This window comes from Streptomyces sp. NPDC001904, from assembly GCF_040297005.1.
GTDB lineage: Bacteria > Actinomycetota > Actinomycetes > Streptomycetales > Streptomycetaceae > Streptomyces.
The window spans coordinates 57,672-113,881 of the sequence record NZ_JBEOYI010000026.1; the positions used below are offsets into that span (position 1 = coordinate 57,672).

The 56,210-nt window shown below is 71.7% G+C and carries 51 protein-coding genes and 3 tRNA genes (2 of these 54 cut by a window edge); 25 read left to right on the forward strand and 29 right to left on the reverse strand.

The features are described from left to right. The 3 genes in view from aspT (ABT127_RS31565) to ABT127_RS31575 are tightly spaced (at most 37 nt apart) and all read left to right on the forward strand, a layout consistent with a single transcriptional unit that may run on beyond the window. A protein-coding gene (gene aspT / locus ABT127_RS31565; RefSeq protein WP_351457470.1) for an aspartate-alanine antiporter crosses the window boundary here: on the forward strand, positions 1–284 show its 3' portion. The gene continues 1,393 nt to the left of window position 1, outside the view; 284 of the gene's 1,677 nt are visible here — the last part of the coding sequence; its start codon lies off the left edge, out of view; it ends in the stop codon at positions 282–284. Between the two features lie 10 nt (positions 285–294). Beyond that, positions 295–1,998, forward strand: a complete 1,704-nt coding sequence (aspT, locus tag ABT127_RS31570) for an aspartate-alanine antiporter (RefSeq protein ID WP_351457473.1) — start codon at positions 295–297, stop codon at positions 1,996–1,998. Between the two features lie 37 nt (positions 1,999–2,035). Next, positions 2,036–3,685 carry a bifunctional aspartate transaminase/aspartate 4-decarboxylase gene (locus ABT127_RS31575; RefSeq protein ID WP_351457475.1) on the forward strand — a complete coding sequence of 550 codons (1,650 nt, stop codon included), beginning with the start codon at positions 2,036–2,038 and terminating at the stop codon, positions 3,683–3,685. Between the two features lie 90 nt (positions 3,686–3,775). Here the strand turns inward: ABT127_RS31575 and ABT127_RS31580 are convergent, their stop codons facing one another. The 3 genes from ABT127_RS31580 to ABT127_RS31590 form a co-directional block, all read right to left on the reverse strand. Beyond that, on the reverse strand, positions 3,776–5,263 hold the full coding sequence (locus ABT127_RS31580; RefSeq protein WP_351457478.1) for a glycoside hydrolase family 18 protein: 1,488 nt from the start codon (positions 5,261–5,263) through the stop codon (positions 3,776–3,778). A 109-nt stretch (positions 5,264–5,372) separates the two neighbouring features. Next, complete coding sequence (locus ABT127_RS31585; RefSeq protein ID WP_351457480.1) at positions 5,373–6,773, reverse strand: sensor histidine kinase; 1,401 nt, start codon at positions 6,771–6,773, stop codon at positions 5,373–5,375. Then, positions 6,770–7,474, reverse strand: a complete 705-nt coding sequence (locus ABT127_RS31590; RefSeq protein ID WP_351457483.1) for a response regulator transcription factor — start codon at positions 7,472–7,474, stop codon at positions 6,770–6,772. The genes ABT127_RS31585 and ABT127_RS31590 overlap by 4 nt, the downstream gene beginning before the upstream one ends. 174 nt (positions 7,475–7,648) lie before the next feature. Between ABT127_RS31590 and ABT127_RS31595 the strand changes: the two genes are divergently transcribed. Continuing rightward, positions 7,649–8,185: a hypothetical protein gene (locus ABT127_RS31595; RefSeq protein WP_351457619.1), complete on the forward strand. Its 537-nt coding sequence runs from the start codon at positions 7,649–7,651 to the stop codon at positions 8,183–8,185. Positions 8,186–8,209: 24 nt separating this feature from the next. Here the strand turns inward: ABT127_RS31595 and ABT127_RS31600 are convergent, their stop codons facing one another. Together ABT127_RS31600 and ABT127_RS31605 are read right to left on the reverse strand one after the other, a co-directional pair. Next, on the reverse strand, positions 8,210–9,100 hold the full coding sequence (locus tag ABT127_RS31600) for a spermidine synthase (protein ID WP_351457486.1): 891 nt from the start codon (positions 9,098–9,100) through the stop codon (positions 8,210–8,212). A 33-nt stretch (positions 9,101–9,133) separates the two neighbouring features. Beyond that, entirely contained in the window at positions 9,134–9,559 is a 426-nt protein-coding gene (locus tag ABT127_RS31605; protein ID WP_351457489.1) for a hypothetical protein, read from the reverse strand. A gap of 301 nt (positions 9,560–9,860) precedes the next feature. Between ABT127_RS31605 and ABT127_RS31610 the strand changes: the two genes are divergently transcribed. Next, entirely contained in the window at positions 9,861–11,231 is a 1,371-nt protein-coding gene (locus ABT127_RS31610; RefSeq protein ID WP_351457490.1) for an NsdA family TPR-like regulatory protein, read from the forward strand. Between the two features lie 52 nt (positions 11,232–11,283). Here ABT127_RS31610 and ABT127_RS31615 read toward each other — a convergent pair whose 3' ends face one another. Beyond that, on the reverse strand, positions 11,284–11,877 hold the full coding sequence (locus ABT127_RS31615) for a histidine phosphatase family protein (protein ID WP_351457492.1): 594 nt from the start codon (positions 11,875–11,877) through the stop codon (positions 11,284–11,286). Positions 11,878–12,146: 269 nt separating this feature from the next. On the opposite strand from ABT127_RS31615, the gene ABT127_RS31620 reads away from it, so the two are divergent. From ABT127_RS31620 to ABT127_RS31650, 7 genes are all read left to right on the forward strand, one after another. Beyond that, the gene (locus ABT127_RS31620) at positions 12,147–13,097 is read left to right on the forward strand and encodes a phosphatase PAP2 family protein (protein WP_351457494.1); all 951 of its coding nucleotides are present in this window, start codon (positions 12,147–12,149) and stop codon (positions 13,095–13,097) included. Beyond that, a complete protein-coding gene (locus ABT127_RS31625; protein ID WP_502971815.1) occupies positions 13,012–14,196 on the forward strand; it encodes a hypothetical protein in 1,185 nt (394 codons plus the stop codon). The genes ABT127_RS31620 and ABT127_RS31625 overlap by 86 nt, the downstream gene beginning before the upstream one ends. A 46-nt stretch (positions 14,197–14,242) precedes the next feature. Then, a complete protein-coding gene (locus ABT127_RS31630) occupies positions 14,243–15,829 on the forward strand; it encodes a hypothetical protein (protein ID WP_351457496.1) in 1,587 nt (528 codons plus the stop codon). Continuing rightward, positions 15,826–17,193 (forward strand): AAA domain-containing protein, encoded by a 1,368-nt coding sequence (locus ABT127_RS31635; protein ID WP_351457499.1) that lies wholly within the window; start codon positions 15,826–15,828, stop codon positions 17,191–17,193. Before ABT127_RS31630 ends, ABT127_RS31635 begins: the two co-directional genes overlap by 4 nt. A 186-nt stretch (positions 17,194–17,379) precedes the next feature. Further along, positions 17,380–17,730: a DUF8844 domain-containing protein gene (locus tag ABT127_RS31640; RefSeq protein ID WP_351457502.1), complete on the forward strand. Its 351-nt coding sequence runs from the start codon at positions 17,380–17,382 to the stop codon at positions 17,728–17,730. Positions 17,731–17,850: 120 nt separating this feature from the next. Then, entirely contained in the window at positions 17,851–18,474 is a 624-nt protein-coding gene (locus tag ABT127_RS31645) for a bifunctional DNA primase/polymerase (RefSeq protein ID WP_351457504.1), read from the forward strand. Next, a tRNA-Lys gene (locus ABT127_RS31650) sits at positions 18,465–18,538 on the forward strand. Before ABT127_RS31645 ends, ABT127_RS31650 begins: the two co-directional genes overlap by 10 nt. 68 nt (positions 18,539–18,606) lie before the next feature. Here ABT127_RS31650 and ABT127_RS31655 read toward each other — a convergent pair. Further along, on the reverse strand, positions 18,607–19,839 hold the full coding sequence (locus ABT127_RS31655; protein ID WP_351457506.1) for a M6 family metalloprotease domain-containing protein: 1,233 nt from the start codon (positions 19,837–19,839) through the stop codon (positions 18,607–18,609). A gap of 362 nt (positions 19,840–20,201) precedes the next feature. Here ABT127_RS31655 and ABT127_RS31660 point away from each other — a divergent pair, with 362 nt between their 5' ends. Beyond that, complete coding sequence (locus tag ABT127_RS31660) at positions 20,202–22,019, forward strand: putative bifunctional diguanylate cyclase/phosphodiesterase (protein ID WP_351457508.1); 1,818 nt, start codon at positions 20,202–20,204, stop codon at positions 22,017–22,019. A gap of 5 nt (positions 22,020–22,024) precedes the next feature. On the opposite strand, the gene ABT127_RS31665 is transcribed toward ABT127_RS31660, so the two are convergent. The 3 genes from ABT127_RS31665 to ABT127_RS31675 form a co-directional block, all read right to left on the reverse strand. Further along, on the reverse strand, positions 22,025–23,122 hold the full coding sequence (locus ABT127_RS31665) for an LLM class flavin-dependent oxidoreductase (protein ID WP_351457511.1): 1,098 nt from the start codon (positions 23,120–23,122) through the stop codon (positions 22,025–22,027). Positions 23,123–23,371: 249 nt separating this feature from the next. Further along, entirely contained in the window at positions 23,372–24,103 is a 732-nt protein-coding gene (locus tag ABT127_RS31670) for a maleate cis-trans isomerase family protein (protein ID WP_351457514.1), read from the reverse strand. Between the two features lie 3 nt (positions 24,104–24,106). Then, a complete protein-coding gene (locus tag ABT127_RS31675) occupies positions 24,107–24,922 on the reverse strand; it encodes a maleate cis-trans isomerase family protein (RefSeq protein WP_351457516.1) in 816 nt (271 codons plus the stop codon). Between the two features lie 273 nt (positions 24,923–25,195). On the opposite strand from ABT127_RS31675, the gene ABT127_RS31680 reads away from it, so the two are divergent. After that, a complete protein-coding gene (locus tag ABT127_RS31680; RefSeq protein ID WP_351457519.1) occupies positions 25,196–26,170 on the forward strand; it encodes a D-2-hydroxyacid dehydrogenase in 975 nt (324 codons plus the stop codon). An 86-nt stretch (positions 26,171–26,256) separates the two neighbouring features. Continuing rightward, positions 26,257–27,654, forward strand: a complete 1,398-nt coding sequence (locus tag ABT127_RS31685) for an amidase (RefSeq protein WP_351457522.1) — start codon at positions 26,257–26,259, stop codon at positions 27,652–27,654. Between the two features lie 69 nt (positions 27,655–27,723). Here ABT127_RS31685 and ABT127_RS31690 read toward each other — a convergent pair whose 3' ends face one another. Then, entirely contained in the window at positions 27,724–28,254 is a 531-nt protein-coding gene (locus ABT127_RS31690; RefSeq protein ID WP_420033818.1) for a DUF3830 family protein, read from the reverse strand. A gap of 100 nt (positions 28,255–28,354) precedes the next feature. Here ABT127_RS31690 and ehuB point away from each other — a divergent pair, with 100 nt between their 5' ends. From ehuB to ABT127_RS31715, 5 genes are all read left to right on the forward strand, one after another. Then, positions 28,355–29,263 carry an ectoine/hydroxyectoine ABC transporter substrate-binding protein EhuB gene (ehuB, locus tag ABT127_RS31695; RefSeq protein WP_351457526.1) on the forward strand — a complete coding sequence of 303 codons (909 nt, stop codon included), beginning with the start codon at positions 28,355–28,357 and terminating at the stop codon, positions 29,261–29,263. Then, positions 29,260–30,003: an ectoine/hydroxyectoine ABC transporter permease subunit EhuC gene (gene ehuC, locus ABT127_RS31700; protein ID WP_351457529.1), complete on the forward strand. Its 744-nt coding sequence runs from the start codon at positions 29,260–29,262 to the stop codon at positions 30,001–30,003. Before ehuB ends, ehuC begins: the two co-directional genes overlap by 4 nt. Positions 30,004–30,050: 47 nt before the next feature. Further along, complete coding sequence (gene ehuD / locus ABT127_RS31705) at positions 30,051–30,668, forward strand: ectoine/hydroxyectoine ABC transporter permease subunit EhuD (RefSeq protein WP_351457624.1); 618 nt, start codon at positions 30,051–30,053, stop codon at positions 30,666–30,668. Further along, positions 30,658–31,473 (forward strand): ectoine/hydroxyectoine ABC transporter ATP-binding protein EhuA, encoded by an 816-nt coding sequence (gene ehuA, locus ABT127_RS31710; protein WP_351457532.1) that lies wholly within the window; start codon positions 30,658–30,660, stop codon positions 31,471–31,473. Before ehuD ends, ehuA begins: the two co-directional genes overlap by 11 nt. A 172-nt stretch (positions 31,474–31,645) precedes the next feature. Then, positions 31,646–32,416, forward strand: coding sequence for an IclR family transcriptional regulator (locus tag ABT127_RS31715; RefSeq protein ID WP_351457535.1), 771 nt, complete (start codon positions 31,646–31,648; stop codon positions 32,414–32,416). 71 nt (positions 32,417–32,487) lie between these two features. On the opposite strand, the gene ABT127_RS31720 is transcribed toward ABT127_RS31715, so the two are convergent. The 6 genes from ABT127_RS31720 to ABT127_RS31745 form a co-directional block, all read right to left on the reverse strand. Then, a tRNA-Lys gene (locus ABT127_RS31720) sits at positions 32,488–32,561 on the reverse strand. A 53-nt stretch (positions 32,562–32,614) separates the two neighbouring features. Next, a complete protein-coding gene (locus tag ABT127_RS31725; RefSeq protein WP_351457537.1) occupies positions 32,615–34,285 on the reverse strand; it encodes an AMP-binding protein in 1,671 nt (556 codons plus the stop codon). Positions 34,286–34,332: 47 nt separating this feature from the next. After that, positions 34,333–34,830 (reverse strand): DUF3592 domain-containing protein, encoded by a 498-nt coding sequence (locus tag ABT127_RS31730; protein WP_351457540.1) that lies wholly within the window; start codon positions 34,828–34,830, stop codon positions 34,333–34,335. A 130-nt stretch (positions 34,831–34,960) separates the two neighbouring features. Then, entirely contained in the window at positions 34,961–35,557 is a 597-nt protein-coding gene (locus ABT127_RS31735) for a lytic polysaccharide monooxygenase auxiliary activity family 9 protein (RefSeq protein WP_351457543.1), read from the reverse strand. Between the two features lie 132 nt (positions 35,558–35,689). Continuing rightward, positions 35,690–36,790, reverse strand: a complete 1,101-nt coding sequence (locus tag ABT127_RS31740; RefSeq protein ID WP_351457545.1) for an SPFH domain-containing protein — start codon at positions 36,788–36,790, stop codon at positions 35,690–35,692. Between the two features lie 131 nt (positions 36,791–36,921). Continuing rightward, positions 36,922–38,229 (reverse strand): peptidoglycan-binding protein, encoded by a 1,308-nt coding sequence (locus ABT127_RS31745; RefSeq protein ID WP_351457548.1) that lies wholly within the window; start codon positions 38,227–38,229, stop codon positions 36,922–36,924. Between the two features lie 207 nt (positions 38,230–38,436). Between ABT127_RS31745 and ABT127_RS31750 the strand changes: the two genes are divergently transcribed. The 3 genes from ABT127_RS31750 to glxA all read left to right on the forward strand — a co-directional run bounded on the left by ABT127_RS31750 (position 38,437) and on the right by glxA (position 42,773). After that, positions 38,437–38,510, forward strand: a tRNA-Lys gene (locus ABT127_RS31750). Positions 38,511–38,895: 385 nt separating this feature from the next. Beyond that, positions 38,896–40,836 carry a glycosyltransferase family 2 protein gene (locus ABT127_RS31755; protein WP_351457551.1) on the forward strand — a complete coding sequence of 647 codons (1,941 nt, stop codon included), beginning with the start codon at positions 38,896–38,898 and terminating at the stop codon, positions 40,834–40,836. Next, positions 40,833–42,773: a radical copper oxidase GlxA gene (glxA, locus tag ABT127_RS31760; protein WP_351457554.1), complete on the forward strand. Its 1,941-nt coding sequence runs from the start codon at positions 40,833–40,835 to the stop codon at positions 42,771–42,773. The genes ABT127_RS31755 and glxA overlap by 4 nt, the downstream gene beginning before the upstream one ends. Positions 42,774–42,849: 76 nt before the next feature. Here glxA and ABT127_RS31765 read toward each other — a convergent pair whose 3' ends face one another. Beyond that, a complete protein-coding gene (locus ABT127_RS31765; RefSeq protein ID WP_351457556.1) occupies positions 42,850–43,851 on the reverse strand; it encodes a glycoside hydrolase family 6 protein in 1,002 nt (333 codons plus the stop codon). Between the two features lie 164 nt (positions 43,852–44,015). Here ABT127_RS31765 and ABT127_RS31770 point away from each other — a divergent pair, with 164 nt between their 5' ends. Then, entirely contained in the window at positions 44,016–44,768 is a 753-nt protein-coding gene (locus ABT127_RS31770) for an ANTAR domain-containing protein (RefSeq protein ID WP_351457559.1), read from the forward strand. Positions 44,769–45,056: 288 nt separating this feature from the next. Here the strand turns inward: ABT127_RS31770 and ABT127_RS31775 are convergent, their stop codons facing one another. The 11 genes from ABT127_RS31775 to ABT127_RS31825 all read right to left on the reverse strand — a co-directional run bounded on the left by ABT127_RS31775 (position 45,057) and on the right by ABT127_RS31825 (position 55,886). Beyond that, positions 45,057–45,725 carry a class F sortase gene (locus tag ABT127_RS31775; protein WP_351457562.1) on the reverse strand — a complete coding sequence of 223 codons (669 nt, stop codon included), beginning with the start codon at positions 45,723–45,725 and terminating at the stop codon, positions 45,057–45,059. Between the two features lie 7 nt (positions 45,726–45,732). After that, on the reverse strand, positions 45,733–46,311 hold the full coding sequence (locus ABT127_RS31780) for a hypothetical protein (protein WP_351457564.1): 579 nt from the start codon (positions 46,309–46,311) through the stop codon (positions 45,733–45,735). Between the two features lie 83 nt (positions 46,312–46,394). Continuing rightward, positions 46,395–47,174, reverse strand: a complete 780-nt coding sequence (locus tag ABT127_RS31785) for an HAD-IIA family hydrolase (protein ID WP_111664797.1) — start codon at positions 47,172–47,174, stop codon at positions 46,395–46,397. Between the two features lie 83 nt (positions 47,175–47,257). Further along, positions 47,258–48,742 (reverse strand): alkaline phosphatase family protein, encoded by a 1,485-nt coding sequence (locus ABT127_RS31790; protein ID WP_351457567.1) that lies wholly within the window; start codon positions 48,740–48,742, stop codon positions 47,258–47,260. Between the two features lie 131 nt (positions 48,743–48,873). After that, complete coding sequence (locus ABT127_RS31795; protein WP_351457570.1) at positions 48,874–49,935, reverse strand: 2-aminoethylphosphonate ABC transporter substrate-binding protein; 1,062 nt, start codon at positions 49,933–49,935, stop codon at positions 48,874–48,876. A gap of 32 nt (positions 49,936–49,967) precedes the next feature. Next, entirely contained in the window at positions 49,968–50,765 is a 798-nt protein-coding gene (locus ABT127_RS31800) for an ABC transporter permease (protein ID WP_351457572.1), read from the reverse strand. Between the two features lie 86 nt (positions 50,766–50,851). Continuing rightward, positions 50,852–51,724: a 2-aminoethylphosphonate ABC transporter permease subunit gene (locus tag ABT127_RS31805; protein WP_351457575.1), complete on the reverse strand. Its 873-nt coding sequence runs from the start codon at positions 51,722–51,724 to the stop codon at positions 50,852–50,854. After that, positions 51,721–52,782, reverse strand: coding sequence for an ABC transporter ATP-binding protein (locus ABT127_RS31810; protein ID WP_351457577.1), 1,062 nt, complete (start codon positions 52,780–52,782; stop codon positions 51,721–51,723). Before ABT127_RS31810 ends, ABT127_RS31805 begins: the two co-directional genes overlap by 4 nt. 192 nt (positions 52,783–52,974) lie before the next feature. After that, positions 52,975–53,751 (reverse strand): GntR family transcriptional regulator, encoded by a 777-nt coding sequence (locus ABT127_RS31815; protein ID WP_351457580.1) that lies wholly within the window; start codon positions 53,749–53,751, stop codon positions 52,975–52,977. Positions 53,752–53,788: 37 nt separating this feature from the next. Beyond that, positions 53,789–54,571: a hypothetical protein gene (locus tag ABT127_RS31820; protein ID WP_351457582.1), complete on the reverse strand. Its 783-nt coding sequence runs from the start codon at positions 54,569–54,571 to the stop codon at positions 53,789–53,791. Positions 54,572–54,731: 160 nt separating this feature from the next. Continuing rightward, positions 54,732–55,886 (reverse strand): ROK family transcriptional regulator, encoded by a 1,155-nt coding sequence (locus ABT127_RS31825; protein ID WP_351457585.1) that lies wholly within the window; start codon positions 55,884–55,886, stop codon positions 54,732–54,734. 56 nt (positions 55,887–55,942) lie between these two features. On the opposite strand from ABT127_RS31825, the gene ABT127_RS31830 reads away from it, so the two are divergent. Beyond that, on the forward strand, positions 55,943–56,210 hold the 5' portion of the coding sequence (locus ABT127_RS31830; RefSeq protein ID WP_351457588.1) for a Gfo/Idh/MocA family oxidoreductase. The gene runs 815 nt beyond the window's last position; the window shows 268 of its 1,083 coding nt (coding positions 1–268); the start codon lies at positions 55,943–55,945; its stop codon lies beyond the right edge, outside the window.

A 56,210-nucleotide genomic window follows, 5' to 3' on the forward strand; every position in this document is an offset into this window, starting at 1 on the left:
CGCTGCTCAAGGAGTACGGGGCGCTGCTGCCGTTCGCCGGGATCGCGATGGTGCTGATCCCCGCCACGATCTCGCTGTTCGTCGGGCGACGGCTGCTGAAGATCGAGAAGCCGCTGCTGATCGGCGCCATCGCCGGACAGCAGTGCTCGACACCCGCGATCACCGCCGTCACCCAGGTGGCGCAGTCGTCGGTGCCGCTGCTCGGCTACACGATCACCTACGCCCTCTCCAACTTCCTGCTTCCCCTGACGGGCCCCGTCCTCGTCGGCGTACTCGGACACTGAGAGGTAAGGCGTGATCGACTTCCTCAACCGGAACATCTTCCAGCCCCACCCCGAACTGCTGGTCTTCATCACCGTCGCGATCGGGTTCCTCTTCGGGAAGATCCGCTACAAGGCCATCGCGCTCGGCGCCGTCACCGGCTGTCTGGTGGCGGGGCTGCTGCTCGGCGCCCAGTTCAAGGTGACGATCGACGGGACCGTGAAGAACCTGTTCTTCACGATGTTCCTGTTCGCCCTCGGCTACAAGGTCGGCCCGCAGTTCTTCCGCGGCCTGAAGAAGGACGGCCTGCCGCAGGTCGTCAACGCCATCGTCGTCTGCGTCACCGGCCTGCTGGTCTGCTGGGGCTTCGCCGCCCTGCTCGGCTACGGTCCCGGGCTCAGCGCGGGCCTGCTCGGCGGAGCCCTCACCCAGTCCGCCGTGATCGGTGTCGCGCAGGACGCCATCGGCAACCTGCCGGGGCTGTCCGCGGCCCAGGTCAAGGACGAGAGCAACCTCGTCGCCATCGGGTACGCGGTGACGTACCCCCTCGGCACGATCCTCTGCGCGATGCTGCTCGCCAACGTCCTGCCGAAGCTGTACCGCAAGGACCTGGCGGCCGAGTCGGCGGCGCTGGCCAAGGAGCTGGACGCGCCGGACGACAACCCCGACCTCAACGAGGGCTACTACGAGGTCGTGCTGCGGGCCTACACGATCCAGCGCCCGGACATCGTCGGCCGCACCATCGAGGACTTCGAGCAGCAGCAACAGCAGCTCGGCCACCGCATCTACCTCACACGGGTGCGCCGCGACGGGCAGATCCTCGACCACGACCAGCAGACGGTGCTGCGCGAGGGCGACGTCGTGGCGCTGAGCGCGCTGCGCGGCTCGCTCGTCGCCTACGACGCCCGTACCCACATCGGCGGCGAGACCGACGACGTCGAACTGCTCGGCTACCAGACCGAGACGCTGCACGTCGTCGCCTCGGAGAAGGCCCAGCTCGGCAGGACGGTCGCCGATCTGCGCAAGGAGCCGTTCATGGTCGGTGTCTACATCGACAAGATCTACCGCTCCGGCGCCGAGTTCCCGTACCGCCTCTCCTCGACGATCGAGCGCGGCGACACGCTCATCCTGACCGGTCCCAAGCGGCTGGTGGACCCGGCGGGCAAGGCCCTCGGCAAGCCCGTGCCGACCTCCTTCGCGACCGACATGATCTGGGTCGGGCTCGGCATCTTCCTCGGCGGCTGCATCGGCATCCCGGCGCTGACCGCGGGCGGTGTGCCGATCTCCCTGTCCACCTCCGGCGGCGCGCTCATCATGGGCCTGGTCTTCGGCTGGATCCGCGGCAAGTACCCGACGTTCGGCAACGTGCCGCCCGGCGCCCAGTGGTTCATGGACACGCTCGGCCTGTGCCTGTTCGTCGCGGTCGTCGGCATCAACGCGGGCCCGAGCTTCACCTCCGGCCTGTCGACGGCGGGCTGGGGCCTGCTGATCTTCGGCGCGGTGGCGACGGTGATCCCGCTGATCGTCGGCTTCCTGGTCGGCCACTACATCCAGAAGATCCGCTTCCCGATCCTGATGGGCGTCCTCGCGGGCGGCCAGACCACCACGGCGGCGATCGGTGCGATCAACGAGCAGTCCAGATCCCAGGTGCCGACGCTCGGCTACACGATCCCGTACGCCGTCGGGAACGTGCTGCTGACCATCTGGGGCGCCGTGATCGTCCTCCTCCACCACTGAGCACCGTCCCTGAGCACCGCAAGAAAGCAGAGTCCTCATGCCGAAGACGCACCTGACCCGCGAGCAGATCAAGAGCTACGCCCAGCTCTCCCCCTTCGAGCTGAAGAACATCTTCATCGACCTGGCGAAGGAGGCGCAGGCCGACCAGCCCGGCCAGAAGGACAAGTCGAGCGTCCAGATGCTCAACGCGGGCCGCGGCAACCCGAACTGGACCGCGACCGGTCCCCGCGAGGCCTTCTACGCGCTCGGTTACTTCGCCCTGGAGGAGTCGCGCCGGGTGTGGACGGCCGACAACCTCGGCGGGATGCCGGAGGAGAAGGGCTCCTACGAGCGCTTCGACACGTTCGTGCGCCGCCACCCCGATCTGCCCGGCATCGAGATGCTCGCCCAGTGCGTGCAGATGGGCATCCAGCGGTTCGGGTTCGACAAGGACGCCTTCGTGCACGAGCTGACCGACAGCTCGATCGGCGACAACTACCCGGTGCCGGACCGGATCCTGCACCACACGCAGGAGATCGTGCGCGGCTACATCGCCGACGAGATGTTCGCGAAGAAGCCGCCGGCCGGGGACATCTCGTACTTCGCGACCGAGGGCGGCACGGCCGCCATGTGCTACATCTTCGACTCGCTCATGAAGAACGGGATCCTGCACAAGGGCGACAAGATCGCCCTGATGGTGCCGGTCTTCACGCCGTACATCGAGATCCCCGAGCTGGACACCTACGACTTCGACGTCACGTACGTCGAGGCCAGCATGTTCGCCGAGGCGGGCGTGCGCGAGTGGCGCTACCCGACCGAGGAGGTCGCCAAGCTGGAGGACCCGGAGATCAAGCTGGTCTGCCTGGTCAACCCCTCCAACCCGCCCTCCCTCGCTCTGTCGCAGCGCGTCGCGAACCAGATCAAGGACATCGTCGCGACGAAGAACCCGAACCTGCTCATCGTCACCGACGACGTGTACGGCACGTTCGTGGAGGGCTTCCGCTCCATCGCCGCGGACCTGCCGCGCAACACGCTGCTCGTGTACTCGTACTCCAAGCACTACGGCTGCACCGGCTGGCGGCTCGGCGTCATCGGGCTGCACGACGACAACGTGATCGACGAGCTGATCGCGGGGCTCCCGGCGGCGGAGAAGGAGCGCCTGAACAAGCGGTACGGGTCGCTCACCCTGGAACCCGAGAAGATCCGGTTCATCGACCGGCTGGTCGCCGACTCCCGTCAGGTGGCGCTCAACCACACGGCGGGCCTCTCCCTCCCCCAGCAGGTCATGCTCGGCCTCTTCTCGCTCTTCGACATGCTGGAGGAGGGCCAGGCGTACAAGGAGAAGATCCGCGGGATCGTCCAGCAGCGCCTCGAACTCCTCCTGGAGGGCGCCCGGATGAAGGTCGCCGAGGACCCGCACCGCGCCGGGTACTACATCGAGCTGGACCTGATGGCGCAGGCCGAGCTGGAGCACGGCGAGGAGTTCGCGGCCTTCCTGAAGAAGGAGTTCGAGCCCGTCGACCCGCTGTTCCGCCTCGCCCAGCGGACGGGCGTGGTGCTCCTCAACGGCGGCGGGTTCGAGGGCCCGGAGTGGTCGGTGCGCGTCTCGCTCGCCAACCTCGACGACCTGGACTACCTGAAGATCGGCCACCATCTGCGGGCGATCTTCGACGGCTACGCGGAGGAGTGGCGGGCCACGCAGGGCTGACGTCGGTCAGCCCCGGCCGGGTGGGGGACTCCGCAGAGCGCCGGCCGGGGCTGCAACCCCCGTATTCCAGTGGCTAGTTGACCGTCATGGTCAGTTGAAGGCGGCGAACGCCTTCTGGAACGCGTTCGCCGACTGCTCGATCGAGCTGCAGGTCGGCTGCGCCGAGTTCGAGGCGCCGCCGTCGCACTGCTTGTCGCGGGTGGCCGACCACATCGACAGGCCGCCCAGGCCCTTCTCCTTGGCGAAGGAGACCAGCTGGGTGGCGTCGTCGACCTTGAAGACCTCCGACGAGACGTCGTTGACGCCGATCATCGGGGTGATGCCGACGGCCTTCCAGGCGGCCGCGTCGGACAGGCCGAGCGCCGTCTTGATCTGGGCCTGCGTGGCGGTCGCGGCCTGCTCGGCGTAGGTGCCCATGTCACCGCTGTAGGACGCCCCGTAGTCCATCGCCATGATGTTGACGAGGTCGGCCTTCACGCCGTTGTCCTTGGCGTTCTTCAGGAAGTTCACGCCGTCGGACGTCAGGCCCTCGGGCATGACCGGCAGGGTGAAGGAGACGTTCAGGTCCGCGTTGTTCTTCTGGAGCGTGGCGATCGCCTGGGCCCGCTTGGTGTTCGCGGCCGTGTCCGGCAGCGCGCCGCCCTCGACGTCGAAGTCGACCTTGGTGAGCTTGAACTGGTCGACGACCTTCTGGTACGCCGCCGCCAGGTCGGACGCCGAGGAGCAGGCCTGCGCCAGCTCGGTGCCGGAGGCGCCGCCGAAGGAGACCCGGACGTCGCCGCCGGCGGACCGCAGGTCGCCTATCTGCTCGGCCACCTCGTCGCTGCCGAGGTCGGTGACGCCGCCCCACTTCGGGGCGCAGGAGCCGCCGGAGGTGATGAAGGCGAGGTTGTACTCCTTGACGCCGGTGGCCTTGGACGAGGCGACCAGGTCGAACTTCGGGTACAGCGACGTGTCGACGTACGGGGCGAAGGCGGCGCCGCTCGCGGCGGACCCGGAGCCCGTGCCGGAGGTGGCCGACTGCGAGGGGCTCGCGGACGTCGTGGCCGTCTTCGTGGGCTCGGCGCTCTGCGAGGCCGACGCCGAGGCGGTCGGGGACGGGGTCGCCGACCCGGTCGGGCGGCCGCTCGGCTCCGGGGTGGCGCCGTCGTCCACGGAACACGCGGTGTCGTCGATCGTGCAGCCGGTCGGATCCGCGTCACCGGCGACCACGAAGCCGACGGTCAGGGACTTGCCGGCGGCGATGCCCGCCTTGTCCCAGGAGGCGGGGGTGACGGTGACGTGCTGCCCGTCGGTCTTCGACTCGGCGTTCCACAGGGAGCTGAGCTTCGCGCCCTCGGGCAGGTCGAACTCCAGGGTCCAGCCCGTCCGGGCCGCGTTCGTGTCGTTGGTGACGACGTACTGGCCGGTGTAGCCGCCGGACCAGCTGCTGGTCTTCGTGTACGCGGCGCCGACCGAGGCCGCCGACGCGGTGGAGGTGAAGAAGAACGCGCCGCCGCCCACCACGGCCGCGGCGAGCAGACCGCCGATGGCCTTGTTCCTGCCGCTGATCCTGCCGCGCCGGTGCGTGCTGCTCATGACGTGCCTGCCTTAGAGAACGGGGGTGTTGGGGGTGAGCAGCACGCTAGCGATCAGGAACCCGTCAATTCGGGCAACAAGGAAGGGAGTTGCGGATCTTAGGGTTGGCTTAAGGAAGGGATCGGGAGCGATTAAAGGTCGAGACCAGTCCTTTACGTTCCCGGCCGCGATGTCCGCGTCCCCGGCGGCCCTCGGCGGGCGCCCTGCGGTCCAGCTGCACCCAGATCCGCACCTCGGTGCCGCCCAGCACGGACGAGCCGATCGTCACGTCGCCGCCGGTCGACTCGGCGAGCCGGCGCACGATGTCGAGGCCGAGCCCGGTGGAGCCCACCCGGCCGTCGGCCGAGCCGCGGGCCATCGCCGCCGCCGGGTCGACGATGCCGGGACCGGCGTCGGAGACCAGCACGATCACGGCGTCCTCGCCGCTGTGCACGTCGACGGCGAAGGCGGTGCCCTCGGGGGTGTGCCGGAAGACGTTGCCGAGCAGGGCGTCGAGGGCGGCGGCCAGCTCCCCGCGGGCCACCGGGATGCGGACCGGCCGGTCGACCCCGGCGACCCGCACCTTGCGTCCCTCGTCCTCGGCGAGCGCGGACCAGAAGTCCATCCGCTCCCGGATCACCTCGGCCGCGTCGCAGCCCGCGCCCGGTCCGGCCGCGGCGGTCTGCGGCTTGGCGTCGCGCGCCGTGCGGATGATGGCGTCGACCTCGCGCTCCAGCTGCTCGACGGCGACGCGGGTCTGGTCGGCGGCGGGCCCGGCGCCGAGCGAGGCGGCGTTGAGCCGCAGCACGGTGAGCGGGGTGCGCAGCCGGTGCGAGAGGTCGGCGGCCAGCTCGCGCTCGTTGGCGAGGAGCTGCACCACCTGGTCGGCCATGGAGTTGAACGCGACGGCGGCGAGCCGCAGTTCGGTGGGCCCGTCCTCGGGCACCCGCGCGCCGAGCTTTCCCTCGCCCAGGTCGTGGGCTGCGCCGACGAGTCGCTGGGCGGGCTGCACCATGCGCACCCCGAGCCGGTCGGCGACGGCCACGGACCCGATGATCAGGGCGACGCCGACACCCGCGAGGACCACCCAGGCGGTGGTGACGCCGTTGGTGACCTCGTCCTCGGGGACGTACACCTCGACGACGGCGATCTTCTCGGCGCTGACCGCGATCGGCTGCAGCCACACCGAGCCGCCGGGCACGTCGTGCACGGTGGCCCGCTGCACCCCGGTCAGCCGGTCCTCGGCGAGCCGCTGCCGGCCGAGCCGGATCGCGGGGGTGCCGCCGCCCGCGGGGACGTAGACGGACACCCGGTCGCCGCCGCCGGTCTGCGCGGTGGCGAGGGCGCGGGCGAGCTGATCGCGGTCGGTGGTGATGGAGAGGGTGGGACCGAGGGCGGCGGCGGTCCGCTCCGCGCTGGAGAAGGCCCGGTCGCGGGCCATCTCCTTGATGACGAGGCCGAGCGGGATCGCGAACGCGACGACGACCATGGTGGTGACGGCCAGACAGACCTTGACCAGCGCCCACCTCATGGCGCGGGCTCCGGGCGCGGCGGCTCCAGCTTCACGCCGACACCGCGCAGGGTGTGCAGATAGCGCGGCCGCGCCGCCGTCTCGCCCAACTTCCGGCGCAGCCAGGACAGGTGGACGTCGATGGTCTGGTCGTCGCCGTAGCTCTGCTGCCACACCTCGGCGAGGAGTTCCTTGCGCGCGACGACGACACCGGGGCGTCCGGCGAGGAAGGCGAGCAGGTCGAACTCGCGGCGGGTCAGGTCGAGCGGTGTCCCGTCGAGCACGGCCTGGCGGCGCAGCGGATCGATGGAGAGCCCGCCGACCTGGATCAGCCGGGACGGCGGCTCGGCGCCCGCGCTGCCCCGGGCGCGCCGCAGCACGGCGGCCATCCGGGCGGAGAGGTGTTCGGGCGAGAAGGGCTTGGTGAGGTAGTCGTCGGCGCCGTCGTTGAGCAGCCGGACGATCTCCGCCTCGTCGTCCCGCGCCGTGGCGATGATCACCGGTACGTCGGTGATCCCGCGCAGCATCTTCAGCGCCTCGGCCCCGTCCAGGTCGGGCAGACCGAGGTCGAGGATCACCACGTCGAACCGGAGATGGGCGACCTCGCGCAGCGCCTCCAGGGCCGTGCCGACGCTGCGCACGGTGTGTGCGGCGTCGGTCAGGTGCCGGATGAGAGCGGAGCGCACGAACTGGTCGTCCTCGACCACGAGCACACTTGCCATGGGCGGCACCGTACGCCATCCGGGCGTTCGCGATCCTCTTCCGGGTGACCGTGGACCTCGGGGGACAGCAGTGGCGGGCGTGGTGCAGTATGGCCCGCGATGCCATCGACGCCGTCCCCACCGACCTCCTTGTCCGCGCCGCCGGCCGCGCCCTCGGCTCCGGCCGGGAACCCGGTGCGGCGCGGCCTGGTGCACGCGGTGGCGTGGCTGCTCGCGACCGGCGCCGCGGTGACCCTGTCGTGGTGGGGCGTGCACACGGTGATGGCGGGCACGGCCTACGACCCGCCGAAGGCGCTGCCGGTGGTCGGCCAGGACGGGCCCGCCTCGCCGCTCGCCTCGTCCACGCACCGGCCGGAGCCGTCACCGTCGGCACCGTCCTCGGCGGCGTCCACGGCGCCCTCCCGCCCGGCCTCGACGAAGCCCGCGTCGCCGACCCGTACGACGGCCGCCGCACCGCCGCCCTCGTCGCCGCCCGGCACCTCCTCGTCCGGCACCCTGAAGAGCTACGCGACGGCCGGCGGGCGGGCCGTCTTCGACCTCGGCGACTCCTCGGCGACGCTCGTCTCCGCGACGCCGGGCGCCGGATGGTCGGTGCAGGTGTGGAAGCAGACGACGTGGATCCGGGTGGAGTTCACGTCGGGGACGGACAAGGTGTCGGTGTTCTGCACCTGGCACGACCACAGGCCGTCGGTGGAGATCGCGAACTACTGAGCGTCCCCGGCCGGTCGAGCCGGTCTACCGGAAGACGGAGGGCGGCGGCGCCGGGGACGCCTTCGCCGAGGCGTCCGCCACCGGGACCGCTCCCCCGGTGAAGTCGAGCAGCCCGCGGCCGTGCTCCACCCGCCCGGGATGCGGGTCACCGGCCGCGCGGCGGGTCAGCTCGGCCACCGGGAGCGGCAGCGCGGAGGCGGCCAGCACCGCGTTGCCGAACCGCTTGCCGCGCAGCACCGTCGGGTCGGCGATCAGGGCCAGTTCGGGGAAGACGGCGGCGGCGGTCGCGATCTGGCCGCGCAGATGGGCCAGGGGCGGCCCGTCGGCGAGGTTCGCCACGTACGTCCCGGTGGGCCGCAGGACGCGCCGCACCTCGGTCAGGAACTCGGTGCTGGTGAGGTGGGCCGGGGTGCGGGCCCCGCTGAAGACGTCGGCCACCAGCACGTCGGCCCAGGCGTCGGGCAGCTTGGCGAGCGCCTCACGGGCGTCGGCGGTGCGCACCCGGATCCGGGCGCCGGGATCCAACGGCAGCTCGGTGCGGACCAGTTGGACGAGGGGTCCGTCGCGCTCGACGACCTGCTGGGTGGAGCGCGGCCGGGTCGCGGCGACGTAGCGGGCGAGGGTGAAGGCACCGCCGCCGAGGTGCACGGCCTGCACCGGGCGGCCCGGGTCCGCGGCCAGGTCGAGCACATGACCGATGCGGCGCTGGTACTCGAAGGAGAGGTGCGCGGGATCGTCGAGGTCGACGTGCGACTGCGGGGCGCCGTCCAGACACAGGGTCCAGCCGGCCGGCCGGTCCCGGTCGGGTATCAGCTCGGCGAGCCCTCCGTCGACGCTCGCCACGACGGGCTCCCGGGACCCCCGGCCACCGCCCTCGCCCCTGCGCGCCTGCTGCTTCCCGCGTGACCTCGCCATTCGCCCATTATCCGCGGACGGCGCGGCGGCGGCTCAGCGGCAGTTGTCGGCGGCCTCGATCAGGCGTGCCGCCTCGTCGAGGGCGGCGCGCAGCACGGCCGGGTCGGTGACCAGGTCGGCGGCCCCGGTGCCGTCGGACTCCGGCGGCAGCAGCCAGCCGGTGCCCTCGACCGGCGGGGCGAGCCGGGCGCCGCGCCCCTCGGTGTGGGTGCAGGCGCTGCCCGGGACGTCCCAGCCGTCGGCGGTGCCGGGCGGGACGAGGAATCCGAGGGTGGCGCCGCCGTCGTGCAGCACGGGACCGACCGGTTCCGCGCACCCGCGGCGCAGGATGTCGACCGCTTCGAGCCCCTGCCGGGACGGGACGGTGACCAGGTCGCAGGCGCCGGGCGGCCGGTCGCTGTGCTCCTCGGTCGGACAGTGCTGCGCCGTCGATGTCGTGGGCTGTGTCGCGTCCAACACGTCGGCCCCTCCTCGTGTCAGATGGGGTTTCGCGCATGGTTCAACGCGCAGGAACGTCAACCGGCTACGGCGGCACGCCGCCGCAAAGGATGGCAGTTCATGGCAGATCGTGGGTGAGATATCCGTTTTGTAGCCAAACCCTGCGTGTCGGACCCGTCGCGGACGGTACCTTCGAGCCTCGCCGGAACAAGGACCAGCACGCCGCGTCGAGGTGTCCGTCGCACCGCGCCACCGCGCCGCCCGTCACCTCGGCACCCCGCTCCCTTGGTGTCCGGCACGGTTCGCACGGGAGGACCCGCTCATGACGTCGTCTCCGCATCTCTCGGATGCCCCGGCACCGCCGCCCCCACGACCGAATCTCGCCTTCCGGGAGCTGCGCGGTCAGCGCTCGCCGGGCGAGTTCGCGGCCGCGGTACGGCGATCGGCGCGCGAGATCGGCGAGCGGGTCAGTTGCGACGCGCGCTACATCGGACGCGTGGAGGCCGGCGAGATCCGCTGCCCCAACTACGCGTACGAGCGCGTGTTTCTGCACATGTTCCCCGACCGGACCCTCACGGACCTGGGGTTCTCGCCCCGCTCCGCGGTACGGGGGCGGGGCGCGCGCCCCGTCGTCCCGGCCCAGCACAGCCCCCTGCACGACCCCCCGCACCACGAGGAGAGCGACGTGCGACGTCGCGCGTTCATGACCGGCATGACCGGCTCGACGGCCACCGTGGCCGTCGCCGCCCTGGCGCCCTTCGGCACCGCCCCGCAGCAGGCCACCCTGGACCGGCATCCCGCACGCGCGGGGGTCGGCGCCGTCGAGGAGGCGATCCGGCGGATCCGGCTGCTCGACGACCGGCACGGCGGCGACGGCCTGTACCGGCGCGCCGCGGCCCCGCTGCGCACCGCCTTCGAACTGCTCGACTCGGGCGTGGCCGCGCGCGACGAAGCCGACCGGCTGCAGGCGGGCGCCGGTGAACTGGCCATCTCCGTGGGCTGGCTGGCGCACGACTCGGGTCGCTTCGACGACGCCCGCTCGCACTACGCGGAGGCGCTCGCGACGGCGCGGATGGCGGGGGACGAGGCGCTGGAGGCGCACGCGTTCTGCAACACCGCGTTCCTCGCCCGGGACGCGGGGCGGCCGCGCGAGGCGGTCCGGGCGGCGCAGGCCGCCGCGCGCGTGGCCGCCCGGCAGGGTTCGCCGCGGCTGCTGTCGCTGCTCGCGCTGCGGGAGGCCGGGGGCTGGGCCGGGCTCGGTGACCAGCGGTCCTGCGAGCGGGCGCTGGCGCGGGCACAGGCCCTGTTCGCGCGGGGCGGCACGGACGCCGACCCGGAGTGGATGTCCTTCTACGGCGAGGCCGAGCTGGAGGGGCTCGAGGCGCAGTGCTGGTCGGCGCTGGGCTCCTGGGACCGCGCGGCCCGGCACGCGCGGCGCGCCGTCGCCCTTCAGGACCCGCACTTCACGCGGAACATGGCGCTGTACACGGCCGAACTCGCGGACGATCTGGCCCGCGCGGGGCAGCCCGCCGAGGCCGCTGCCGCGGGGGGCCGGGCGCTGTCCCTGCTCCGGGACGTCCGGTCGTCCCGCATCGAGGGGATGCTGGCGACGACCGCCCGCGTGCTGCTGCCGCATCGCCGGGCGTCGGGGGTCTCGGCGTTCTTGACGTCCCACGCGGAGACGCGCCGCTGAGGCACGGGCACGTCGCCGGGTGCAGCTCACGTCGTGGCTGGCAGCCGAACGGTCAGGACAAGTGGCCCGTCTCGTTCCAGGATTCGATGGCCGGGTCGCCGTAGGCCCAGCTCAGGATCGAGAGCGAGGTGGGGTTCAGGCGGATGCGGGCCGCGAAATCGAGCGGGAGGCCCAGCCAGCGGGCCCCGATCGAGCGCAGGATGTGCCCGTGCGCGAAGACGAGGACGTCGCGGTCGGCGTCCCGGGCCCAGGAGACGACCTCGTCGGCCCGCGCCGTCACCTCGGCGATGGACTCCCCGTCGGGAACCCCGTCCCGCCAGATGAACCACCCGGGCCGCATCTCCTGGATCTGCGCCGGGGTCAGCCCCTCGTACGCCCCGTAGTCCCACTCCATCAGCGCGTCCCACGAAGCGGCCCGCTCCCCGAACCCGGCCAGCGCACACGTCTCGCTCGCCCGCACCAGCGGCGACGTCCGGACCTCGACCCCGTCGAGCCCGTCGAACGGAGCCCGGTGCAACCGCTCGCCGAGCAGCTTCGCCCCGCGGCGGCCCTCTTCCAGGAGCGGAATGTCCGTCCTGCCGGTGTGCCGTCCGGACAGCGACCATTCGGTCTGTCCGTGCCGGGCCAACAGGATGCGCGGTGCCATAGCGGGATGAACCTTTCGCCGAAAAGGGCGCGAGGAGTGTGAAGAGCGCGCCGGGGAAGGACGGGAGGGAACAGAATGAACGGGAGGCAACGGGAGTGTCACCACTTCCATCATCGCGCAACAGGAACGAAGGACGGCCCGTCGGGCAACCCGCCGCCTGATCCCAGCGTCTACGAGGGTCGGGGGTCACCCGCGCAGACCCCATATACGCCTTAAGGTGAGCTACGTGGCCAGAGGCCGCCGGACGAGGAAGAGGGGGAGCGGCCCGCATGTCGCAGATCGACCACGCACCGCGCACGGAGGCGATACCGGGCGTACGGCTTCGATGGTGGACCGAGCTTCCCCTGATTCTGCTGGTCTACAGCGCGTACACCGCGGGCCGGCTGCTGGCCCGGGGCGACGTGCAGACCGCCGTCGACCACGGCGTGTCGATCCTGCGGGCCGAGAAAGCGGTCCGCCTCAATCTCGAACACCCGCTGAACCGTCTCTTCACGCGCGAGGCCTGGATCGGCGTCCCCGCCGACTTCTGGTACGCCTCGCTGCACTACGTGGTCACCCCGGCCGTGCTGATCTGGCTCTTCCGCCGCCGCACGCACCTCTACCGCGCGGCCCGCACCTGGCTGATGACCTCGACGATGATCGGTCTCGTCGGCTTCACGCTGCTGCCGACCTGCCCGCCCCGGCTGCTCTCCGCCTCCTACGGCTTCGTCGACACGATGGCCCAGTACAGCTCGTACGGCTGGTGGGGCGGCGCGGCCAGCGCGCCCAAGGGCATGGGCGGGATGACCAACCAGTACGCGGCCATGCCCAGCCTGCACGTCGGGTGGGCGCTGTGGTGCGGCGTCATGCTGTGGCGCCACGGCGGCAACCGCTGGGCCAGGGCCGCGGGCATCGCCTACCCGCTGATCACCACGATCGTCGTGATGGGCACCGCCAACCACTACTTCTTCGACGCGCTCGCCGGAGCCGCGGTGATGGGCGTCGGCCTGGCGCTCACCCGGCCCGTCCAGCGGGTCGCGGCGCTGGTCAAGGAGTGGGCCGCCGATCTGCTCACCGGGTCGCACGGCGCCCCGGTGGCCGCCCCTTCCGCCACACGGTCCTCGATTGTCAGTGAGGAATGCCAGACTTCGCCGGGTGAGCGAATTCCCCGACAGCGCAAGGCCGCAAGCCGATCGCAGCCCCGCGACACCGGCGACGGGGCTGCGGCACCGGCTCGCTGAGCTGCGCGGCCCCGACACCCCGCCACGCCCGCTGGACGCCCGCGCCCTGGCCGCCCTCGCGGCGAACCCGGGGTGCAGTCGGCGCGCGCTCCTGGACGGCGCGGGTGTCGACAAGGGCCGGATCGCGGACGCACTGGGCGCACCGGCCTCCTTCGGCCAGTCACAGTTCGCGCTGACGCGGGGGAACGCGTTCGAGGCGAGAGTGAAGGCCGACGGCGGCGCCGAGCTGCTGCGGCTCGTGCACGCACGCGTGGGCTCCGCCGGGACGCCCGAGCCGGCCCCCGAGCTCGTACGGACGCCCGACCTGTCGGCGACCGGGCCCGAGGGGCGCACCGCGCGCACCGCGCTGGCCCTGCGCGAGGCCGTCGAGTCGGCCGCCGCGTCCGGTACGTGGACGTTCCTGGACCATCCGATGGTCGCCCTGGACGTGGCGGGCAGCCCCGCGTTCCTGGAGCCGGACGCGGTGGTCGTGCACCCCGACGGGAGCTGGACGGTCGTCGAGATCAAGTCCTTCCCGATGATCGACGGCGCGGCGGACGCGGCGAAGGTCGGTGCGGCGGCCCGCCAGGCCGCGGTGTACGTCCTGGCGCTCGAGCAGGTCGCGGAGCGCACGCCGGGCGCGCGGGTCCGGGACCGGATCGTCCTCGTCTGCCCGAAGGACTTCACGAACCTGCCGGCCGCGTCCGCGGTCGACGTGCGCAAGCAGTGCTCGGTGACCCGGCGCCAGTTGACCCGGCTGACCCGGATCGAGCACATCGCGGCGGCCCTGCCGCCCGGCGCCGTCTTCGACCCCGAGCAGCCGCCGGCCGAGCTGACGGCGGCCGTCGAGTCGGTGCCCGCGGCGTACGCGCCGGAGTGCCTGGCCGCGTGCGAGCTGGCCTTCCACTGCCGGGACCGCTCCCGCGCGGCGGGCGCGGTGACGAGCCTGGGCCGTCCGCTCCGCGCCGAGCTGGGCGGTCTGACGACGGTGGACGCGGTGCTCGCCGCCGCCCACGGCGAGGCGGGCGACCCCGAGGACCCGACGGTGGCGGCGCTGCGCCGCGCGGCCGCCCTGCGCGCGGAGGCCCTCACGGAAGCCTTCGGAGGCGCGCGGTGCTGACCCCGAACCCGACCGTCCGCCGCCGTCGCCGCGAGGAGCCCGCCGCGTGAGCCTGATCAACCACCTGGCCCGGCTGGAGGCGACCAGCACCGGCCGCGCCCAGCCCACCGCCACGGTCCGCCACCGCCATCTGTCCCAGCGGCCCCTGGTCCTGGTCCCGCTCACCACCGCGGGCGAGACGGGCGCCCCGCTCGGCGCCCTCGTCGGCACCGAGCGGACCTCGCCGCGGCTCCTCGTCGTGGCGCAGCCCCGCGACCGCGATCTGCGCTTCGCGTTCCTGACCCAGCTCGCCGAGACGGTCCTGCCGTACATCGACGGGTACGCCGCCGACGTCGAGCTGACCGAGCGGGCCGAGACCGACCCGGCGACGAACAAGCGGGTCAAGGTCGAGGTCGAGCTGTGCGCGGACGCGCCGCAGCTGATCGTGCCGAGCCGGGCGGGCATCGAGTTCGTCCGGCTGCTCGGCCGCTCGATGCGCTTCCGGCGCACGGCCGAGCAGGACCCGGAGACGCCCTACCCCGCTCCCCCGCACGTCCCGCTCCTGGGCCGCTGGCTGACGCACTTCGGCGAGCGCGCGCGGGTCCCGGGCTCGGCGCTGCTGCTGGCCATGACGGACCTGCTCGCCCGGCACTGGGCGACGGGCCAGTCCAGCCTGGAGGACCAGCACCTCGGCGCGCTGCTCGCGTGGGTCGACGCGCCGGAGGGCACCTCGGGCGCCGAGGCCGCGTTCCGTGCCGAGCGCGGCCGGGACGCGCAAGGCCAGCTGCTGTGCCCGCCGGCCGGCCCCGCCACCGACCCGGCCTTCGACAACAAGCTCCTCGCGCCCGCCGTCGAGCGCTACGACAAGGCCCGTACGCGCCTGGCGGCCGCCGAGGACGCGGTCGAGGCCGACGGCCGCCTGGCCGAACTGACCGCGGCCGAGCGGGAGATCCACGCCCTGGTCGAGTCCCGCACCCGGCCCACCTGGGACGCGGTCTGGCGGGGGCTCGACGCCCTGTGCACGCTGCCCGAGGGGCCGCGCGCCACGGACCGCTGGACCCGCGACCGCTGGTCGTTCACCGGTCACCGCGACCGGGTCGCGGCGGGCGAGCCTCCGCAGCCGCGCCGCGACGACGCGGTGACGGCGGCGAACAAACTGGCCACACGCGAGCGCGAGCAGGCCCGCCTCGACGCCCAGGAGGCGCTCGACGACCCCCTCGTCATGGCGGGCCGGCGGCTCGCCGGGGAGGCCCTGGCCGGCGAGGTGACGGAGGTCGTCCCGGCGTACAACGAGAAGAAGCGCCCGCGCCCGCTGATCACCCTGCGCACGGACGACCGCCCGCATCTCGGGGAGCGCGTGAAGGTGTACCGCTCCCTGGACGGCAAGGCGCAGACCGCCGAGTTCGTGGGCTACGACGACGCGGCCGAGGACACGGTCGTCCTGCGGCTCCTCGACAAGATGGGGCGCGGCAAGGAGCCGGACCCGGGCTCCGTGCCGGACAAGGGCGAGCGGGTGTGCTGGACGCTGTTCGAGCACGAGCAGCGCGGCGGCCCGAAGCTGCCCGAGCCGGAGGAGACCCCGTGGACCCACGGCGGCCCGCCGGGCGCCGGGGCCGAGGCGCCCGACACCGCGACGACGGAGGACATCCTGTGACGACCGCCAGCGCCTCGCTCCCCGCCGACGACGTCTTCGACCCCGGCGCCGAGGCCGCCCGCGCCACCGCCGCGATCCTGCACGACACCCTGCACAGCGAGGCCCGCGGCGTGGTCGTGGACTCGCCGCCCGGAGCGGGCAAGTCGACGCTCGTCGTGCGCGCCGCGCTCGAACTGGCCGACGCCGGGCGCCCGTTGATGATCGTCGCGCAGACGAACGCGCAGGTCGACGATCTCGTCCTGCGCCTGCACGAGAAGCGCCCCGGCCTGCCCGTCGGACGGCTGCACAGCAGCGACCCGGACGCGTACGACAAGACGCTCGACGATCTGCCGACGGTACGGCTGTCGACCAAGGTCGGCGATCTCGCGCCGCTGCCCGTCGTCATCTCGACGGCGGCGAAGTGGGCGCACGTGAAGGTCGAGGACGCCGGGGGTCCGTGGCGGCACGCGATCGTCGACGAGGCGTACCAGATGCGCGGTGACGCGCTGCTGGCCGTGGCCGGGCTGTTCGAGCGGGCGCTGTTCGTGGGCGACCCGGGGCAGCTCGACCCGTTCTCGACGGTCGGCGCGGAGCAGTGGGCGGGGCTGTCCTACGACCCGTCGGCGTCGGCGGTGTCGACGCTGCTCGCCCACAATCCCGAGCTGCCGCAGCACGAACTCCCGGTCTCCTGGCGGCTTCCGGCGTCGGCGGCGCCGCTGGTGTCGGCCGCGTTCTACCCGTACACGCCGTTCCGCAGCGGCACCCGGGAGGGCGATCGCACGCTGGAGTTCCGTGCGGCGTCGGACGGTTCGGGCGTCGACCGGGTCATCGACGAGGCGGCGCGGGCCGGCTGGGGTCTGCTGGAGCTGCCCGCCGCGCACACGCCGCGCACCGACCCGGAGGCGGTGCGGGCGGTGGCGCTCGTGGTGCGGCGCCTCCTCGACCGCGACGGGCTCACGACCTCCGAGCGCGGGCCGGATCCGGCGCCGCTGACGGCGGACCGGATCTGTGTCGGCACCGCCCATCGCGACCAGGCCGCCGCCGTGCGCTCCGCGCTGGGCGGGCTCGGGGTGCACGGGGTCACCGTGGACACGGCGAACCGTCTTCAGGGGCGGGAGTTCGACGTCACCGTGGTGCTGCATCCGCTGTCGGGGCGGCCCGACGCGACGGCGTTCCACTTGGAGACCGGGCGGTTGTGCGTGCTCGCCTCGCGGCATCGGCATGCGTGTGTCGTGGTGTGCCGGGAGGGGGTCGCGGATCTCCTCGACGCGCATCCTTCGGCGGAGCCGGTGCAGTTGGGGGTGACGGTGAGGTTTCCGGACGGCTGGGAAGCGAATCACTCCGTGTTGAGCCGGTTGTCGGAGCATCGGGTCGCTTGGGGCTGAGGGTCGTTCGTCCGCGGCTCCGGTGGGGGCTGGTCGCGCAGTTCCCCGCGCCCCTGAAACGAGCTTCGCTCGTCCAGGAGAGGGGTTCGCCGGGTGTGGGCGGTGGCCCTCTTGCGGGAGCGCGGACAATGGAGGGTGGCCCGGGGGACGAAAACGGGCCGTACACCCAGCACGAGGAGGACCACCATGGCGGAGCCCGAGGGGCAGCGCCGTCCGCGCTTGCGGCCCGCGCCGTTGATCTTCGAGCCCGCGGAGGCCGCCGCCGACCCGGAGCACTTCTTCGACCTGGAGTCCGTCGAGGACCCCCGCGAACTGCTCTCCCGCGCCACGGAACTCACTCACGCGTTCCGCGCGGCGGCCGACCGCTCCGTCGAGTTCCAGGCGATCGCGGCGGCCCAGCTCGCCGACCCGCGCCGGTTCGACCGGCTGACGGCTGCGGACATCGCGGAGCGCGCGGAGTGGACCGAGGACTACGCCAAGAAGATGGTCGAGTTCGGCCGTGACCTGCTGCGCGGCAACGCCGAGCCGACGGCCTGAGCACCGGTCAAGGACTCTTGGCATATGCCAGAGGGGCAAGATACTCCACCCCGCCCCCTCCTGTCCTGATTTCCCGCAACCCTTTGGAGCCGCAGCCTCACCCCCTGTAGATGTAGAAACATGAGCGCCACGCCTCCCCCCGTCGCCCCCGCCCCCATCGACCAGACCGCGACCCACGACCGTTTCGACGTCTCGGGGGTGACTCCCGAGGGTGCGGCGTGGCTCGCCTCCGCAGGAACGTATCCGCGCTCCGCGCTCGCCCACTGGGAGTCCCGCCCGACCGCTCCGGTGGTGCTGCCCTGCGGTTCCGTGTTCGACGTGGTGAACGTGCCCGCGATCTTCGGACGGCGGATGTTAGACCGGCTCTGGGACGAGGGGCCCGGGTCCGGGCCGGTCGCCGCGCACCGGGGCCGCATGCTCCTGTTCGCCGCGCCGGGCACCGCTCAGCGCCTGCCGTCGCTGCTGCGCTGGGAGGAATGGGGGCCAGCGGTGCCGCCGCTGCTCTGTCACGGGAGCGGGGACGCGGTGACCGTGCCGGCGCCGTCGGTGCCCGCCGAGCCGCAGCAGCCGTCGCGCTGGGTGGTCGCTCCGGACACCCGTCATCCCTGGCTGCCGGGGGCCGAGGTACTGCTGTGGGCGTGTGTCCGGGCGGCCCGGGCCGCCGCGCACTCCACGGTCCAGGTATCGATTTTTCCTGCCGCCGATCTCAGTGCTAATGTCTACGACGTCAGCCGGCGCCATTAGCTCAGTTGGTTAGAGCAGCGGACTCTTAATCCGCGTGTCCGGGGTTCGAGTCCCTGATGGCGCACCTGAAACGAAGGCCCCCCGCTTGTGCGGGGGGCCTTCGTCGTTGCCGGTCGTCTGCGGCCCGGTGGACTACCCCGTCGTCACCTTCACCGTCCACGACCCCGACGACGTCCGGTCCCCCACCTCCACGCGGAGCTTCTCGCCCGGGACCGAGAAGCTTTCGCCCTCCTGGACCGGGGCGTCCGCCAGCGGCGGGTAGACCGAGTCGCCGTAGCAGGCCTCCGTGGACGGATGGGAGTCGAGCACCTGGACCGGCCCGGCACCGGAGGCGGAGTCGCTGCGGACGCGGTAGACGAGGACCCCCTGGGAGCAGGTGGCGTCGTCGTTGCCGCCCGCACCCCGGGCCTCCAGGGCGATGGCGCTGGACGGCCCGGTGCGCACGACGGCCAGCTTCGTACCGTCACCGGTGCCGAACGGCACCCCCGCCACCCGCGGCGCCGTGCTCAGCGGCTCCAGGGTCAGCCGGGTGTCCCCGGGATGCGTCACGCACGTCACCTGCCGCGACGGCAGCCAGCCCAGCTTCCACTTGTGCCAGCCGAAGAAGTCGGGGGCGAGCCCGAACTGGCTGCCCATGACGTCCCAGTCGCCGACGTACGTGTCCCAGTCCCCCTCGCCGTCGGTCGGCCGGTGGTAGAGATCGGGCAGGTCGAAGACGTGGCCGGTCTCGTGCGCGAGGACGTTGCGGTCCGGCGGGTGGTGCTCGAAGACGGTGACGATCCGGCGGATGTCGGTGCCGTCCGCGCGCATCGGCCGGTCGAAGTTCACGACCTTCGTCGCGTCCGAGTCGACACCGGGCGCGTCCGGATCGGCGACGAAGTACACGAGGTCGTACTTGCTGAAGTCGGTCGCCGGATCCGCCGCCGCGAGGGCGTCCCGCAGATAGGCGCTGCGGTGCGCCGGGCTCCAGTCGCGCTTTATGGCGTACGAGGTCGAGGTCTGCGGCATCTCGATCCACGTCCGCTGCGGGTGCGGAACGAGGCGGAACTTGCCGTACGAGGCGCGCTCGAAGAAGTCGCTGGTGGCCGGGAAGTAGTCGGCCGCCAGCTGCTCCGGGGTGGTCGTCGGCGTCCAGTCGGGGAAGGAGAGGAAGACCATGACCGCGTTGAGGGGCTTGACGGGACGCGGATAGGTGGAGTTCCAGGAGTCCAGGCCCTCGGAGTGGTGGGCCGCGGTGCGCTCCAGGGCGCACGGCCCCGCGTAGGGCGGCGCGGCCGCCGCGGGACCCGCGACCAGACCGGTGGCGGCCAGGGCGGTGAGAGCGGTCAGCGCGGCGGCGGTGGCACGCAGACGGCGCTTGTCCACTCCCCCGAGTGGCTGCGGACGCGGCAAGTCGACCTCCGGACGGGGAATGCGGGATACCCCACCCAGACTGTGTGCAGTTGTCACACTTCGCCCTGTTTATCTGGCCCGGACGAGTGAGCGGCCGACACCCCGGCGGTCACCGAACGTCACAGATGATCCAGGCCGGTCGCCGCTCGGAAGAAGCCCGGCCCGGCCCGAGCAGAAACGATCTGCCGGTCCCCCGGTGCCCCCACCGGGACCGCCTCGGTGTGCGCCACAGGCTGGATAGGCCGTCCGACCTGCCTCTATGATCGGCACACTTTCCTGCCGGGACCCGGCCGCACCAGAACACGCATCCAGACGACGCACTGCGGGAGCGAACGGTGAGCGCACAGCCCGATGGGCCCACGACGGTGACCGAGGCGTCCGCACCGCTCCGGCGCCCCGAATCCCTCACGGAGAGTGGCCGCTCACGCCAGGACTTCCCGGATGCCGCCTGCCGGTCCGCGTTCCTCGCCGCGCCCCTCCCCATGGCGGTCGTCGACCGCGCGGGGCTGATCGTCGGGGCCAACCACGCGGCGCTCGCCCTGCTCGGCGGCGAGAGCGACCAGCCGGTCGTCGGACGCCTGGCCGCCGAGCTGCTCGACCTCTCCGCCGACCCGCGCACCCGGGACGCGTACCAGGACGTGCTGCACGGCCGGCAGGCCCGGCTCTCGCGCACCCGGCGCCTCAAGCACCCCGTCGGCCACTCGGTGTGGACCCGCGTCACGCTCGCGCCGGTGCCGGGCACCGAGGTCGTCCTCGTCTCCCTGCACGACCTCAGCGCCCATCGCGAGCTGCGGTCCCGGCTGCGCCATCTCCAGATGCACGACCCGGTGACGCAGCTGCCCAACCGCACGCTGTTCTTCGAGCGGCTCACCGCCGCCCTGGAGGCGGGCGCCTACGACGAGACGGGCACGACCGGCCGGGTGGGCCTGTGCTATCTGGATCTCGACGGGTTCAAGGCGGTCAACGACACCCTGGGCCACCACGTCGGCGACCGGTTGCTGGCCGCCGTCGCGCAGCGGCTCGGGCACTGTGCGGAGCGGGCCCGGCACACCTCCGGCGCCCCGCTGGTGGCCCGGCTCGGCGGCGACGAGTTCGCGCTGCTCGTGGAGGAGTCGGCCGGCACCGAGCAGGCGACCGATCTGGCCGAGTCCGTGCTGACCGCGCTGCGCGAGCCGTTCGACCTGGCCGGGCAGCGGCTGTCGGTCTCCGCGTCGGTCGGCGTCGTCGAGCGGCAGGCCGTCGGGACGACGACCACGGGGCTGATGCAGGCCGCCGACACCACGCTGTACTGGGCGAAGGCCGACGGCAAGGCCCGCTGGACCCTGTTCGACCCGGAGCGCAACGCCCATCGCATGACCCGGCAGGCCCTGTCGTCGGGGCTGCGGCCGGCCGTCGAGCGGGGCGAGTTCGTCCTGGAGTACCAGCCGCTCGTCCAGCTGGCGGACGGTGCGCTGCGCGGCGTCGAGGCGCTGGTGCGCTGGCGGCACCCGCAGTTCGGGCTGCTCACGCCGAATCGGTTCATCGGGCTCGCCGAAGAGGACGGTTCCATCGTGCAGTTGGGGCTGTGGGTGCTGCGCACGGCATGCGCGCAGGCGCGCCGCTGGCAGCTGGAGAACCCGGCGGCGCCGCCCGTCTTCGTCAGCGTGAACGTCGCGGTGCGGCAGGTGTGGGACTCGGACCTGGTGGCCGACGTCGCGCGGATCCTCGCGGAGACCGGTCTCGCGCCCGAGCTGCTACAGCTGGAGCTGACCGAGTCCGCCGTCATGGGCTCGGCCGGGCGGCCGCTGCAGGCGCTCCAGTCCCTCAGCGACATGGGCGTGCGCATCGCCATCGACGACTTCGGGACCGGGTACTCGAACCTGGCCTATCTGAGCAGGCTCCCGGTCTCCGTCCTGAAGCTGGACGGGTCGTTCGTGCGCGGTTTCCAGTACGAGGACGGGGCGGCACCCAGCGATCCGGCCGACGCGATGATCGTGGAGGCGCTGGTGCAGCTGGCGCACCGGCTCGGGCTCACCGTGACCGCGGAGTGCGTGGAAACGGCCGAGCAGGCGGAGCGGCTGCGCCGGATCGGGTGCGACACCGGCCAGGGGTGGCTCTACTCCCGGCCGGTGGCGCCGGACCGCATCTCCCGCCTGCTGGCGCCCGCCTCCTGACCCCGTCAGCCCTGCGGCATCCCGTAGGCGTCCGCGATGAGTTCGTAGCTGCGCAGCCGGATCTCACCGGTGTGGGCGTTGGCCGTGAGCATCAGCTCGTCGGCGCCGGTGCGCTTCTGGAGGTCGTCGAGGCCGGAGCGGACCTCGTCGGCGGTGCCGTGGATGACGTTGGAGTTCCAGGAGTCGATGAAGTCCCGCTCCATCTCGTTGAACTGGTACGCCTCCGCCTCCTCCGGCGTCGGGACCAGGCCGGGGCGGCCGGTGCGCAGCCGCACCATGTTGAGCGCGGCGGCCAGCACCTGGCGGCGGGCCTCCGTGCCGTCGTCGTCGGTCGCGAGCGCCGAGACGCCGATCAGGGCGTAGGGCTCGGACAGGACTGAAGAGGGCCGGAACGACTCGCGGTACAGGTCCAGCGCGGGGATGGTGTTCTGCGCCGAGAAGTGGTGCGCGAAGGCGAACGGCAGGCCCAGGGCGCCGGCGAGGCGGGCGCTGAAGCCGGAGGAGCCGAGCAGCCAGACCGGGGGGCGGTGCGGGTCCTGGACACCGCCGGGGGAGGTGGCCTGGACCGGGCCCGGGACCGCGTGGATCCGGGAGTACGGGTGCCCGTCGGGGAAGTCGTCGTCCAGGAAACGGATCAGCTCCGCGAGCTGCTGCGGGAAGTCGTCGGCGCCTTCGTTGAGGCGGTCCGAGCGGCGCAGGGCGGCGGCCGTGGCGCCGTCGGTGCCGGGGGCGCGGCCGAGGCCGAGGTCGACGCGGTGCGGGGCGAGGGCTTCCAGGGTGCCGAACTGCTCCGCGATGACCAGGGGGGCGTGGTTGGGCAGCATGACGCCGCCGGAGCCGAGGCGGATGCGGTCCGTGTGGGCGGCCAGGTGGGCCAGGATCACGGCCGGGCTGCTGGACGCGACGCCGGGCATCGAGTGGTGCTCGGCGACCCAGTAGCGGTGGTAGCCGCGGCGTTCGGCGAGGCGGGCGATGTCGACGCCGGTGGCCAGGGCCTGGGACGCGGTGCGGCCTGCTCCTACGGTGACCAGGTCCAGGACCGAGAGGGGGGTGGGGGCGGTGCCGTGGGCTGCGCCGCGGATCTCGTCTTGGGTGGCCGGCACGGGGTCCTCCTGCGTGGCTTTGCGTGTATCTGGGCTGGACCCCGGCGTAACGGAGGCGCACTCCGCTTTATTCCCCCGGTTCGTCGGCTGCGGGCCGGTGGGGGCTGGTCGCGCAGTTCCCCGCGCCCCTTCTCGGTTGTCGGTCGCCTGCGGGCCGGTGGCCTCTTCTCGCGCAGTTCCCCGCGCCCCTGAAACGAGCTTCGCTCGTCCAGGGGCGCGACCAGCCACGACGGTGGCGCGGTCGAACGGCTACACCTGGATCACCGGCTCCTTCGTGAACAGGGCACCCAGAGCGGGAGCGTTCACTCGGCGGTCCACCAGGCGCAGCGCCTCCCAGACGGTGACCTGGTTGGCGGTGAGCACCGGCTTGCCGAGTTCCCGTTCGAGATCGGAGATGTGCGCGGCGGTGTGCAGCGCCGTGTCCGGGAGGAGGACCACTTCGGCGTCCGGATGGTCACCGGCCCGCGCCATGGCGAGGACCTCGTCCCAGCCCCAGGTGCCCACCTCGGCAGCGGTGATGATGCCGCTGCCGCGCACCGAGAGCACCTCCGCACCGGCCGCCTTGAGGAACGTGGCGAAGTGGTCCGCGACGTCCGACGGATAGGTCGCCGCGACCGCCACCCGCCGCACCCCCAGCTCACCGATCGCGTGCGCGAAGGCGAAGGACGTGCTGGACGCGGGCAGCCCCGCGGCCTGCGCGAGGCCGCGGACCTGGTCGTGGGCGCCGTCCCAGCCGAAGACGAAGCTGCCGGACGTGCACGCCCAGACCACCGCCTCGGCGCCGGACAGCCGCAGCTCCTCGACCCCGGCCGCGAGCCGCTCCGGCGCGCCCATGCGCAGCAGCGCGTCGACGCGGTGCGCGTCCTCGCCGATGTCGGTGTGCACGACGGCCAGCCGTACGTCGCTGTCGATCAGCATCTCGATCCGCGGATAGTCGTCCTCCGCGGAGTGTCCGGGGTAGAGAAATCCGAGCGCTGTCATGCTCTAAGCCCACCCTTCCTGGCCCTCCGGAAGTTCCGGAAGGCGCTGTTCTGCCTGACGTCCTGGCACGGGCCACTGCCGGCGTGCAGCAGGGTCGAGCAGCGCCTGGTAGGGGCCCACTGCTCGCGTACCCAGTCGGGCGAGGGCTGCCCACATCGTGACCTGATTCGCCGAGATCACCGGCATCCGCAGTTCGGCCTCCAGCTGCGGGATGACGTCGTAGGTGGGCAGGTTCGTACAGCTGATGAAGAGCGCGTCGGCGCTGTCGCCGACCGCAGCGCGCGCCATGTCGGCCACGTCCCGGTAGGGGACCTTCCAGATGTGCCGGGTCAGCCCGAGATAGGCCCGCCCCACCACGGTGATGCCCGCCTCCGCCAGGTACTCCTCCAGCGACTCGGTGACGGAGCGGGTGTACGGGGTGACGAGCGCGATGCGGCGCGCGCCGAGGTCGGCGAGGGCGTCGAGCAGCGCCCCCGATGTGGTCACGGACGGAAGCTCCCCGGCCCTGCGCATGGCCTCGCACATGGCGCGTTCCCCGGCGATGCCGCCGACGAAGCTGCCCGAGGTGCAGGCGTACGCGAGGACCTGCGGTTCGGCGGCGCCGAGCGCCCGGACCGCCTCGCCGAGCGTCTCGTGCTCGCTGACCAGGCGGGCCAGGTCGAGGCTGACCTCGACGGGCACGAACGGGGTTCGGGTGAGGTGAAGGGAGATGTCGTCGGGTACCCAGCGCCACAGTTCACGGTCGAGGGCGAAGTCGAACGGTGCGACAACGCCGACGCCGCGCTGCGGCTGCGGTCCCCCCAGGAATGAGACGTCCATAGAGCATGCCCCAGGTTCAGCTGACGTGATGAGTGCCGATGCGATGCTTGAGCCGGCGATGCGCCGGGACGTCGGGACAGCGACGAGGGCGGGAACCCGCGTACGGGGTACCGCTGTTGACGAAGGTAGGTTCAGGTGCCAGCGTGGTCAATCCGCGCATGTCAGATGGGATGCCGTGAGACGGCGCACACCGCCCACAGTTCATGATCCCGATGTTCCCGACTTGTCCATCAACAGGAAAGCGGAGCTTCGTTGCGAAACGATTTCCCCTCGATGTCCGGTCCGGACGCGCGTCGGCCCACGGTGCTCGTCCTCGACGCCGCGCCGCCCGCACCACCACCCCGGCTGGGGGTGCTGACCGGCCGGGCCCGGGTCCTGCACGCCAAGGACGCCACCGAACTGCGTGATCAACTCCCGTACGCGGATGCCCTGCTGGTCTGGGACTTCCTGTCGGACGCGGTGCGCGAGGCGTGGCCGGGGCGGGGTGCGCGCCCCGCCTGGGTGCACACGGCGAGCGCGGGGGTGGACCGGCTGATGTTCCCCGAACTCGTCGCGTCGGACGCGGTGTTGACCAACGCGCGGGGCGTCTTCGACCAGCCGATCGCCGAGTACGTGGCCGCGCTCGTCCTCGCGATGGGCAAGGACCTGCCCGCCACGATCGGCTTCCAGGCGAACCGGGAGTGGCGGCATCGCGAGACGCAGCGGATCGCCGGGACGCGCGCCTGTGTCGTCGGCACCGGCCCCATCGGGCAGGCGATCGTGAAGCAGCTCAAGGCACTCGGCATCACGACGGCGCTGGTCGGGCGGCGGGCCCGGGCCGGGGTGCACGGCCCGGCCGACCTGGACCGGCTGCTCGCCCGCGCCGACTGGGCGGTGTGCGCGGCGCCGCTGACGGACGAGACGCGCGGCATGTTCGACGCCCGCCGGTTCGGTGTGATGCAGCCGTCCGCGCGGTTCATCAACGTCGGGCGCGGGCCGCTGGTCGTGGAGTCCGACCTGGTGGACGCCCTGCGCAAGCGGTGGATCGCGGGCGCCGCGCTCGATGTCTTCGAGCACGAGCCGCTGCCCGCCGACAGCCCGCTGTGGACCGCCCCGGGGTTGATCGTCTCCCCGCACATGAGCGGCGACACGGTGGGCTGGCGGGACGAACTGGGGCGTCAGTTCGTGGAGTTGTTCGGCCGCTGGGAGAACGGACGGCCGCTGATGAATGTAGTCGACAAGAAACGTGGGTATGTCCCCGGAAGCTGATCAATGAACGCCGCTCGATGAACGCAGATCAGTGAACGCCGATCGATGAACCACTGACGCACCGGACCCCTGGCACTGGAGGACGGATGACGGCCGAGCTCACCGGACTGACCGCGCAGGAACTCCTCGACGGCTACCGCAAGGGCGAGTTCAGCCCCGTGGACGCCACCCGGGCCGTGCTGGCCCGGATCGAGGAGACCGAGCCCGCGCTGAACGCGTTCGTGCGCGTCGACGCCGAGGGGGCGCTCGCGGAGGCCGAGGAGAGCGCCGGACGCTGGCGGCGCGGCGAGCCGCGGGGCCTGGTCGACGGGGTCCCGGTGACGGTCAAGGACATCCTGCTGCAGCGCGGAGCGCCCACGCTCAGGGGGTCGAAGACGGTCCGGGCGGAGGGGAGTTGGCCGGAGGACGCGCCGTCGGTCGCCCGGCTGCGCGAGCACGGCGCCGTGTTCGTCGGCAAGACGACCACGCCCGAGTTCGGCTGGAAGGGCGTCACGGACTCGCCCCTGTCGGGCGTGACCCGCAATCCGTACGACACCGCGCGCACCGCCGGCGGCTCCAGCGGCGGCAGCGCGGCGGCGGTCGCCGTCGGCGCGGGCCCGCTGTCGCTCGGTACGGACGGCGGCGGCTCGGTGCGCATCCCGGCCGCCTTCTGCGGCATCTTCGGGCTCAAGCCGACGTACGGGCGGGTGCCGCTGTATCCGGCGTCCGCGTTCGGCACGCTCGCGCACGTGGGGCCGATGACGCGCACCGCGGCCGACGCGGCGCTGCTGATGGACGTGATCTCCGGCCCCGACCCGCGCGACTGGTCGGGGCTCGCCCCGGCGGGCGGCGGCTTCCGCGAGGGGATCCAGGGCGGCGTGCGCGGGCTGCGGGTCGCGTTCTCGCCGTCGCTGGGCGGGCAGGTCGCGGTGCGGGCGCCGGTCGCGGCCGCGGTGCGCTCGGCCGTCGAACGGCTCGCCGGGCTCGGCGCGTACGTGGAGGAGGCCGACCCGGACTTCACCGATCCGGTCGAGGCCTTCCACACCCTGTGGTTCAGCGGGGCGGCCCGCGTCACGCAGCGGCTGTCGGCCGCGCAGCGCGGGCTGCTCGATCCGGGGCTGCGGGAGATCTGCGCGCAGGGGGCGCAGATGAGCGCGCTGGACTATCTCGCCGCGGTGGACGTGCGGATGGAGCTGGGGCGGCGGATGGGCGTCTTCCACTCGACGTACGACGTGCTGGTCACACCGTCGCTGCCGGTCACCGCGTTCGAGGCCGGGGTGGAGGTGCCGCGGGGGTCCGGGCTGCGGCGGTGGACGGGCTGGACGCCGTTCACGTACCCGTTCAACCTCACCCAGCAGCCGGCCGCGACCGTCCCGGTCGGGGTCGACGGGAACGGTCTGCCGGTCGGGCTCCAGGTGGTGGGCGCCCGTCACCAGGACGGGCTGGTTCTCCGGGTGGCGCATGCCCTTTATGAGGCCGGGGTCGCGGGGATCGACGCTCCGTAACGGGGTCCGGGCCACGGGGCTCCGCCCCGGACCCCGCTCCTCAATCGCCGGAGGGGCTTGATTTTCTGCCTAGACCCGGCGGAAGCCCAAGGTCTCCCCCACCGCCCCGCTGCGCCACAGGTCCTGACACGCCTCGGCCATGTCGTCGAGGCCCTCCACCACTTGGCCCCACACGATGCCGGGCACCCACCCCACATCGCCGTTCATGAGCAGGTTGTTGCGCTCGTAGAACAGGGCGAGGTCGATCACGGGCGACCCGGCGCTGAGGCCGGCGCCGGAGCCGTAGCCGTAGGACTGCGAGCCCAACTGCGTCCCGTTGAAGGAGAAATAGCAGAGGTCGCCGGGAATGGGCGTCACGGTCGGGTTCTCCAGCGGTGGCTCCTGTTCCGCGAATGCCGGGAACAGGGCGTAGATCTCGTTGCGCGCGTATTTGGCGTGGTAGACGTCGGAGACGAGCGGCAGCGCGTCCCAGACGGCCGCGCAGGTCAGCGGCGCGCGGTCGTCGAGGAGTCTGGCCGTGCAGGCAACTCCCCTCTTGGCCAGGGAGACTTCGATGAAACGGGTGCCGGATTCAGTCGTGGAGTCAGCCATGCGTTCCATGGTCGTCCCGGGCCACCCCTCGCGGTCAAGACCGCATCAGCCGCAACAGGGGCGTGAATTGATCGGCATGGTTCGGTTCCGTTCGGGTAGCCGCGCGCCCATGGCTCCACCAACAGAGATACGTACGAACGGGAAACCGGTCAGAAGACAGGGTGTCCGCAGACGATCACTGCTCGCCGGCGTCGGAGCGCTCGGCGCGGCCGGTGCTCTCGGCGCTGCGGGCTGCAGCAGGGTGCCGAGCGGTGACACGCTCGCCCGGCTCCGGTCACAGGGAACCGTGCGACTCGGCATCGCGGGAGAGGTGCCGTACGGATACATCGACGACAGCGGGAAGTTCACCGGCGAGGCGGTGGAACTGGCCAAAGTGATCTTCAAACGGCTGGGTGTCGCCAAAGTGCAGCCGGTCGCGACCGACTTCGCCTCGCTCATCCCCGGCCTGAACACGCAGCAGTTCGACGTGGTGTCCGCCGGGATGTACATCAACAAGGAACGCTGCCAGCAGGTCATCTTCGCGGACCCCGAGTACCAGATGCTGGACTCCTTCATCGTCGCCAAGGGCAACCCGAAGAACCTGCACTCCTACGCCGACGTCGTGAAGGCGAAGGCGAAGTTCGGCACCGGCACCGGCTACGCGGAGATCCAGTACGCGGTGGACGCGGGCTACAAGGAGTCCGACATCGTGATCCTCCAGGATCAGGTGGCCGGGCTCAACGCCGTGGAGGCCGGACGCATCGACGTCTTCGCGGGCACCGCCCTGACCACGCGCGAGGTCACCAGGAAGAGCCGCAAGGCGGAGCACACCACGCCGTTCGCTCCGCTGGTGGACGGCAAGAAGCACATCGACGGCGGCGGCTTCACCTTCCGGCGCGCCGACACCGGGCTGCGGGACGCCTTCAACGTCGAGATCCACAAGATGAAGAAGAGCGGCGAGCTGTTCCGGATTCTCCAGCCGTTCGGCTTCACGAAGGCGGAGATGACGACGCTGACCGCCGAGGAGCTGTGCCGATGACCTCCGGACTGTGGGAACACTGGGTACTGCCGGGCATCTGGGTCACGATCCAGCTGACCCTCTACAGCGCCGCCCTCGCGACGGTGGTCGCCTTCGGCGTCGGCGCGGCGCGCACCCACCGGCTGTGGATCGTACGGTTCGTGGCCGGTGTGTACACCGAGATCTTCCGGGGCACCTCTGCCCTGGTCCTGATGTTCTGGATCTTCTTCGTCCTGCCGCAGCTCGCGGGCTGGTCCCTCGTACCGATGTGGGCGGCCGTGCTCGCGCTCGGCCTGTCCTACGGCGCGTACGGCGCGGAGATCGTCCGCGGTGCCCTGAACGCGGTGGCACCCGCGCAGCGCGAGGCGGGGGTCGCGCTGAGCTTCACGCCGTGGCAGCGCATGCGGCTGATCCTGCTGCCGCAGGCCGTCCCGGAGATGATCCCGCCGTTCTCGAACCTGCTGATCGAGCTGCTCAAGGGCACCGCCCTGGTGTCGCTGCTCGGCATCGGTGACGTGTCGTTCGCCGCGTACCTGGTGCGTCTCGCGACGACGGAGAGCGCGGAGATCTACACGATCACGCTCGTCGTCTACTTCGTGATCGCGTTCCTGCTGACGCGCGGGATGCGCGCGCTGGAGAAGAAGACCAAGGCAGGACTCGGGCAGAAGCCCGCCTCAGGAACCGGAGTCATGCGCAAGCTCAGCCTCCGCCGGCAGAACGAGACCGCTCAGCTCCCCGTGGGCGGAGGAGGTGCCCAGTGATCACCACCGCCGCGACCGGCTGGGACTGGTCCGCCGTCAGCGACTTCATGCCGCACTTCTGGGACGGCGTCCTCGTCACCCTCCAGGTCCTGCTGTACGGCTCGCTGATCTCCTTCAGCGTCGGTCTGCTCTGGGCCCTCGCCTTCCGGGCGCCCACGCGCTTCGTCCGCTGGCCCGTCGGGCTGGTCACGGAGTTCATCCGCAACACCCCGCTCCTGGTCCAGCTGTTCTTCCTGTACTTCGTGCTGCCCGAGGCGGGCATCCAGTTCTCCGCGCTGACCACGGGCGTCGTCGCGATCGGCCTGCACTACTCGACGTACACCGCGCAGGTCTACCGCGCGGGCATCGAGGCCGTGCCGGTCGGCCAGTGGGAGGCGGCCCGCGCGCTGAGCCTGCCCTACCGCAAGACGTGGACCGCGGTGATCCTGCCGCAGGCGATCCGCCGCGTCGTGCCCGCGCTCGGCAACTACGTGGTGGCGATGCTGAAGGACACCCCGCTGCTCGCGGGCATCGGCGTCCTGGAACTGCTCCAGCGCTCCCGACTCCAGGCGGCCCAGACGTTCCAGTACACCGAGGCCCTCACCGTCGTCGGTGTGGCCTTCATCGTCATCTCCTACCTCGCCTCCCTCCTTCTGCGATCCCTGGAGCGCCGCCTTGTCCACTGACACGAACCTGTCCAACGAGCAGCCCAACCCCGCGGTGGACGGCAGCGAGCTGATCCGCTTCGACAAGGTCGTGAAGCGGTTCGGCACCAACACCGTCCTGGACGAGCTGGACTTCTCGGTCGCCTCCGGCAAGCACGTGACGCTGATCGGCCCGTCGGGCTCCGGCAAGACGACGATCCTGCGGCTGCTGATGACGCTGCTCAAGCCCGACGAGGGCACGATCAAGGTGGGCGGCGAGTACCTCACCCACGAGCAGAAGAACGGCAAGCTGGTCCCGGCCGGGGAGAAGCACGTCCGCGAGGTCCGCAAGAACATCGGGATGGTCTTCCAGCAGTTCAACCTCTTCCCGAACATGAAGGTGCTGCGCAACATCACCGAGGCGCCGGTCACCGTCCTCGGCCTGTCCAAGGACGAGGCCGAGGAGCGGGCCCGCGAGCTGCTCGACATGGTGGGGCTCGGCGACCGCATCGACGCGTACCCCTCGCAGCTCTCCGGCGGCCAGCAGCAGCGGGTGGCCATCGCGCGGGCGCTCGCCATGCGTCCGCAGGTGCTGCTGCTCGACGAGGTGACGTCCGCGCTCGACCCCGAGCTGGTGGCGGGCGTCCTCGACGTCCTGCGCGACATCGCGCACACCACCGACATCACCATGCTCTGCGTGACCCACGAGATGAACTTCGCCCGGGACATCTCCGATCAGGTGCTGATGTTCGATGCCGGCCGGGTGATCGAGTCCGGATCGCCGGAGAAGATTTTCAGCGACCCCGAGCATGAGCGCACCCGGGAGTTCCTCAGCGCGGTCCTGTGACCAGCCGCGCCCTGATCGTGACATGACTTTGGCATATGCCAGGGTGGCGCGTTCCTGCTGAGAGGGTCCGGAACGCGCCACCAATCTCCCCAACCACCGCCCCATCTGTGGGTGTTGGCGGCTATCGTGGACGAAGCCAGCTGTCCGGAAACTTTCCATGCAGGGGGATGCCGTGGCGCTGAAGCACGACAAGGACGCGTCGTCGTACAAGCCGCACCAGTCGGTGCAGCACGCTCTGCGCGTGCTGGACGCCGTCGCCCGCCGGGGCGTCGGCATCACCGACACGGAATTGGCGCGCGTCACCGGTCTGCCCGTGGACCAGCTGACCCAGATGCTGCGCATGCTGCGGCGCGAGGGATACGTCCAGCAGGCCGCCGACGGCGCCTATCTCGCCGGGACCACGCTCGACCAGCTCGGCGCGGCCGACGGCCACGAGTCCGCGCTCACCGCGAAGCTCCAGGTCACGCTGGACGAGCTGCGCGACACCGTGGGCGCCGCCGTCTACATCAGCCGGTACATCGACGGCGAGGTCAGAATCACGCAGTACGCGTCCGGGCCCGAGGCCCCGCCGGTGAACGAGTGGGTGGACTTCCGCGTCTCGGCCCATGCCAGTGCCGTGGGCAAGAGCCTCCTCGGGCAGCTCGACGTGAACGGGCGGCGTGATCATCTCTCCCGCCACAAGATGGCCCGGCTCACCTCGCGCACGATCACCAACGAGAAGGTGCTGCTCTCCAAGCTGGCCGCCCAGCCGGCGACCGTCCCCGTCCTGGATCTCCAGGAGTACGCGGTGGGCACGGTCTGCGCGGCCGTCCCGATCACCGCGGGTGCCTCGGTCGGCTGCCTGGCCCTGTCCCTCCCGGTCGAGCACGCCCACCGCCTCCACCACGCGGCCGACCGCCTCAACCGGAGCGCGGCGCCGGTGCTGCTGTCCCTGGCGATCTGATCACCGGGAGCCACGGTGCGGCTCCCGACAACGACGAAGGCCCCCCGCGAACGGGAGGCCTTCGTATCAGGTGCGCCATCAGGGACTCGAACCCCGGACACGCGGATTAAGAGTCCGCTGCTCTAACCAACTGAGCTAATGGCGCCGGTTGACGAGCTAAATACTACCTGGTCCGAAGGGGTGGTCCCGACCACGAGGTCACCGCGGACCGAGCAGATGGCCGCGGCCCCGCTCACGGAAGGCCGCGGCGAGACCGTCCCGCTCCCCCGGAGAGAGAACCCGGTACGCGGCAGCGCCCGGCGGCCGCCACCACAGCTCGTCGGCGCCGCCCCAGAACCCCTCCCGCCGCAGCTCCCCCCGCCGCACCTTGTTGGTCGCGGTGACCGGCATCCGGTCCACCACCCGGACGAAGCGGGGCGCCATCTTCGTACCGAGGTCTCCCTGCCCGAGCAGGAACTCGCCGAACGCCAGCGGATCGAACGCCACCCCCTCGCGCGGCGCGAGGGTCGCCATCACCTGATCCCCGGCGACCGGATCGGGCACCCCGTACACGGCGACGGCGGCCGCGTCCGGCCAGCGGGCCAGGATGTTCTCGATCATGGCGGGGGCGAGGTTCTCGCTGTCGACGCGGATCTTGTCGTCGCCGCGCCCCGCGAAGTAGAGGAACCCCTCGGCGTCCCGGTAGAAGAGGTCGCCGGTCCAGTACCAGCCGTGCTCGCGCACCCGCTCCGCGTACGCGCCGTCGTTGCGCCAGTACCCCTCGAAGGGCGAGCGTCCCCGGTTGACCAGCTCGCCGATCGCCTCGGCCCCGTTGACCAGCCGCCCGCCCGTGTCGAACGCGGCGGGCGGGCACTCCTTCTTGCTCTCCGGGTCGAGGACGACGAGGTCGTCGTGGGGCGCGGCGCGGCCGATCGCGCCCGGCGGGGTGTCGGCGGTGCGCTGCACGGCGGCGCCGCCCTCGGACGAGCCGTACCCCTCGACCAGCCGGACGCCGAACCGCGCCTCGAAGCGGGCCGCGTCCACCGCGCCCGCCTCGGTGCCGAACCCGACGCGCAGGGGGTTGTCCTTGTCGTCGGCCCGTTCCCCGGTGGCCAGGAGGTACTGGACGGCCCGGCCCACGTACGTGAAGTAGGTCGCGCCGTACCGTCGCACGTCGGGCAGGAACGCGGACGCCGAGAAGCGGCGGCGCAGCGCCACGCCCGCGCCCGCCGCGACGGCCGGTGCCCAGTCGGCGATGACCGCGTTGCCGTGGAAGAGCGGCATGCAGACGTAGTGCACGTCGTCGGGGCGGACGCCGAAGGTGGCGACCAGGGAGTGTCCGGCGGCGGCGAGCCGGCCCTGGCTGCACAGCGCGGCCTTCGGGGCGCCGGTCGAGCCGGAGGTGAAGTAGAGCAGCATGCGCGACCCGGGCCCGACGCCCGCGGCGATCTCCGGCCCGGCCCCCGCATAGGGCGCGAGCAGCTCCTGATAGGCCCCGATGTCGGTGACCAGGACGCGGACGCCGGGCAGCGCGAGCCCGTCGAGCAGGGGGAGGTGGGCGCGGTCGGTGACCAGGACCCGGACCTCCGTGTGCGTGATGTCGCGGGCGAGCTCGGCGCCGCGGCGGGTGGGATTGAGCCCGGCGACGGCGGCCCCGGACAGCGCGGCGGCGGCCAGCCACTGCGGGAACTCCGGGGTGTTGTCGAGCAGCACGCCGAGGTGCGGCTCGGCGCCGGCCGGCAGCAGGTCGCGAAGGAGCGCGGCGCGGGCGGCGGCGCCCGCGGTGACCTGGTGGTGGCTGAGCGACTGGTCCTCGTACGCGAGACCGGGCCGGTGGTCGCCCCACCGGGCCTGGACCAGTTCCGCGAAGGTACGCGTATCGGATCCCATGGCCGCGCACCATAATTGACGAACCGTCAGAAGTGGAGACCCGTGGGCTAGCCGTTGGGATCGTCGTAGACGTAGCCGTGGGGGAAGCCGTCCGGGACCTGCTCCTCTTCCGGCCCTCCCGCGGTCAGCACGGCGACCGTGACGGCGACGAGCACGGCGACCGCGACCGCCGTGAAGAGCCCGACACACCCCATGCCGACCGCGAGCGCCACCGGCCGGTAGGGCTCGGCCGTCGCCTGCTCCGGCGCGTCGGCCGCGTAGCGCACCATGACGGTGTCGCCCTCCAGGACCGTGTCGGGCCCGCCGCTCGCGGTGATGCGGACGGTGCGGCCCTCGCGCGTGGTGAACTCGTACACGCGACTGCGGTGCGTGGTCGGCGAGTCCCCGCCGGACACGGTGGTGAACACCCGCAGACAGCGCGCCTCGGACGTGCGCCCGCCGTGCCAGGCCCGCCGGATCCGCAGCGCGCGGCGCAGCAAGGCCAAGCCGATCGCCACCACTATCGCCGCGATGAGCGTCGCGATCCCGACGACGAAGAACTCCATCCCCCACCCCCGTGGTCGATCACTCCCCCGTACGCCGACGAGACCTCGTGGGCGTACGGGGAAGCTACCCGGGGCCGGACCCGGATTCGCTCAAGGGAAGCTCAGAACATCCCGGGTCAGAGCTCCCGGGTCAGAACGTGACGTCCGAGCACGCGTAGAAGGCGTTCGCCGTGTCCGCGATCGTCCACACCGCGAGGATCACGTGGTGGCCGGACTTGCCGGACGGCAGGGTGCCGGAGTGCGAGAGGGTCGCCGGGGGCTGGCCGCTGTAGGGCACCGTGAGGAACGGGGTGGCGTCCAGGGCGGCACGGGTCAGCGGCTGGCTGTCGTTCCAGCCGTTCTTGGTGACGTAGTAGCGGAAGTCCGTGGTGGAGTGCCGCGCGGTGAACTGCCATCTGAACGTGTAGCTCTGACCGCCCGTCACCTTGGTGGTCGGCCAGGCCGAGCCGTTGGGCTGCTTGGCGGCGTTGAGCTGGCCGAACTCGCCGTGGTTCGCCGAACAGATCTGCCCGTCGGCGGGACCCGCGGCCGGGAAGCCCTTGGGGCCCTCGACACTCTGCGGCTCCCATTGGATGTTTCCGCAGTTGGCGACGGTGCCGTTGGCGCAGAGCTTCTGCCTGCTGATGGGCAGGTCGGTGTAGCCGTGGCTGCTCGCGCCGCCCGCCGACAGGGCGAACGCCCCGGCGGTGGTGAGGCCGAGCAGGGCCGCGTAGATCTTCTTCCGCATGCTGCCGCTCCTGGGGGTGTGGGGACTTCCGGAAGCCGTGCGCACAGCAAGGTGCTAGGTCTAGACCAACTCCCAATGTATTGCCGGGAGTTGAACATGTCCATACCAATCGCAGACTCCGGAAGCCCCTGTTCACTCCCCCCGGCCGGTGTAGAAGGCGACCGTCAGGTCCTTCACGAGCGCCTTGCGCTCGTAGTCGTCCAGCTCCACCAGGCCCCGCGTGGTCAGCCGGGTCACCGTGTCCTCCACCGAGTCCACGACCGAGGTGAGCACACTGTCCCGGTGCTGCGCGTCGAGCGCGGCGATCCGGCGGCGCTGCATCGCGGCCGCCACCTCGGGCGCGTACTCGATCCGGGTGGGCTGCGCGGAGAACACCTCGATGCCGACCGGCTCGGCGTCCGCGGCGAGGCGGCGGGTGAGCAGGTCGCCGACGGCCTCGGCGTTGCGCAGGGTCGGCGCGTCCTCGTGGAAGGCGTCGGCGGGCAGCTGGGACAGTACCCGCGCCATGTCCGCCTCCACGCACTCGCGCAGATACGTCTCGTGGTCCTCGACCCCGAACGCGGCACGGGCCGTGTCCCTGATCCGCCACACCACGAGGACGACGACGCGCAGCGCCACCCCGTTGGCGTCGACCACGGGCATCGGCTCGCTGCGCCAGTGCCGCAGGCGTACATCCGTGCGGCGGCGCAGCAGCAGCGGGTTCACCCAGAGCAGCCCGGACTTGCGGACCGTGCCCCGGTACCGGCCGAACAGGGTGAGCACCCAGGCCCGCCCGGCGCGACCGCGCGCGAGCCCGCCGAAGCCGAACAGGGTGAGCGCCCCCGACCCGGCGACAGCCGCCCACTGCGCGGGCCCGAGCCCGGTGCCCTCGTACCGGGACAGCCCGGCGATCTCCGTGGCGACCTGCGGCAGCGCCCCGGCCCAGCCGAGCGAGGCCACCGCGCCGGCCGCGCCGGCCAGTCCGCCGAGCACCCCGAGCGCGCCGGGCAGCGCCCGTCCGCCGCGCTCCTCCAGGGCCGGGTCGACCGTGGGCGCCGGGCGGGCCGGGGCGCGCGGCGGCATCCGGCGCGGGGCCGTCGTCCGGCCGGTGCCGACCACCGCGGGGCGCAGCGGCACGGCCACCGGGTCCGGGTCGTCGCGGAAGAGAAGGTGGACCGGGATCTCGGTGGTCGCCTCGTTCTGAATGAGCCGCGCCCCGCGCGGCCGCTCCCCGGTCTCGGTGGTTTCACTCATCGCTTCCTCGTCACTCTCTCGCTCTGCCTCGGCACACTCGCCGAGACGCTGCCCGTCGCGGACATCCGTCGTCCCGGCCGCCGGTCCGGCCCCGGCCGTCGTCCCGGCCCCCGCATCGATCCCCGTGGCCGTCATGAGAAGAGCCGCCGCCAGGTCTCCGGGCCCGGAAAGCCGTCCGCCGCCGAGCCCCGCCAGCCCTGGGCGCGCTGGAACGCCTCGACGGCCCGGCGGTCCGCCTCGCCCCAGCGGGGGGTCGGGCCCTGGGCGTAGTACTTGCCGAATCCTTTCTTCGTGAGCTGTTCGCCGAGCTTCGTCACGGCGGTGCTGCTCGCGCCCGGCCGGAACGCCGACCGGCCGGGGAAGGCCGGGGCGGCCTTCGCGGCGGCGGAGCCCTTGGCGCCCGAGGCGCCCTTGCTCGCGGCCGGGATGTCCTTGCCCTTGCCGGTGACCAGGTACGACCAGGTCGTCGGCCCGGGGATCCCGTCGGCGTCGGCGCCGCTCCACCCCTGGGCCTTCTGGAAGGCCTGGGTCGCCTTACGGTCGGCGTCGCTCCAGCGCGGCCCGGGGCCCTGGCTGTAGAACCGCTTGCCGCCGCGCTCCACGAGCAGCCGCCCGAGCTGGGTGACGTAGGCGTTGTTCGCCCCGGGACCGAAGGATCCGGCGCCCGGGAACTTCGTCGTCGAGGTGCCCGCGCCGGAGGTGGACCCCGCCTGCACGCCCTTGTAGCGGTAGGCGAGGTACTTGCTGGAATTGCTCCAGTACGCGTACGGGGTGGACTGCTTCCTGGTGCCCGGCCGGGTCTGCTCGTAGGCGATGTAGTAGCTGCGCGTGTAGTCCGTCCACCCACCGAAGATCGTGACGTGCGAGCCCTTCTCCGGGTCGGACGGATTGTGGAAGAGCAGGATGTCACCGGGCTGCAGCTGCGCCTTGGTGATCCGGGTGCCGAACGCCGCGAGGCTGCCCGTCCACTCGTTGCCCGGCAGGTCCCACGCCATGGAGACGAAGCCCGAGCAGTCCTGGCGGTAGCCGTCCTTGTAGTACTTGTCCATGCTGTACGGGACCTTGGCCGCCACCCAGGTCTTGGCGCGGTTGATGATCGCCGCCCGGGTCGTGGCGCGCAGCGCCGTCTGCTGCGAGAGGTCCACCGTGCTCGCGGCCTGGCCCGGCGCTCCGTGCAGCGCGCTGGTGCCGCCCTGCGGGGTGACGTCGTCGTCGCCCGGCACGGGGTCGCCCGGTCGCGCCTCGTGCTGCCCGGCCGCGGCGGCCGGGGTGAGCTGGACACCGCCGATCACGGTGCCGGCCGCGGCGGCGACGGCCAGGGCGTGCCGCGCGCCGAGTCTGGTCCGTCCCGGGGGCGGTGCGGTCCGCCGCCACTGGACGCACCCCGCGCAGCGGCAGTCGCCCGCCGGGTCGTAGTCCTCGAATACCGGAGCCTGCATGCGATTCCCCTCACACTCCAGAGCCGCCAATGAACTGACGAGCCTCGCCGTCGCACGCAGGCAGCGTCTCAACTGTGCGGACAAACCGCATGTTGACGGTCCGAAAGATGGAAATCGGCATAAATCAACCTCCCCCTCGGCGCGTCGGCTGGCCAACGGCGGTCCGGAGCACCCCAGGAGTTCGGGTAAAGTTATGCAGGTCAGCGGGCGCCATTAGCTCAGTTGGTTAGAGCAGCGGACTCTTAATCCGCGTGTCCGGGGTTCGAGTCCCTGATGGCGCACAGCAGTACGAAGGCCTCCCACCGGCGTGGGGGGTCTTCGTCGTTCCCGTGCGGGGAGCGGTCGGCAAACCCGTCGCAAGGCCGGTAAACACCGTGTTTCGCTTCGAATCACCCTTGTGATCAGCAGGTGGGGCGCAGCACCCTGTCATGGAGCCATTGGCGCCAAATGGACTTACGGTGCACAGCAGTTGCCGTCGGGGAACGGGGCCCCGTTCACCCGGGGATGCCGAAGAGGGCATCATGCAACCGGAAGGTCGTCGTTCCAGTCTTAGATTGGGTGGGACGGTGGCCGGCCGCTGATACGCCCGGGATGGTCGAGGGGGACCGGTCACGGGCGGAGGACCGACGACCACGCGGTGACTCGCGTGCGGGGGGATGACTCAACATGACGTCGACGCCGACGGGTGCCCGCGGGCAGTTCGACCCGTCCGAGACGACCCAGCTGCGGGTGCCACCGCACCGCACCGGCGGCTTCAAGCGAATAAAGAAGAGCCTGCCGCGCTACGACTACGAGCACTACAGCCGGCTCGCCGGGCCCCTCACCCAGCCCGACCCGAGCAAGCCGTACACGGTGCAGTACCGCTCCCTGCTCTCGCAGGAGCCGCACCGGATCCGCGCGGCGCTCATGCTGGGTGCGGCCCCGCTGCTCTCGCTCGTACTGCTGTTCTGGCTGCTCCAGCCCGAGCACTGGACCGAGCGCGACTACGTGCAGTACGACTTCCTGCCGGCGCTCGACATCGTCATGCTCGTCGCGATCGGCCTGATCGAGTTCTTCCGCTGCATGAACGTGCTGTCGAACGCGCACGCGACGCTGGTCGCGAGAGACCCGATCCCGGTGGTGCCCGAGACCGGTACGAGAGTGGCGTTCCTGACCTCCTTCGTGCCCGGCAAGGAGCCGATCGAGATGGTGACGAAGACCCTGGAGGCGGCGGTCAAGCTGCGCCACCGGGGCCTTCTTCACGTCTGGCTCCTCGACGAGGGCGACGACCCGGAGGTCAAGGAGGTCTGCGCGCGGCTCGGCGTGCACCACTTCTCCCGCAAGGGCGTCGCGAAGTGGAACCAGGCGAAGGGCCCGCACCGCGCGAAGACCAAGCACGGGAACTACAACGCCTGGCTGGACGCGCACGGCGGCGACTACGACTTCTTCGCCTCGGTCGACACCGACCACGTGCCGATGCCCAACTACCTGGAGCGGATGCTCGGCTTCTTCCGCGACCCGAACGTCGGCTTCGTCATCGGCCCCCAGGTGTACGGCAATTACGACAACTTCGTCACCAAGGCCGCCGAGTCCCAGCAGTTCCTCTTCCACGCGCTGATCCAGCGCGCGGGAAACCGCTACGGCTCGCCGATGTTCGTCGGCACGTCGAACGCCGTGCGCATCAGCGCGCTCAAGCAGATCGGCGGCCTGTACGACTCGATCACCGAGGACATGGCGACCGGCTTCGAGATCCACCGCCACAAGAACCCGGCGACGGGCAAGAAGTGGCGCTCGGTGTACACGCCGGACGTGCTGGCCGTCGGTGAGGGCCCCAGCGCCTGGACGGACTTCTTCACCCAGCAGATGCGCTGGTCGCGCGGTACCTACGAGACGATCCTCAAGCAGTACTGGAAGGGCTTCTTCACGCTCCCGCCGAGCAAGCTCTTCAACTACACGATGATGATCATCTTCTACCCGATGGCCGCCATGAACTGGATTCTGGCGGCGCTGAGTTGCGCCCTGTTCCTGGGCCTCGGCGCCTCGGGCGTGAACATCGACCCGACGGTCTGGCTGATGCTCTACGGCAACGCGTCGGCGCTCCAGATCGGCCTCTACATCTGGAACCGCCGGCACAACGTCTCGCCGCACGAGCCCGAGGGCTCCGGCGGTGTGGCCGGTATGGTCATGTCCGCGCTGTCCGCGCCGCTCTACGCGAAGGCGCTGGTCGACTCGCTGCTGCGGCGCAAGAGCAAGTTCGTCGTGACCCCGAAGGGCGACTCGGCCAGCCCGGACCGGTGGTTCGGGACCTTCCGCTACCACTGGTACTTCATCGTCATCTTCGCCGCCTCGATCACGGCCGGCTTCGTCCTCGGACACGCCCACCCGGCGATGATCACCTGGGCCTGCTTCGCGCTGCTGATCACCGCGCTGCCGATGTTCGCCTGGCGCTACATGCTGCGCCAGGACAAGAAGAAGCCGAAGCCGCCCGCGGGCGGGCCGGCCGATCAGCCGTACGTCCCCCGCCATGCCGCGCCGCAGCACGGCGTCCCGCAGCAGAAGCCCGCCTGGGTCGCGGACGGGGGCAACGACGAGACCATGCAGATCTCCCTGGGGGGACGTAACAAGTGAAAGACGGTGCGAGCCGCCGCCGTGCCCGGCGCATAGCCATCGGCACGGTGGTGGTAGTGGCGCTCGCCGGGATGAACGGACCCTGGCTGTATCGCTTCGGATCGGCCAAGTACCACGAGTACAAGATCAACAGACCGGAGTACAAGGCCGAGAACGGGCACTGGGACGTCATCGACTTCCCCAAGGACCTGCGCCTCAACACGATCCACGCGGCGCTGCTGCACACCGGCAAGATCCTGCTGATCGCCGGGTCGGGCAACAACCAGAAGAACTTCGACGCGAAGAAGTTCGACACCCGGCTCTACGACCCGGTGAAGAACACGATCAAGAAGATCGACACGCCGACCGACCTGTTCTGCACGGGCCACACCCAGCTGGCCAACGGCAATCTGCTGATCGCGGGCGGCACCAAGCGCTACGAGAAGCTCAAGGGTGACGTCACCAAGGCCGGCGGCCTGATGATCGTGCACAACGAGGACCCGGACGAGCCGAAGACCATCAAGGCCGGCACGAAGTTCACCGGCAAGGAGAACGGCAAGACGTTCGTCGCCAAGGACAACATCGTCGTCCCGCGCGCCAAGAAGGTCTTCGACCCGGCGACCGGCGCGTTCCAGCGCAACGACCCCGGACTCGGCCGGGTCTACGTCGAGGCGCAGCGCTCGGGCACCAAGTACGAGACCGGCACCCAGGACAACTACCGGGTGCAGGGCCTCTCCGGCGCCGACGCGCGCAATGTGTACGGCATCGCGCAGAAGCTCGCCCTCGACAAGAAGGACTTCCAGGGGATCCGCGACTCCTACGAGTTCGACCCGGTCGCCGAGAAGTACATCAAGGTCGACCCGATGAACGAGGCGCGCTGGTACCCCACGCTGACCACGCTCTCGGACGGCAGGGTGCTCTCCGTCTCCGGCCTCGACGAGATCGGGCAGCTGGTGCCCGGCAAGAACGAGGTGTACAACCCGAAGACGAAGAAGTGGACGTACCTGACGAAGGACGTCCGCCAGTTCCCCACCTACCCCGCGCTGTTCCAGATGGAGAACGGCAAGATCTTCTACTCGGGATCGAACGCGGGATACGGCCCCGACAACGTCGGCCGCAAGCCCGGCGTCTGGGACCTGACGGACAACAAGTTCCAGAAGATCCCCGGCCTGTCCGACGCGAACATGATGGAGACGTCGAACACGGTCGAGCTGCCGCCCGCGCAGAGCCAGAAGTACATGGTGATCGGCGGCGGCGGTGTCGGCGAGTCCAAGCTGTCCAGCAACAAGACCCGGATCGTCGATCTGAAGGCGAAGAAGCCGGAGTTCACCGACGGCCCGACACTGGAGAAGGGCACCCGCTACCCGCAGGCGTCGGTCCTGCCCGACGACTCGATCCTCGTCTCGGGCGGTTCGGAGGACTATCGCGGCCGCGGCGACTCCAACATCCTCCAGTCCCGGATCTACGACACGAGGACCAACTCCTTCCAGCGGGTCGCCGATCCCGCGGTGGGCCGCAACTACCACTCGGGCTCGCTGCTGCTGCCCGACGGCCGGGTGCTGTTCTTCGGCTCGGACTCGCTGTACGCGGACAAGGCCGACACCAAGCCCGGCGTGTTCGAGCAGCGCCTGGAGATGTACACGCCGCCGTATCTGTACCGCGACTCCCGCCCGACCCTGGAGAGCGGCGAGAAGACCATCAGGCGCGGCGCCTCGGCCACGTACGGCACCGCCCACGCCTCGTCCATCAAGACGGCGCGGCTGATCCGGCCGAGCGCGTCCACGCACGTCACGGACGTCGACCAGACGTCGATCGCGCTGGACCTGAAGAAGTCCGACGGCTCGATCACGGTGACGGTCCCCAAGAGCCGTTCCCTGGTCGAATCGGGCTGGTACATGCTGTTCGTGACGGATGATCAGGGCACGCCCAGCAAGGCGCAATGGGTGCACGTGCCGTGACGCCACGCACGTAGCACCACGGACGGAAGCCGGAGGGGCGCGGGGAGTTGGTCCCCGCGCCCCTCCGGCTTCCGTGTCACGAGCCGGCGTTGGCCAGCTTCACCGCGTACGCGCCCCACCAGGCGCCGGCCTTCGGCCCGCCCTTGCAGGTGCCGTCGGACTCGCCCGGCCGCTTCACCCACAGGTACGCCTTCACCAGCGGATCGTCGGTCTTCGTGGTCGGGGTCTCGCCGAGGGCGCGGCCCGGCGGGTTGCACCAGCGCTCGTTCGGATCGCCGCCCGTGTACGGCCCGTTGCCGTTGCGGCTGGTGTCGACGACGAACGGCTTGTTGCCGACCTTCGCCGAGAGCTCCTTGCCGTAGCGGATGGAGTCCTCGGTGGAGTAGAAGTTCGACACGTTCACCGAGAAGCCGTCGGCCTGGTCGACGCCGGAGCGCTGGAGGGGCTGGAAGATCTGGTCGGGCTTGCCCCAGCCCGCGTTCCCCGCGTCCAGGTAGACCTTGGTGTCCTTCAGCGTCTTGAGCTTGACGACGGCGCCCTTGAGCAGGTCGTAGCGCTCCTCGTGGAACTGGCCCGGCGTGCAGTTGTCCACCATGTGCTGCACCGCGTCCGGCTCCAGGATCACCGTCGCGGGCCGGTCGCCGATGCCCGCGGCGACCTGGTCGATGAACGCGCGGTACGCGTTGCCGTCCGAGGCGCCGCCCTGCGAGTAGTTGCCGCAGTCGCGGTGCGGGATGTTGTAGATCACGAGCAGCGCGTCCCGGTCCGCCTTCTGGGCGGCCTCCGTGTAGCCGCGCGCCTGCGACTCGGCGTTCTCCGGGATGATCCACTCCCCGCTCGGCTGCTCGGCGATCTTGCGGACCGCGGCCGCTTCGGCGTCCTTGCCGTCCTTCTCCAGCGCGGCCACGGCCTCGGCCGCCTTGCTGTCGGGATTGACCCAGAACGGATCGGCGCCCTTCGGCTGCTGCCCGACCGGGCGGGCCGAGCCTCCGTCGCCCTCGTCGCCTCCGGAGGAACACGCGGACACGAGCAGCGCCGCCCCCACGACGACCGCTCCGGCCCTCAGTTTCCGGTACATCCACTCCCCCTTGGGTGCACTGTCTGGCCCTCAATCGTGGCACACGGCCCGGGCGGTCAGGAGGCCGGACAGGGCTTGTCAAAGAGCTGTTACAGCTCGCCGGAGCGGGGTAGGCGCCACGGCGTCGGGGGCCTTGGCCCCAGGGGGCGGAAGAGGTGGCACCCATGTCGCAGAAGTCCCGTGAACTGCGGTTCGCCGCAGCGCTGGTGGAGTTCACCGACACCCTCATCGGTGACTTCGACACCGCGCGGCACCTGAGCCGCCTGGCCGACAGCTCGGTGGAGTTCCTGGGCGCGCGCGGTGCCGGGGTCACGCTGCTGGAGGGGAACGGACTGCCGGGCCCCGTCGTGCACGGCGCCCGGCAGTCCGGCTCCGTCCGGGAGCTGCTGGAGCGGGAGCAGAAGTCCGGCCCGGTGCGCGACAGCCTGGAGTCCGGGAGGGCGGCGCGGGCCGTGCACCTGGCGTCGCGGGAGGCCGTCGCCCTCTGGCCCGAGTTCACCTCGGCCGCCCGCCGGTTCGGGATCGCGTCGGCGTACGCGGTGCCGCTGCGCCGGCACGAGACGCTGCTCGGCGCGCTCAGCGTCTACGCCCCGCGTCCGCCGTCCGCCGAGTGCGGGTTGGCGATCGCACAGTCCCTTGCCGACGCAACCACCGTGGGGCTGCTCAACCATCGTGCTTACGCGCAGTACAGGCAGTTGTCGGGGCAGCTGCGAGAAGCGCTTGCCAGCCGTGTGCGGATCGAACAGGCGAAGGGGATGCTCGCCGAGCGCTGGGGCACGACTCCGGACGGCGCGTTCGACACGTTGCGGCAGTATGCGCGCAGGAACCAGCGCCCGCTCGACCAGGTGGCCCGCGCGGTCGTGCACCGCGCCCTGACCGACGCCCAGTTGCACCCCGACAGGTCCGGACCTGCCTGAGAAGCGGCCCTCACCTGCGTCGACCACGCAGCGCCACCATCCTCGTACTTGGCGTCAAACGCCCCCTATCCTGTGCGCCCCATCCGTCCTAGAGTCGGTGCCAGTGGCCCCAGACCTCGGCCTTCAGGACCGGGAAGGTTCCCCGCCCAGGGGAATGGTTCTCCTTCAAGCCTCCTGCGCCGGCGCCGGGTTACTCCCGCAGCCCGCTGCGCGCGCGGTCGAGGACCAGTCCGGCCGACGGCTCCGGGGGGAGCGGGCCGTCGGCCGGCCAGGTGCGTGCGGACTCCGTCACCCGGCCCGGCGCGCGGGCTCTTCGACGCCCGACAGGTACGCGGAGACGACGACGTTCGCCGTGTAGGTGCGGGACGCCTTGTCGAAGGTGCCGCCGCAGGTGATCAGGCGCAGTTCGGCGCGGTCCGGGTCGTGCGGACCGTAGGCCTTGGCCGGGTCGAAGTGCGCGCGGTCGTAGACCTCGACCTCGTCGACGGTGAACGCGGCGATGGAGCCGTCGTCGCGCACGACCTTCACGGTGTCGCCGGGCTTCGCCTCGCTGAGGTGGTAGAAGACGGCCGGCCGGGTCTCGGTGTCGACGTGGCCGACGAACAGGGACGTGCCCCGCTCCCCCGGGCGGGCGCCCGCGCCGTACCAGCCGACCACGCCCGCCTGGTCGTAGGGCGGCGGGTCGACGGCGCCGCCGCCGTCGAGGCCGCGGGCCACGACGGGTGCCTGGATGCGCAGCGCGGCGACGTCGACGCGCTGCGGCTTCGCGCCCTTGACGGGTTTGTGGGCGGCGGGCAGCTCGGCCCCGAAGGGGCGGCCGACGGCGGCGGCGTCGCCGGTCGCGGGCCCGGACAGGGACACGTCGGTCGACCCGCGGCCCCACAGCCACAGGCCGAGCAGGAGCACCGCCCAGGCGATGCCCGTGATCAGCCGTCCCGTGCCGGGATGCTTGCTCACCGTGGGCTCAGCTCCGGGCGGACCGGCGGCGCCGGACGCTGCGGAAGGCCACGGCGACGGCGGCGACCGCGGCGAGGACGAGCCCGATGACGGCGTGCCGGGTGCCGGGGCCCTCGGTGGCCACGGCCGCCCGGCCGGTGTGCGCGGCGGCCGCCGGGTGGGCCGCGGTGCCGCCGCCTCCGGCGTGCACGGGCGCGGTGGGGGTCGGGGCGGGGGTGTGACCGCCCGGCAGGACCCGGACGCTGCCCTTGATCTCGGAGAGGATGTCGGGACCGGGGCAGACCACGCGGATCTCGTAGGTGCCGGGGGTCGCGGACGACTTCACCCGGGCCTCGCCGAACAGGGTCGGCTGGTCGGCGGAGGGCCCGAGTCGCGCGGGCCCCACGAAGGCCGCCGAGGTGGCCGTCCCTGTTCTGCCGTCGCAGCCGGAGACCCGCAGGTCGACCTCGGTGCCCGGCGGCACGCCGTAGGGGGTGACGGTGACGGATCCGCCGCCCTCCGCGTGGGCCGGGGCCGCGAGGACCGGCAGCGCCACCAGAACGGCGGCCGCACCTGCGGTACGGAGAGCGAGCAGACCTGTACGCATCGTGAACCTCCTGTTACTGGCAGGTTCACGCGCCCGGCGGCATTCCGCATCCCGGGAGCCGCCGGGCGGCGGAGATCAGGCGGTCAGACCAGGTCGACGAGGTCCGCGATGGAGTCGACGACGTGCGACGGGGTGAACGGGTACTTCGCGATGTCGGCGTCGCTGGTCAGCCCGGTCCGTACGAGGAAGGTCTGCATGCCCGCCTCCAGGCCGGCCAGCACGTCGGTGTCCATCCGGTCGCCGATCATGGCGCTGGTCTCGGAGTGCGCGCCGATCGCGTTGAGCCCGGTGCGCATCATCAGCGGGTTCGGCTTGCCCGCGAAGTACGGCTGCTTGCCGGTGGCCTTGGTGATCAGGGCGGCGACGGCGCCGGTGGCGGGCAGCGGGCCCTCGGTGGAGGGGCCGGTCTCGTCCGGGTTGGTGCAGATGAAGCGGGCCCCGTCGTTGATCAGGCGGACGGCCTTGGTCATCGCCTCGAAGGAGTACGTGCGGGTTTCGCCCAGAACCACGTAATCGGGGGCGTGGTCGGTGAGGACGTAGCCGATGTCGTGCAGGGCGGTGGTCAGGCCCGCCTCGCCGATGACGTACGCGGTGCCGCCGGGCCGCTGGGACTCCAGGAACTTGGCGGTGGCCAGCGCGGACGTCCAGATGTTGCCGACCGGGACCTCCAGGCCCATGCGGGTCAGCCGGGCCTGGAGGTCGCGGGCGGTGTAGATCGAGTTGTTGGTCAGCACCAGGAAGGGCTTGCCGGAGTCGCGGAGCTTCTTGATGAAGGAGTCGGCGCCGGGGATCGGCACCCCTTCGTGGATGAGCACCCCGTCCATGTCGGTGAGCCACGAATCGATGGGCTTGCGCTCTGCCATGGGGTGCACTCCTGCGGTCCGCGGTGAAACAACTGTGCTGAACGGGGCGCCGGGACGACGCTGTGCCGACGCCCCCACCCTAATCAGGATGCGGTGATCTTGACCCCGTCGATGGTCCAGAACCAGTTGTTGGCGCCGGTGTACCGGAAGCGGACCTGCGCCGTGCTCGCGCCGGCGGGCACCTGGAGGGTCACCGTCTCGGTGCGGGAGGAGACGTCGGCGGTGTACGTCTTCACGGAGACCGGGGCGGCGCCGCCGTAGGAGACCAGCACCTCGCCCTTCTGCGGGGCCTCCTGGCGGTAGAAGGTCGTGTACGTGAGCGTGGCCGCGCGCCCGCCGGTGACCGGGTAGGCGGGGCTGATCAGCGTGGAGTCGAACGAGCCGGAGACGCTCTTGTCGGACCACTCGTCGCCGTCGGCGACCGCGAAGACGTTCCGCGCCCGCACATTGGACTCGCGCTGCTGGTCGCGCTCGGCCCTGGTCCAGAACTCGTCGGTGGTGAAGGTCCAGCCGCGCCACTCGGTGACGCCGCCGGTGCCCATCTTCGAGTTGTCCACCGACCAGCCGCTCGGCGGGGTGTGCGTGAATCCGACGACGCCGGAGCCGATGCCGCTCTCGTCGACCGGGCCGGTGAGCTTGGCGCGCAGACTGTCGAAGTCGTCGGGGCCCGGCTGCTGGATCGGGCGGCCGTCCAGGCCCCAGGCGGGGTCGAGCGCGATGCCGAGGTGGGCGAGGGCGCTGGCCGCGATGTCGGGCATCTTCACGTCGTAGCGGGTGGATCCGGCGGTGACCGTGCCACCGACGGCGATCATGAAGGTCTGCCGCTCGGGCCAGGTCGAGCCGCCGTGGCCGCCCGCGTCGGTGTGCCCGTGGTCGGCGGTGACCAGGATCAGCCAGTCCTCACTGGCGTACGTGGACCGGGACGTGACCGCGTCGACGATCTGCCCGACCTGCCCGTCGACGCCGTGGATGGCGTCCAGGTACTGCTGGCTGGCGGCGCCGTAGCTGTGGCCCGCGTGGTCGACGTTGTCGAGTTGAAGGAAGACCGCGTCGGGGTTGGCGCTCTTCAGCTGAGCGACGGCGCGGCTGGTGGTGCCGGTGTCGTACTCGGCGCCGGGCGTGGAGACGCGGGTGTCGACCTTCGACGAGAAGACGGTGTCGGTCAGCGGCGCCCAGGAGGAGACCGCGTACGTGGACAGGGCCGGCTTCGCGGTCTCGATCCGGGTGAGGAAGTCCGGGTACTGGGCGAACTTGTGGCCGGTGAAGTTGTTGTCCTTCACGTTGTGCTTGTCGGGCCACACGCCGGTGATCAGCGTGGACCAGCCGGGCCCGGACAGGGTGGGGGCCAGCGGGTTGGCGTAGATCGCGCTGGGGGCGGTCAGACCGGCCGCCATCAGGGCCTTCAGCCGTGGGGCGTCGGCGTCCTTGACTCTGTTCAGGAGGGTGCCGTCGAGGCCGATGACCAGGACCTTGGGGGTCTTGGCGGCACCGAGGGCGGTGGTGGGGACGGCGAGGGCGGCGGCCGCGGTGGCGGTGCCGATGAGGAGTGAGCGGCGGGTGAGCGACATGCGGTCCTCCGGGACATGGGGGCATGGCTTGGTCCAACGCACCTGATTCCACAGGAGCGTTGGACCAGACCCGTTATGTTTCAGTGACATCGGCGCGAATGACCATGGACATTCGTCACCGCGCGCTGGACTCAGCTGCCGGTGGCGGACTTCCAGTCGTCCACGTACGCCGTCAGGTTCTTGTCGATGTCGTTCCAGTCCGGCTCGAAGATCTCGACGCCGTCCATGATCTTGGCGAGGGCGATGGCGTTCTCGTCGGTGGCCTTGACGTCGGCGCGGGCGGAGAAGCCGCCGCCGATGGAGCTGACCTCCTGCTGCTGCTTCGCGGCGAGCATGAAGTCGAGGAGCTTCTTGCCGTTGGCGGTGTGCGGGGCGTTCTTCACCAGGCCGGCCGCGTACGGCAGCGCGAAGGAGGTCGGCTTGCCCCCGTCGGCCTTGGGGAACCAGATGCCGAGGTTCGGCATGTCCTTGGACTGGGCGTAGTTCATCTGCACATCGCCGTTGGCGACGAGGAGTTCGCCCTTGTCGACCTTGGGGGCCAGCTTGCCGGTGGAGGCGGACGGGCCGACGTTGTTGGCCTGGAGCTTCTTCAGGTAGTCCATGGCCTGCTGCTTGCCGCCGAAGTCGTGCATGGCCTTGACGACGACGGCGGTGCCGTCGCCCGCGACGCCCGGGGTGGAGTACTGGAGCTTGTTCTTGTACGACCCGTCGAGCAGCTCGTCCCACGTGGTCGGCGCCTTCTTCAGCTCCTTCTTGTTGTAGACGAAGCCGAAGTAGTTGTTGACGACCGAGGTCCAGGTGCCGTCGGCGCCCTTGTCGGCGCCGTCGACCTGGTCGGCGCCCTCGGGGCTGTATTCGGCGAGGAGGCCCTTGCCGCCGGCCTGCTGGATGAACGGCGGCAGCGTGACGAGGACGTCGGCCTGCGTGTTCGTCTTCTCGCGCACGGCGCGCTGGACGACCTCGCCGGAGCCGCCCTCGACGTACTTGACCTTGATGCCGGTCTTGGCGGTGAAGTCCTTGAAGACCTTGTCGTACCAGCCGTCGCCGTTCTCGCCCTTGAGGCCGTCGGCGCTGTAGACGGTGACGACCTTCTCGTCGGAGGCGGCGGAGCTGCCGCCGCAGGCGGTCAGGGAGGCGGCGAGGGCGAGGCTGCCGAGGACGGCGCCCGCGGTGGTGAGCGTGTTTCTGCGCATGGCGAGGTGAACTCCGTTGGAGGGCGAGGGTGTTATCGGTACGAGGCCTTGGTGCGGATCCGCGAGACGGCGAGCAGGACGAGCAGCGTCGCGGCCATCAGGACCACCGCGATCGCGGAACCGGTGAACAGCGAGCCGCGGTCGGTGGTCGCGTAGATCTGCACCGGCAGCGGCATCCAGTCCGGCGGGTAGAGCATCATCGTGGCGCTCAACTCCCCCATGGACAGGGCGAAGCAGAGCCCGGCCGCCGCGTTCAGGGACGGCAGCAGCAGAGGCAGTTTCACCTTCCACAGGACGTACGCGGGCCGGGCGCCGAGCGACGCCGCGGCCTGTTCGTAGACCGGGTCGAGACGCACGATGGCGGCCGAGACCGACTGGTAGGCGAACGCCGTGACAAGAATCGTGTGCGCGATGATGACGATCCAGCGGGTGCCGTTGAGCAGCATCGGCGGCTTGCTGAACGCCACGAGCACGGCGAGCCCGACCACGACGGACGGCACGGCGACGGGCAGGACGAACAGTGCGTCCATGGCGCGCCGCCCGCGCTTCTTCAGCGACGCGGCGGCCAGCGCGGCCCACCCTCCGGTCAGCAGCGCGAGCACGCTCGCCGTGACGGCGGTGACCAGGCTGGTGGTGAGGGCGGTGAGCGAGTCGCCGCTGGTGGCGGCGGAGTAGTGGCTCCCGGTGAACCCGGAGGGAAGCGCCCCGGACCAGTTGGTCGAGAAGGACGCGGCGACGATGACGAGGAGGGGCAGGGCGAAGAGGGGCAGGAAGAGGAGGAAGAAGAGCGCCCAGGTCGCCCACTTCCCCGGCTTGCTATGCACCAGCACGAGAGATCTCCCCCGAGAGAAGGCGCCCCGTCAGGGGCGCGGGGAACTGCGCGGGCAACCCACCACGGGCCGCACCCGGCGACGCATCAGGCACCCACACGGCGGCTCACCACCCGATAGATCCCGTACAGCCCGACAGAGATGGCCACATTGACCACGGCCACCACACAGGCCCCCGGATAGTCCGACTCCAGGATGGCCTTGCCGTACACGAGCATCGGCAGCGTGGTGACTCCCTTGGCCCCGGTGAACAGCACGATCCCGAACTCGTTGAGGCACATCACGAGCACCAACGACCCGCCGGCGGCCAGCGCGGGCAGCGCCTCGGGCAGGATCACCTGCCGCACGATCCGGGCCGGCCGCGCCCCGAGCGACGAGGCGACCTCCAGCTGCGCGGTCTCCACCTGCGAGAACGCGGCGAGCAGCGGCCGCATCACGAACGGCGTGAAGTAGGTGATCTCGGCGAGCAGCACGCCCCAGGGCGTGGTGAGGAACTGGAAGGGCCCGGTGGCGGCGCCCGTGGCGTCCCGCCACAGGCCGTTGGCCATGCCCACCTGCCCGTACACGAAGAGCAGGGCGAGCGTGATCAGGAAGGACGGGAAGGAGAGGAAGACGTCGATGAACTTGGCGACGGCCTTCCCGCCGGGGAACGGCACGAACGCGATGATCAGCGCGAGTGCGAACCCGAGGACGAGGCAGCCGACCGTCGAGCCGACCGCGAGCCACACGGTCGTCCCGAGCGCCTCGCGGAAGGCCGTCGAGGCGAAGACGTCGGCGTACGGCTTCAGGGAGGTGCCGCCGGTGTCCGGCTGGAGGGACTGCCGGACGACGAGGAAGAGGGGGTAGAGGAAGACGACGGCGAGGGCGGCGACCGGGGGCAGCGCCCATACCCAGGCGGGCGTCTTTCTGGGCGCCCGGGGCGCTGCCTGCACGGGGACGTCGAGCGTGGCGCTGGTCATGCGTCGGCCACCCCCGCGCGGAGCAGCACCGCGTCCTCCGGGGCGAAGTGCACGGTGACCTCTTCGCCGAGCGCGGGCGGCTGCCGCAGTTCGCGGACGTCGGCCTTGACCTGGCGGCCGTCCACGTCGACGTACAGCCGGTGGGTGGAGCCCCGCCACTGGACCTCGGCGACGGTGCCGGTCAGCGCGTTGGGCCCGTCGCCGAGCCCGACGAGGTGCGGGCGGACGCAGAGGGTGGCGGTGGCACCGGCCGCGATGCCGTCGGTGGGCATCTTCAGCTCGGCCTGCCCGAACGACACGGCGCCCGAACCGACCCGTACGGGAAGGAGGTTGGCGCCGCCGACGAACGACGCGGTGAACTCGGTGCGCGGGGTGCGGTACAGCTCCTGCGGGGTGCCGACGTCCTGGAGCCGCGCCTTGTCCATGACGGCGATCCGGTCGGCCAGCGTCAGCGCCTCGACCTGGTCGTGGGTGACGTAGAGGATCGACACGTCGGGCAACTCGCGGTGCAGCCGGGCCAGTTCGCCGAGCATGCCGGATCTGAGCTGGGCGTCGAGCGCGGACAGCGGCTCGTCGAGGAGCAGCACCCCGGGCCGGATGGCGAGGGCCCGCGCGATGGCGACGCGCTGCTGCTGGCCGCCGGAGAGCTCGCGCGGGTAGCGGCGCGCGTAGGCCGCCATGCCGGTGAGCTCCAGGGCCTCGGCGACCCGGCCGGGTATCTCGCCCTTGGGCACCTTCTGCGCGCGCATCCCGAAGGCGACGTTGTCGGCGACGCGCAGGTGCGGGAAGAGGGCGTAGCTCTGCACGACCATGCCGATCCCGCGCCGGTGCGGCGGGAGATCGGTGACGTCGCGGTCGCCGATGAACACGCGCCCCGACGCCGGTCTGACGAACCCGGCGACGGCGCGCAGGGCGGTGGTCTTGCCGGATCCGGAGGGCCCGAGCAGGGCCAGCACCTCACCGGGCTCGACGGTCAGCTCCAGGGAGTCGAGCACGGTGTTCCCGCCGTACGCGACACAGACCCGGTCGAACCGGATGCCGCTGCGGCCCTGCGTCATCAGGCCTCAACCCCTCTGTCTTCCAGTGCTCTCACGGCGCCCACGCTCCTCAAGGCGGGTGTCCCGGGCCGGTCCACCCGGCGACGGGACGGTGAACGGGCACCCAAGGTTGGCCTAGACCCGTTACGTTCCCGTTATCAATGCGCGTCGGTTGGCCTCAACCGGCGTGAGACAAAAGGGAGTTGCCGCCCGCTACCGCTCGTTTCCGCCCAGCCGCGTGGTGAAGGAGAACCGGTCGCCCCGGTACAGCGTCCGGACCCGCTCGGTGGGGTCGCCCCCGGTGTCGTACGAGACGCGGTGGATCAGCAGCATCGGCAGTGCGGGCGGTGTGCCGATGAGCAGTGCCTCGCGCGGGGTGGCGAGCACCGTCTCGATGCGTTCGTCGGCGGAGCCGAAGTCGATGCCGAGGCGTTCGTGGACGTACGAGTAGAAGGACGAGTCGGGGTCGAAGTCGCGGTCGAGGTGCGGCATCCGCGCCACGGACACATAGGTGGACTCCAGGCCGACCCGCTCGTCGTCGGCGAGCAGCACCCGCTCCATGTGCCAGACGGGCTCGCCGCGTTCCAGGCCGATCTCGGGCGCGAGCGCGGGCGGGCAGGGGAAGCGGTCGAGCCCGATGAGGGTGCGTCCGGGCCGTCGGCCCTGCCGGCGCACGCCTTCGGTGTACGAGGCCAGGGAGAGCGGCTGGGCCAGTTTGGGTCCGGCGACGACGGTGCCCCGGCCGCGGCGGCGCAGCCGTCCTTCGAGCAGCAGCTCGCGCAGCGCCTGCCGGACGGTCTCGCGCGCCACGCCGTGCCGGACGGCCAGGTCGCGTTCGGTGGGCAGTGTCTCGCCCTCTCCCATCTCGGCTATCAGCGCGTCGAGTCGGGCCTTGACGGCGTAGTACTTGGGGATCCGGCCGTGCTCGGGAATGCCGTCGCGCACGGGGGCGCCGGGGGCCTGGGCGTGCGGGTAGTTCGGGTGGTCCACGCGGGGATGGTCCCAGACGCGGGTGAACGCGGGGCGCTCAGTGCCTCGGGACGCGCAGCCTGCGGGAGCCGAGCACGAGGGCGCCGCCGACGGCGAGGAGGGCGCAGGCGGTGGCCCCGAGACCGGCGAGGGAGGCGTTGCGGCCCGTTTCGGCGAGCTGGTCGGGCAGCGACGGATCGGTCCCGTCCACCGCGGAACCGGTGTCGGCGTCACCGTCGGCGTCGGCATCGGCCCCGGCGATCGCGAACGGGTAGCTGCCGGACTCCCCCACCCAGTCGCCGTCGTCGCCCCGGCGCTGCACGACGGCGGCGTTCGCGACGACCCGGCCCGGCCGGGTGTCCTCGGCGAAGGCGAGCCGGAGCCCGACGGTCACCGTCTTTCCCGCGCCGACCGGGAAGCCGGGGAAGCCGTCGTCGAGGACGCCGATGTTCTCGTCCTCGTCGGTGTGCTCGAAGGTCACGGGCCGCCAGCGCGTGCCGTCGTGGAACTCCATCCGGATCTGGCGTGCCCTCAGCTCCCGGCCCCGGTCGACGAGGACGAGGACGGGGTGGATGGCCGAGCAGCCGGTACCGGTGGTGTTGGTGAGGTCGATGGACCAGCGGCGTCGGTCGTCGCCGGGGTGGTAGGTGTCCGGGCCCGGGTGGATCCGGGCGTCGACCGGGAAGCGGGCGCCGTCGGCCGCCGCGTCGCAGGAGAGGTCGCGGGTGAGGACACGGGCGGCCGGGGTTGCGCTGTGCGCCGTCGCCGGGGGCGGTCCGGTGAGGGCGAGGGCGGCGGCGGTCGCGGTGATGCCGAGGGCGATCGGACGGCGCAGTCGCATGCGGGGCCTTTGCTGGTCCGGGGTCGAGCGGTCGCGGGCACGGCCTCCGCCGTGGCCCCGCACGCTGCCACGCCCGCCCGGCGCGACGGCCGCGCCACGACGGCCGATGACCCGATCAGCATCAAATAGCCGGGGAACAGCCCCCTGTCGGAGCAGCGGGTCAGCCCTGCCGGACGGGGAAGGCCCCGTCGCCCCGGCCGAAGAGCGGCGCGAGGATCAGCTGGGCGGCGCCCTCGACGACGAGACCGGCGCCGCCGGGCGCCCCGCGCACCGGTATCGGCCCGCAGCCGCCGCGCACCGCCCGCGCCTCGAGGACCGCGCCGACCCCGCGCACGAACCGCTCCTCGGCGCCGAGGACGGTCCGCCCGCCGAGCAGCACGGCGTCGATGTCGAGCAGGCTCACCAGATTCCCCGCGCCCTCGCCGAGCACCCGCGCGGCCTCGTCCAGGCCGCCGCCGGTGGCGCGCGCGACGGCGGCCAGGCACAGCGCCTCGATGCAGCCGCGGTTGCCGCAGTCGCACGGCGGGCCGTCGAGCTGGATCACCTGGTGGCCGAACTCCCCCGCTCCGGTCCGCGCCCCGCGGTAGAGCTTGCCGCCGAGGACGAGCCCGGCGCCGAGCCCGGTGCCGAGGTGGAGGTAGACGAAGGAGCGGGCGCCGTCGCCGGCCGCGCCGAGGGCGAGGCCGAGCGCGGCGGCGTTGGTGTCCTTGTCGACGACGACCGGCAGTCCGAGCCGCTCGGTGAGCGCGTCGCGCAGCGGGAACCCGTCCCACTGGGGGAAGCCGGTGACGCGGTGCAGCACGCCGTCGGTGTGGTCGAGCGGCCCGGGCACGGCGACGCCGACGCCGAGCGCCTGCCCCTGGGCGGCCCCGCCGAGCAGCTGGTCCACCTCGCAGGCCGCCGCGGCGAGGACGGCCTCGGCGCCCGCGCCCAGGTCGAGCGGGGCCCGCCGGATCGCGACGACCGCCCCCGACAGATCGGTCAGGACGGTGTGCAGTTCGTCGCGGTCCAGATGCAGGCCCACCGCGTGCCCGGCGCCCGCGACGAGCCGCAGCACCGTGCGCGGCTTGCCGCCGGTGGAGGCCCGGCGGCCCGCCTCGACGACGAGCCCCTCGCCCCGGAGCCGGGCGGTGATCTTGCTGACGGCCTGCGGGGTCAGACCGGTGCGCTCGGCGAGCGACAGCCGGCTGATGCCGTGCTCCCCCGCGGTGCGCAGCAGGTCGAGCACGAGCGCGGCGTTGTGCCCGCGCAGGGCGGTCAGGTTCACGCCCGCGGTGGGCTTCACATGCTGGGCATGCGTGACATGCGTGTTCACCCCGCCATTGTCCCTCCCGCTTGCACTTTGGCAACAGCGTTGTTTAAGTGGACGGCATGACTGGTACGAGTGCTTCTCTTCGCGTGGGCCTGATCGGCTACGGCCTCGCGGGCTCCGTCTTCCACGCCCCGCTGATCGCCGCGACCGAGGGCCTGACCCTCGACACGGTCGTCACCTCGAACCCGGAGCGGCAGGCCCAGGCCCGCGCCGAGCACGGTGACGGGCTGCGGTTCGCCGCCTCCCCCGACGAGCTGTGGGAGCGGGCCGGCGAGCTGGACCTGATCGTCATCGCGTCCCCGAACAAGACGCACGTACCGCTCGCGA

Coding starts and splice junctions, on each gene's coding strand:
- ABT127_RS31575 (WP_351457475.1), top strand. CDS start 2,036: ATGCCGAAGACGCACCTGACCCGCGAGCAGATCAAGAGCTACGCCCAG.
- ABT127_RS31580 (WP_351457478.1), bottom strand. CDS start 5,263: ATGAGCAGCACGCACCGGCGCGGCAGGATCAGCGGCAGGAACAAGGCC.
- ABT127_RS31585 (WP_351457480.1), bottom strand. CDS start 6,773: ATGAGGTGGGCGCTGGTCAAGGTCTGTCTGGCCGTCACCACCATGGTC.
- ABT127_RS31590 (WP_351457483.1), bottom strand. CDS start 7,474: ATGGCAAGTGTGCTCGTGGTCGAGGACGACCAGTTCGTGCGCTCCGCT.
- ABT127_RS31600 (WP_351457486.1), bottom strand. CDS start 9,100: ATGGCGAGGTCACGCGGGAAGCAGCAGGCGCGCAGGGGCGAGGGCGGT.
- ABT127_RS31610 (WP_351457490.1), top strand. CDS start 9,861: ATGACGTCGTCTCCGCATCTCTCGGATGCCCCGGCACCGCCGCCCCCA.
- ABT127_RS31615 (WP_351457492.1), bottom strand. CDS start 11,877: ATGGCACCGCGCATCCTGTTGGCCCGGCACGGACAGACCGAATGGTCG.
- ABT127_RS31620 (WP_351457494.1), top strand. CDS start 12,147: ATGTCGCAGATCGACCACGCACCGCGCACGGAGGCGATACCGGGCGTA.
- ABT127_RS31640 (WP_351457502.1), top strand. CDS start 17,380: ATGGCGGAGCCCGAGGGGCAGCGCCGTCCGCGCTTGCGGCCCGCGCCG.
- ABT127_RS31645 (WP_351457504.1), top strand. CDS start 17,851: ATGAGCGCCACGCCTCCCCCCGTCGCCCCCGCCCCCATCGACCAGACC.
- ABT127_RS31670 (WP_351457514.1), bottom strand. CDS start 24,103: ATGACAGCGCTCGGATTTCTCTACCCCGGACACTCCGCGGAGGACGAC.
- ABT127_RS31675 (WP_351457516.1), bottom strand. CDS start 24,922: ATGGACGTCTCATTCCTGGGGGGACCGCAGCCGCAGCGCGGCGTCGGC.
- ABT127_RS31680 (WP_351457519.1), top strand. CDS start 25,196: ATGTCCGGTCCGGACGCGCGTCGGCCCACGGTGCTCGTCCTCGACGCC.
- ABT127_RS31685 (WP_351457522.1), top strand. CDS start 26,257: ATGACGGCCGAGCTCACCGGACTGACCGCGCAGGAACTCCTCGACGGC.
- ABT127_RS31690 (WP_420033818.1), bottom strand. CDS start 28,254: ATGGAACGCATGGCTGACTCCACGACTGAATCCGGCACCCGTTTCATC.
- ehuB (WP_351457526.1), top strand. CDS start 28,355: ATGGCTCCACCAACAGAGATACGTACGAACGGGAAACCGGTCAGAAGA.
- ehuC (WP_351457529.1), top strand. CDS start 29,260: ATGACCTCCGGACTGTGGGAACACTGGGTACTGCCGGGCATCTGGGTC.
- ehuD (WP_351457624.1), top strand. CDS start 30,051: ATGCCGCACTTCTGGGACGGCGTCCTCGTCACCCTCCAGGTCCTGCTG.
- ABT127_RS31725 (WP_351457537.1), bottom strand. CDS start 34,285: ATGGGATCCGATACGCGTACCTTCGCGGAACTGGTCCAGGCCCGGTGG.
- ABT127_RS31730 (WP_351457540.1), bottom strand. CDS start 34,830: ATGGAGTTCTTCGTCGTCGGGATCGCGACGCTCATCGCGGCGATAGTG.
- ABT127_RS31735 (WP_351457543.1), bottom strand. CDS start 35,557: ATGCGGAAGAAGATCTACGCGGCCCTGCTCGGCCTCACCACCGCCGGG.
- ABT127_RS31740 (WP_351457545.1), bottom strand. CDS start 36,790: ATGAGTGAAACCACCGAGACCGGGGAGCGGCCGCGCGGGGCGCGGCTC.
- ABT127_RS31745 (WP_351457548.1), bottom strand. CDS start 38,229: ATGCAGGCTCCGGTATTCGAGGACTACGACCCGGCGGGCGACTGCCGC.
- ABT127_RS31755 (WP_351457551.1), top strand. CDS start 38,896: ATGACGTCGACGCCGACGGGTGCCCGCGGGCAGTTCGACCCGTCCGAG.
- ABT127_RS31765 (WP_351457556.1), bottom strand. CDS start 43,851: ATGTACCGGAAACTGAGGGCCGGAGCGGTCGTCGTGGGGGCGGCGCTG.
- ABT127_RS31770 (WP_351457559.1), top strand. CDS start 44,016: ATGTCGCAGAAGTCCCGTGAACTGCGGTTCGCCGCAGCGCTGGTGGAG.
- ABT127_RS31780 (WP_351457564.1), bottom strand. CDS start 46,311: ATGCGTACAGGTCTGCTCGCTCTCCGTACCGCAGGTGCGGCCGCCGTT.
- ABT127_RS31785 (WP_111664797.1), bottom strand. CDS start 47,174: ATGGCAGAGCGCAAGCCCATCGATTCGTGGCTCACCGACATGGACGGG.
- ABT127_RS31790 (WP_351457567.1), bottom strand. CDS start 48,742: ATGTCGCTCACCCGCCGCTCACTCCTCATCGGCACCGCCACCGCGGCC.
- ABT127_RS31795 (WP_351457570.1), bottom strand. CDS start 49,935: ATGCGCAGAAACACGCTCACCACCGCGGGCGCCGTCCTCGGCAGCCTC.
- ABT127_RS31805 (WP_351457575.1), bottom strand. CDS start 51,724: ATGACCAGCGCCACGCTCGACGTCCCCGTGCAGGCAGCGCCCCGGGCG.
- ABT127_RS31810 (WP_351457577.1), bottom strand. CDS start 52,782: ATGACGCAGGGCCGCAGCGGCATCCGGTTCGACCGGGTCTGTGTCGCG.
- ABT127_RS31820 (WP_351457582.1), bottom strand. CDS start 54,571: ATGCGACTGCGCCGTCCGATCGCCCTCGGCATCACCGCGACCGCCGCC.